Origin of the sequence: Rhizobium sp. 2MFCol3.1 (genome assembly GCF_000377565.1) — a bacterium.
GTDB lineage: Bacteria > Pseudomonadota > Alphaproteobacteria > Rhizobiales > Rhizobiaceae > Rhizobium.
The window spans coordinates 115,344-168,387 of record NZ_KB898365.1; the positions used below are offsets into that span (position 1 = coordinate 115,344).

The window sequence follows — 53,044 nt, forward strand, 5'->3', positions numbered from 1 at the left end:
TAGCACGCCAGCATTGTTTAATTGTAGCAAGGTTGTCATGCGAAATCTCCATTTGCTGGAAACCCGTGTAACGCTGACAAATTATCACCCGATTGATATCCTTACTAAACTTCAAACGATCGAGTGGGCTTAAAGACAGACTCAATGTCGAGTGACCTGCCACCGCGAATTTCCTCCAGAATGCATTAGAGTCCAACCCATTAAAGGACGGACGCATGAAGAAGCAGCGTTTTACGGAAGAGCAGGTTATTGCGGTATTGAAGGAGCAGGAGGCTGGCGCGAAGGAGGCCGACCTTTGCCGCAGGCATGGAATGCAGAAGCAACTTTTTGTAACTGGAAAGCCAAATACGGCGGCATGGAGGTCTCTGAGGCGAAGCGGCTGAAGGCGCTTGAGGACGAGAACGCCAGGCTGAAGAAGCTGCTCGCCGAACAGATGCTTGACGCGGCCGCCCTCCGCGAGCTTCTCCAAAAAATGGTAGCGCCCGCCGCCAAGCGTGAAGCCGTCACGCACCTGAAGACCGTCATGGGGCTTTCGGAACGGCGGGCCTGCCCGATCATATCTGCCGATCGCAAGACGATCCGTTACCAGTCGAACCGACCTGTGGCGACCGAATTTCGAGCAAGGCTGCGCGAGACGCCACCATGAGGCTCCCCTCTGGCTGGCCACGTCGGCTCACTGCCAGCCGTGCCGTGGCTTCGATCACGGCTAAGTTCTTGCGTACTCATAAAGCGTAACAATTTTCGCTGGCGCACTAACGATGCGATCTCCTAACTGCAAGGCATATGCTGATTAGTGACCTGCACCAGCGCCACTCCGACGACTGATGCAGGTTATTTGTCACTTTGAGGCGGCGGCCAGCTGTTGCGGGCTCAGGCGCAGGGCAGCGGCGCGGCGGTGCCCTTCGAGTTGCTCCGTCGCGCTCTGACGAACGGCGGCCGGAGCTACAGCTGCAACGCCCTTCTCCTCAAGCCATTGATGCGTCGCCACCTTGACGTAGGAGCCGACCCAAAGACCACCTGTATAACGACCGGCAGCCATCGTCGGCAGGGTATGGTTCGTCCCGCTGCACTTGTCGGAGTATACCACGCTTGCAAGCTCACCGATGAAGAGCGAACCGTAGTTGCGCAGCTTCTTTGCCGTCGCCTGCGGATCTTTCGTGTGGACCTGGAGATGCTCAGTCGCGATATAATCGGAGTAGGCAAGCATTGTTGCCTCGTCGTCCACGACCGTGATCTCACCGTAGTCTTTCCAGGCGACGCCCGCGACACCTGCCGTCGGGAGATCCTCAAGCTGCTTCTCGACTTCGACCAATACGGCCTCGGCAAGTTTGCGATCTGTGGTCACCAAGCCAACCCGCGTACGCACGTCGTGCTCGGCCTGCGCAAGAAGGTCGGTGGCGATCATGTCCGCCTTGCCGGTCTCGTCGGCGACGATGAAGATCTCGCTGGGCCCGGCGAGCTGATCGATGCCGACCTGGCCGAAGACCTGACGCTTAGCTTCGTTGACGAAGGCATTGCCTGGACCGACGATCTTGTCGACCGCTGGGATGGTCTCGGTGCCGTAGGCCATCGCTGCGATAGCTTGCGCTCCGCCGACCCTGAAGATCCGGTCCGCGCCAGCTAGATGGCAGCCGGCGATCATCGCAGGGTGGGCGTTCGGCGGCAAGCAAGCGATGACCAGGTCGCAGCCTGCGACCTTTGCGGGCACGATAGTCATGATTGGTGCAGAGAGTAGGGGATAGCGGCCACCCGGGACGTAGCAGCCGACAACTTCGATCGGGATAACCCGGTGGCCGAGATGGACCCCGGGAAGCGTTTCGATCTCCAGCGGCAGCATCGTCTTCAGCTGTGCTTCCGCAAACTTGCGAACGTTTGCGATGGCGAACTCGGTGTCTTCTCGCGTCTGGGGATCAAGATCGGCGAGAGCTTTCAACTTCTCCTCTTCGGTCACCTCGAACTGCGCGACGTCCGCCTTATCGAATTTGGCGGAGTAATCACGGACGGCTGCATCGCCGCGTGCGCGAACGTTTGCAATGATTTCTTTCACCGTCGCTTCAACAGGCGCGTTGTCGGAGACCGCGTCGCGAGTTGGTTCCTTGATCTGAGTGAATTTGCCCTTCAGGGCGTCGAGCCGCGATGTCATGGGGATCTCCTGTGTGCGTCGCGAGAACCATCCTCCACTCAGGTACGCTATACAATTGCCGACTAGACAGCTGTCCAGTATTTTCACCACCGATGTGCCGAGCTGCCCATCAGCAGTGGGCGAGGCCGCCGGTCAATGACGTTGTCCTCTTGCCCGGAACCATGGAGTTAGAGGAAACGAATGCCCAAGATTGGAAGCAAGCTCAAGGAACTGCGTCGGCGACGTGATCTTGGGGTTAGAGAGCTAGCCGCGCGCTCCGGCATTTCGCACTCGACCATTTCGCTGATCGAGCGCGATCGGATGAGTCCGTCGATAGATACCTTGGGAGCTGTGCTCGATGCGCTTGGCACGACCTTACCGGGTTTCTTTTCCGATCTTCAGTCAAGCTTGCCGTACACACCGTTTTACGGAGCTCAAGACCTCGTAGAGATTGGGAAAGTCGACACAATCTCATATCGCGTCATTGGTTTGGATCATCCTAATCGACAACTGCTTATGCTTCACGAGCGCTACGCGGCAGGCGCGGACTCAGGCGAGGCGTTTACCCACGCCGCACAAGAGGCGGGGATGGTGCTGTCCGGAGCGGTGGAGGTCACGGTCGGGGGGCAACAAAAAGTGCTGAGGGCTGGCGATGGCTACTATTTCGATAGCCGACTCCCCCATCGCTTCCGAAACGTCAATGACGGCGAAAGCGAGATATTGAGCGCCATCACGCCACCCACGTACTGACACCATGATGTCGGCCTAACCAGCGGTGAGAATATTCACCACACAGCGCTGGCTGCCTTCCAAAACATATGAAACGTGGTTTGCTACCGCCGTTCAAGCTTAACAAGGGGAACGTAAAATGAAACTCCTTCAAATATCGCTCATCGCTTCAACTGTTCTGGTGAGCGGCGTTCTCGCTGCCCAGGCGCGCGACCTGACAGTTGTGTCTTGGGGCGGAAATTTCCAGGACGCGCAGCGCAAGATTTTCTTCGAAACCTACGCCAAGGAAAGCGGCAAGCCGGTTCTCGACGAGAGCTGGGACGGCGGCTATGGCGTCCTTCAGGCGAAGGTCAAGGCGGGCACGCCTAACTGGGATGTCGTGGAAGTCGAATCCGAGGAACTGGCGCTCGGCTGCGCCGATGGCATCTACGAAAAGATCGACTGGGAGAAGATGGGCGGCAAAGAGGCCTTTTTGCCTGCCGCAGTCAGCGATTGCGGCGTCGGCAACATCGTCTGGTCCACCGGGCTTTCGTATGATGCCGACAAGTTGAAAGAGGCTCCCAAGACCTGGGCGGACTTCTGGGACACCAAGAAGTTTCCCGGCAAACGCGGTTTCCGCAAGGGGCCGAAGTATGCGCTAGAGTTCGCGCTCATGGCGGACGGCGTTCCTGCAGACCAGGTTTACGAGGTTCTCAAAGGCGAAGGCGGTGTAGACCGCGCGTTCAAAAAGCTGGACGAGCTGAAGAAGGATATCGTTTGGTGGGACGCGGGCGCGCAGCCGCTTCAGCTTCTCTCTTCTGGCCAGGTCGTCATGACGGCTGCGTACAACGGCCGTATCACCGGCATCAATCGCTCGGAAGGCAAGCACTTCGGCTTCGTGTTTCCGGGCAGCGTCTACGCGATCGACAGCTGGGTGATCCTGAAGGATGCTCCCAATAAAGACGCCGGCATGGACTTCATCGCTTATGCGAGCAAGGCGGAAAATCAGGCAAAGCTTCCTGAATACATCGCCTATGGTCTTCCCAACCTCGGCGCAGCCAAGCTGGTGCCCGAAAAGTACCGCGAGGAGTCCCCGACCTCCGAGGAAAACCTCAAGGGTGCAATTCCCCTCGATGTTGACTTCTGGACCGATAATTCAGAAGAGCTCACACAGCGTTTCAACGCTTGGCTTAGCCAGTAACAGCAAGCAGGGGCCTTTTCGGAAGGCCCCTCTACGCTCGAACTAACGAGCGTCCCGGAGAAGAAATTCGATGTCCAACCCCTTCATCCAATTTGACAAGGTCAGTAAAGCGTTTGGCATTGTCACCGTTGTCGACGACCTCGATCTTTCCATCGCGAAAGGCGAGTTCGTCAGCATGCTCGGACCTTCCGGTTCAGGCAAGACAACCTTGCTGATGATGCTGGCGGGCTTCGAGACGCCGACAAGCGGTTCCATCTCCGTTGGCGGCAAACGCGTCGACGCTCTCCCGCCTTATCGTCGAAACATGGGCGTCGTGTTCCAGAATTATGCTTTGTTTCCCCACATGACGGTGGCCGAGAATGTCGCGTTCCCTCTCAAGATGCGCGGCGTCGCTCGTGCTGAGATGAACGAGCGGGTTTCGAAGGCGCTGGACATGGTGCAACTCGCTGCTTTCCATGATCGCAAGCCAATCCAACTCTCCGGCGGGCAGCAGCAGCGTGTGGCACTCGCCCGTGCCCTCGTTTTCGAGCCCGAGGTGGTCCTGATGGATGAACCGCTCGGTGCGCTCGACAAAAAGCTGCGGGAGCAGATGCAGTTGGACATTCGAGACATCCACCGCCGCTTGGGGCTGACCATCGTCTTTGTGACGCATGACCAGAGCGAAGCGCTGACGATGTCGGACAGGATTGCCATCTTCAATCACGGCAAGATCGAGCAGATTGGCACTCCCCTGCAGATTTACGATCATCCCAGAACTCAGTTTGTTGCCCAATTTATTGGAGAGACCAATCTCCTATCTGGAAAGGTCAGCAAGTCCGAAAACGGCCTGCTCACCCTTCGCCTCGAAGGCGGCGCTCATCTCGAGGCTGTTTCGGAAGCCAATGTGAATGTCGGCACACAGGTCAAGATATCCGTACGGCCGGAGCGGATCGCTGTAGATGCAGGTAGTCCATCGGCGAACTCGCTGGACGCGACCGTTACCGATGTTGTCTATCACGGCGACCATCTTCAGGTTCGCACCCGCCACAACGGGAGCGACCTGATTATAAAGGCCAACCGGAATTTGCCGCCACCAAGCATTGGCGACCGCGTGACTCTGTCCTTCAACCCAAATCAGTGCTGGATTGTCGCATGACGGACAGTTGGCTCTGGAAGCAAGGAAAGTCGTCCGCCCTTGTCGCTCCGCTCGCTTTGTTCCTTCTTTTCTTCTTCGTGCTGCCCCTTGGCACAATGATGCGCTCGGCCGTTTCTGATCCGGTCGCATCGCGAGCGTTGCCTACTATCTCGTCGGCGTTGAAAGGCTGGGACCGATCAAGTGCGCCGGGCCCCGAGGCCCAGACGGCGCTTGCCGGGGATCTGCGAGGCATAACAGACGATGAGCTCTTCGGGGATCTTGTCCGCCGCCTCAACAGCGCGAAGTCGGGATTTCGAACTCTGATGAGTAAGACGAGGGCCGCTCTGTCGGCGGATACGGCGCTCAGCGATCTCACATCGGTCGACAAGCGCTGGTCTGATCCCAGCTTCTGGGTCGCAATTCAGGAAGCCGCGAGTTCGCCCACGACAGACCGAAACCTTCTTGCGGCGGTCGACCTCATGAGGGACGCAAACGGATCGATCACAAACGTCCCGCCGGGCTCTTCTGCAAACCGCGACACACTCATTCGCACTCTGATAACAGCAGCGACCGTCACGATCTGCTGCGCGTTGCTGGGCATGCCGTTCGCCATGGTCGCCGCCTCCGTCACGGGCTGGCGTCGGCAACTGCTCCTCGCAGCGGTGCTGCTGCCTCTGTGGACCTCCCTTCTCGTACGCACAGCCGCGTGGTTCATACTGCTTCAGGATAACGGGCTGATAAACTCAACTCTTCAATTCATAGGCTTGACGAGCGGACCTATCCCGTTGATCTTCAATAGGGTGGGTGTCGTTATCGCGATGACGCACGTGTTGTTGCCGTTTATGGTGCTGCCGATCTTCAGCGTCCTGCTCGGCATACCGAAGAACCTGATGCCCGCTGCCGCGTCGCTTGGTGCGAACCCCGTCCGCGCTTTCTATCTTGTTCTGTTGCCGCTTTCGCTGCGCGGTGTCGTCTCGGGTTCCTTGCTCGTTTTCATGAGTGCTCTCGGCTATTACATCACGCCCGCTCTGATCGGCGGCGCTAAAGACCAAATGATAAGCTCGGTCATCGCCTACTACGCGACAGGCGCTGCGAACTGGGGCATGGCAGGCGCTCTCGGACTGGTCTTGCTTGTAGCAACCATATTGCTCTACGTCATTTATCTACGGCTCTCCATCGAGGAGGCGCGCGCATGAAGCCACTTCCGATAGCAAAGCTCTTCTTCGGCGGAGCCGTGGTCTTTTTCCTGATGGCCCCGTTGGTGGCGATCCTCCCTCTCGCTTTTACGGACAGCGTATTTCTCAATTACCCGATCCCGGGCTTCTCAATGCGCTGGTTCGTCGAACTGCTCACGGCAGACGCTTGGCGTCGGTCGATTTTCAATAGCCTCATCGTCGGCGCAGGCACGACTGCTCTTGCGACGGTCCTTGGGACTATCGGGTCACTCGGCCTCAGAGGAAAACGAGTGTCGCTGGTATTCGGCTTCGTTCGGACAATTTTCCTTCTGCCGATGGTCGTCCCCGCCGTCGTCCTCGGCGTTGGGATGCAGCTTATGTTTGCCCAATACGGTCTCGCCAACACCTATCTTGGCGTTATCGTGGCACACACCGTCCTTGCTGTGCCGTTCGTCGTTGTGAATGTTACGGCATCGCTCCAAGGGATTGATCGGCGGCTGGAACAGGCAGCGGCTAGTATGGGGGCTGCTCCTCACGTTGTTCTTCGAACTGTAACGCTGCCATTGGCGATGCCGGGCATAATTTCTGGTGCCGTCTTCGCGTTTGCGACCTCACTCGATGAAGTCGTGCTGACCTTGTTCGTGGCAGGGCCAAACCAGCGTACCCTTGCAAGGCAAATGTTCTCGACCATCCGAGAGAATATCAGCCCGGCGATCGCGGCGGCGGCTTTTGTTTTCATCGCTGGCACACTTCTGATAGGCATCCTGGTGAGTGTTGGGCGCAAGCGCGCGTTGCAATAGGAGGCCCCTCCGAGGAATGTCTGCGGCCAGTCGTCTGCTCGGTGTGTCACGTCCGGGGTGCAAGGTCGCACTGCGATACGGTCCGGGCAAACAGTTCGGTGTCCTCGACCGATATGACAACGGACGCGAGGTCGCAGATGCAAAACGACCTCGGTCTGGGCGAAGTTCGCGACAAGCTAACCGCGCGCGAAGGCTGGATTTCCACTTCTCTGCTCTCGCACATGAAGCCAGAGGATGACGATCCGGCATTGAGTGGCGACGACAAGCCGAGCAAGCCATCAGGCGGAGAGCGGACAAAGCCGTTGGCACCGCAAATCTCAGAGACGACGGTAATCCAAAGGATCATCGCAGGGTCGCGGTCCATGCGCCCTGGTTCGTGCGCGCGCCCCACAATACCGATCGCGGTGGACGTCGATGCGGGAAGCGCAGCGCTTGCGATCGGGGAGGCGGGTACGCGCCAATATGTTTCTTTCTTGCGACAAACCCTTGCAAGCTGATCCAGCGAAAAGAGAGCGAGCGTGCATGTCGATTGATCGCAAGAGAACAAAGGGACCCAAGACGAGCCCAATATACGATTTTCCTCGTCACGACTTTTTGAAGCACGGTTTCGGCACCGTGCAGGTGCAGTCTAGCGAGTGGAAAAGTCGCATAGCGGCAACATCGTTTACGCTCAATGTTGTTGCGAACCGGAAATTTCCGGAAAATACGCTGCAAATGCACCACTCTCTTCATGTGGTGCGGGATATGTTTCGACGCATACATGTCGGCGACAGCTATGATTGGTTCTCTACATCACGGCTCATGGGGTATCCGTCGAGCGAGCTCTGTAAGTCTTTGTGGATTTATCTTGCGGAGCTGAGAGGATCGGTTCGGGCCGGGGACCCGCTTTTGTTCAATAATTCGATCGATAAGTTTACGAGTCAATTTGGGGATGCGATGCTCGAAAATTACCTGAGAATGACGGTCGAGCATGGACACTTGGTGCGTGAAGAAGGCTGGGCGTACATTCTTTGGTCGTCTTCCGAACGCGATATCCTCCACATCGGCGCGGCGTCCGGAGAGATAGAAGAAGTCCTAAGACGTCTCGACTCCGAGAACCGGGACAAACACCCACATGGAGTTCTGGCAGCTTGGCTGGTGCACGATCCCGCTTTAGCCGCGGAAGATATCAACGCGGAGTTCCAAAGCTGCGCCTTGGGCCAAGGTCTCTTCCGGACTGGCCTGGGCACCGCGAAGCAAACTATCAGCAAGCTTCTCAGGGAGACGGACAACTTCGCGCTGTCACCGTGGCATCATTACGAGTTGCACCAAGTGCCCAGTTTCGCACCACTGGCTGCTCGCGGGCTCACCGGCTGACTTCATGGCGTCTTAGGTGGGGGAAGTCAATTGAGGCGACGTGAGTTCCATCGGAACTCACGCCACGTCTCGCACCGGAAATTAGTTGCGACAATCGCTCGGTCACTCTTGGTGCGGGATAAACAGCTGGCAACCGAGCTGCAATGGGATCAGGCCCCTGGGACAGCGGGCAGGTTCAATTCCGCCCGCCAACGCGCCATCACTTCCAAGTGTACACTGTGTTGTTCAGTCGTCCGCCCGTACAGTTCAAAATCGGCGGCCTTCCAGCCCCGCGTGTGGTTCCAGACCACCTTTGCAATATCGAGCGCCGGCAATTCTTGATAGGTCCACGGGCCATATGATTTGTCCCAGTACCCTCCATCACAATCATTATCCATAGCGTCCTCCGAGCAGTTGTGGGACCAATGCTCAACTTCCTCCACCAGGCCGCCGGACCCCTTCAGCCCACAGCGCAGCACATCCGTGATATGTGCCGCGGAATTAGTATGAAACCAATTGAGGAAGTGAGCTGCGCATTGGCTTGCATGATCCTGAACCAAGATCGGCGGGACGCAGTACTCGATACGCTTGGCAGTTTTGGTCACATTCTACTCCACATGAACGTTGCAACTGCTGTACACGTGGGTGGAGTTTCCGGGGAAGGCAAGTGGCAGAAACGGAAAATGTTCACATTTTGTTCTTTTCGGCGTTTTTGTCTTAGAACGCTGTCGGGTATTCGTCACAAATGGTTGAAAGCTGACTTCCAACCGCGTGCCGAACTTCAGTTCAGGAATTAATTCCTGGCACGCCGCCACCCCTGGCGGCGTGACTGAAGCGGCTGTCGGCGGGAACATCCCGCGTATTCCGTGAGACCATGGAACGGTTCTCCGCTCCGCCCACAAGGTTCCGACCGCTACCTCCAGGCAGTGTGGACCTGCCTGTCGTTTGCGGGCTTCCTCTTTTGGGTCGCAGCTTTCGCCGCGACGACCCCAGCGCTGCAAGCGCCTTCTGATGATACTCCTTGTTCAGCCTGTTCCACTCGGACCATACATGCCTCGACTTCGGAGCTTGCTCCGAGGCGTCTTTCCTCACGGGTAGGTCGAGGGTGACATGGTCCGAGCCGTTCGTCGGCACCTTGACGGTACCCGTCGAGGAACGGGGCAGCTTCTCGGAATAACCCATTGCCCGGCGGGCAATGGTAGCTGATGCGGCCTCGTGGACGCTCAAGCCGTAGCGGCGAGCGAACTTCACGCGACCGATGATCGATGTGTACGCAGGATTGACGCGGCGAAGGGCCACGCCCTGGCGTAGGCATGCGGACGACAGCGCGGTGCCGAAAGCGCTGTAGGCGAAAGACGACAGCATCCGGGCGTAACGAGCGTTCTTCGCGTCTTTGAGCGCTCTCTTCTTTTCGCTGAAGTCCAGGAATTCGGCGACGACTGGCACATCGAACTGCTTCGCGAGAACGGCGATCTCCGCCGCCACTTTCCGGATTGCGTCCTGCGCCTTGGCAGACGACTTACCGTAGGTGACGCAGGGGAAATTGTAGACCGCGATCGGGTTGCCTGATGCGTCGACGAGTGCCGCCGAGACATGTCCGGCATTGAGATCGACGCCAAGCGCTCCGCCAGCGAAGTCCGGCGTCTTCGAGGCCTGCTTATGGTCTACGGAGACCAGAACCTTCCAGCTCTTGTCGTCCCGCAGGAACTTGACGGTCACCGGCTGGCCGCGAACAATGGCATCGTCAATGACGTCATTACCGTGATTAAAGGAGAGACCTCGCAGATCAACACATGGAATAAGGCTTCCGGCGTGCTTTTCGATCCGTGTCGCCAGATGAGCCAAAGCCGTTGGCAACCTCAGCTCCAGATCGTATCGTCCATCAGCGCGCTTTCGCAACCTTGCGAACTGATTGCCGCCTTCCTTGCTGCTGTTGCCATCGAGCGTGAACTGGGCACTGCGGTGGCTACGCCAATCTCCAAGCCAGGCGGCATGGCTATCGTAGCCGTTCCCCGTCAGGTTGAACTGCGCCCGGAACAGCTTTTTCGATCCGAAACAGAGCGTCGGATCGTCGATGTGCTTCTTGGTCCGTTCTGCCCGGCGTTCCAGGATCGCGAGACGCCGCTTGTGCTGATGTAGGGCGAAAGACAGGTCCCTAATCTCGGTCCGCGCGGTGGCGACAGCCGCTCGCTTGGCATGCAGCTCTTCCAGACGCACCTTCAATGCAAACAGACAGTCGTCGCGATAACGGGCGCTCGCGTTGATCAGCAGCTTACGTCGCTCCGTGGCCTTTTCCATAAGCGAGCGTAGCTCGCCATTGAGCTTGATCAGGTTCTTTCTGGCCTTTTCCCGCGCCTTTTCCTTGCGTTTGATATCAACCTTTTTGCTAGCAATCTTGGCGACGGCATCTTTCAGATTGTCTTTCGCCAGTTCCGCGACTGACGACAGCTTTGCCATCAGCTGGCGGTAGGCCATGTCGAGATGGGTCGCCGATAGACCGAGCGGCTTGTAGAACGAGACCTTGAGATCGCCGGTCCAGGTTCTGCCTGCCTTGAGCTGGGCCAACAAGAGGCGCTCGGCTCTACTCATCAGCGCGGCATATTCCGTGAGAACAGCATGAGGGCGCGCGTCAACGCCTCTACTCACCCTCGTTTCGAATGTCCTGATCAAGAGATGCCCGCTATTTCGTGATGCCTACATCACGATGCTCAAGCGAAACTCTGCCGGCGGCAACTCCGTGCGCTAGGGAAATCTTCCCGGTGGGTTTTCTACGCTGTCAACCATTCGTGACGAATACCCATTTCTACTTTGGGGCTGGCGTCCTCTATTCCTCGGGGTCATCCTTTTCACGATCGCTGCGGCAGGCTATAGTGTGAGTCTAGCTTGGGAGTTTGCTCGGATGAGGGGCCAACAAGAGTGGTCGCGGGTCAATGCGGAAGAGCGCATACGCGAAGTTTTCGATGACGCCAAAGCGGGCCAGATGCAGATCGTTCGAGACGCGGGAGGAAGGTTTGAGGTCAGGTTTATTGCCGATGAAGAAACGGAAACCGCCGGTCACTATTTAGCCCGTGGCGGCCCCGATGGAGGCTAAGGCAATACTGTCTGTGTCAGACGACGCCACCTCCCAGTTTGAACACGGGTCTCAATTTGCGTTCTGTGCAAACAGGTGGCTACCAGCCGGTCAATAACCCGAGCGCTCCCCAATCATTTGGTTGCTCTTGATCTTGGCTGACGGCCGATCTTGAATGATCGTCTCTCGAGCTGATCTCGGCAGGCGGATCACCCTGTAAAGTCCTCCTCAACCTCGGAACTGTCCATATCCCACGATTAGGATTGAACACTCCCGGTAGCGAACGATGTTTGTTGATTTGTTCGAAGTCACCGGTGTTCATCGTGGCGATTGGCATATCGTAAACGATCGACACTGCCGCGATGAACAAATCCTGTCCCGGCTTTTTGTCTTCTTGAGGCTGCCAAAGCCTTGCGAGAGGCCGGCAGCAGTACAGCTTCGCGAGTACCCGTGCGACCTCCGGCGATGAGGGCGGATAGTAGAACTTCGTCTTGAGCAGACCATCGATCCATTCAGTCAGCTTCCGGGCGCGGATAGGATCTACCGGTCGCAAATCCGCGATCCCTGTCTCGACCTCCAAAATCACTGGAAATGGTATTGCGAGACGCGTTTGATTTTCCAGCCACCGCTTAACCGCGGGCAGGGGAGACTGCTTGCTGCTATTGCTGATCACATTCGTGTCCAGCAGGTAGATGTCGTCGGTCATGCCTCCGGTCCGCGTCATATCAAGATGAACCACGGTCGCGCGTCAGGGTTAACAACGTGTAAAAAGGAACTTTAGCGTACCCTAAATAAGAAAATTAGTTGACAGCTTGCCGATGTTCATCTTATGTTCTCGCCATGACCCATATAGCTGCGAAACGACTGATCCGAATTATTTGAACGCAACCGCGCGGGCGGAATGGTGTTCAGTTCGATTGTTTCCAGTTCGTATGAGTTAGAGGTCAAGCATGGCATCTCAGGATCGCATGCAGCAAAACCGGAATCCGGTTACCGTTTCCCCAGTTGAAGTCGCCTACAGACCGCCGCTGAAAGGTCCAGCCCGACCGATTTTTCGGTCAAATGCAGTCCGTGATATGGGGAGTGTACTTGATCTCAATCCAGGTGCGCGCTCGTGGGCATGTGGTGCCACGGTGCTAAAGGTCGGCCGAGCAAAGCACGTTCCAGACCTCCAGATGGAAGATGCCGACGGCTGCCTTTGGCTCCTGGACATTTTCGATCGCAAGAATCTTCCGGACCAAAACGCGCTGGCGGCTGCGGCCTCCAATCTGTCATGCCGATACCGTTTGGTCGGCAGTGCGGAAATCTACGACGGCTTCCGGCTTGCCAATGCGAAGGACCTGCTCCGATACGCGGGGTATGTTGTTCCGCTCGGTGATCGGGTTCGCCTGCTGGCACACATTGGTGAACATGGGCCCCTGTCCTTCGCCGACTGCCTCCGTGCAGTTCGCGAAACACAGCCGGTGGCCGCAATAGCTTCCCTTATCCTCCAGGGCTACCTCGAGGTGGAACTCGATGACGAGCTGATCGGACCTGAGACGATGGTGAGACGAATTAGTGGCTGAGCCTACTGCCGTCACTCCAATCAACGAGGCTCACCATGAACTACTCCGATTCATACTGGAACAAGAAGGCAAGGCCACCGGCTGACTTCGTCTCATTTGTCGCGGAAATGGCTTTTTGCCGGACGATCCGGCCCTTCCTCAAAACTACACACTATGTGCTCGCCCTCCGTTTACCCGATGATGGCGACATCTATGTGTATGAGTTGGCAGCCCGCAGGCTTCTGGATCCCGAGTGCGAGACGGACGACAATGGGGCTCCTGTCGTATTGGTGACCAACGTCAAGTCCATCAAAGCGCATACTTGGGACCTCGCGCGCAAATTCAATGAATTGCGACGCGTCGTAATTTTCTACACAGACGATATGGAAATCGCGAGCGATTTGGCCCTTCTGATCGATCACCGGATCGACATGGAGCTGCCGGATATAAGCCACTTCAAGGCTACGGCAAAACTACTGGGCAGAGCAATGTCGCATAACGATGCCGTGTTCCTGGCCGCCTCTCGTCTGTCCGATATCCGGCTGGCTCTGCGGCCGCACCGATCTATCGCAAATCTAGTTCAGCGCCTGAAGGCGGTCATCCCGGACGCTACCCAGCCTAGCGGGGTGCCAGCCAACCCATCGTCTCCGAGACTCGAGGACCTCGTCGGCTTCGGAGAGGCGAAAACCTGGGGCCTCCAGGTTGCCGTTGACATCAACGCCTGGATGGCAGGGGAACTCGAATGGGCTGACATCGACAAAGGCATCGTTCTTGTCGGACCGCCCGGAACCGGGAAAACGACATTCCCCAAGGCGCTCGCGAACACGTGCGGCATTCCTTTGATCGCAACGTCCGCTGCAGTATGGCAGTCGAAGGGGCATCTTGGCGACATGCTCAAGGACATGCGCGCGACGTTCAAAGAAGCCGCTGATGCCAGGCCATCAATCCTGTCGATAGACGAACTTGACAGCGTCGGTGACCGACAGGCCTACAAAGCCAGCGAATACCACGATTACAAGCGGCAAGTGATCAACGCTCTGCTGGAATGCTTGGACCCGTCGGAAGGACGAGAAGGCGTCATAGTGGTTGGTGCGACCAACGACGTCAGCGCGATTGACTCCGCGCTACTGCGGCCTGGTAGGTTTGAACTTGTCGTTCAGATCGAGCGACCAGATGCCGAAGAGCGCCAAGCGATACTGCGGCGCTATCTCCCAGAACTGGCAATCAACGACTTTGAGCCATTCGTAGTCCAGTCGGACGATTGGTCGGGTGCGGATATCGAGAAGCTAGCTAGAGATGCCAGGCGCGTCGCTCGGCGTTCGGGGCGGAAGACGGTGACGGACGACGATCTGCTCATGGCGATGCCGCCGCTGTTTGCCTATAGCGAGGAGGAAGGATTCCGTCTGGCCGTCCACGAGATCGGGCATGCAGTTGTAGGAGCGATCTTGCGTCCCGGACAGCTGGTGAACGTCAAGATCAATCGGTGGCGGCCGTCCAAAGTCGGTTGGAACCAGATCGGTACGACGCATTTCAACGAAAAGCCGCCGCTCATGACTTCCGCAGCTTACCTGACGGATACGATTGCCATCCTTTTGAGTGGAATGGCTGCGGAACGCATTTTCTTTGGCGAACACTCGATGGCGTCGGGGGGCAGCGTGACGTCCGACCTTAACCGGGCAACCGATCTTGCGACGACCATGGAGCGATGCTTTGCGTTTGGTGACAGCCTCATCACTGACAGCGGTATCGGTCCGCGGCCGATGGAGAACTTGAGACAAGGTGACCCGGCGCTCCGTGAAGCCGTTCGTCAGCGCCTTGATGCGCAGCACAGCAGGGTGATGCAAATCCTGACATCAAAGCGGACAGAAGTGCAAATCTTGTCCGAAAGACTTGCGAAGTCCTTCGAGCTTACTGCCGAGGATGTCCTCCGAACATTACGCGATGGCGCAGACGCGCGGATGGGAGCCGATCGATGAAAATCTGGGTGTTTTCCGACGTTCACATCGAGTTTGGCAAACCTTTCACCGTTGCACCGCCAAGCGACATCGATGCCATCGTATGCGCAGGCGACGTGCTCGATAAGGGCGTGGTCCCCAGTATCGAATGGCTTTCCGCGTTCGCGGGCCCGGAGATCCCGGTTATTTTCGTTGCCGGGAACCACGAGTTTTACCGTAGTTTCCTCGTGGGCAGCATCGCCGATGCCAATGGAGTGCGTGACCGCTATCCCAATATCCACTTCCTCGACGACCGTAATGTCGTTATCGACGACGTGCTTTTCACCGGCGCGACCCTTTGGACTGACTTTCGATTGTTCGGTCGCAATCCGGAGGTCGCCATGTGGGCGGCCGAGAAGGGCATGAACGACTACAAGCGGATAAACCTTTCCAAGAAGCCGTTCAAGAAGTTCAAGCCCATCCATTCTTTCCGAAGGCATGACGCTTCAATCAAGTTCTTGTCAGAAAGCCTCGCGCGCACTGACGTCCGAAAGAAAGTCGTTGTCACGCATCATGCACCGTCGGCCCGATCCATTTCGCGATACTTTCGGGATGATCCGTTGGCACCGTGCTATGCTTCTGATCTCGATGCCTTTGTCAGGGACGCCGAGCCAGACCTCTGGATCCATGGGCATGTGCATCAGCGTTTCGACTATACGCTCGGCTTCACGAGGATCGTCTGTAATCCACGTGGTTATCCAGGAGAGGCAACGGGGTTCGATCCGGATTTGGTTGTTGAAATCTGACTGGGGCGCGGGTGCGTTCTTTAACTGAACGGCCCGCAGATGGAGGTACCTGTGACTGTCGATTCGTTGGCATGGCTGCCTGAAGAGCAGCAGGCGCTCGCGCGTACTGTCGTCGATAGCGGGAGGTACTCAAGCGTGGAGGATGTCTTGCACGCGGGATTAGAGCTCCTGCATGAGAGGATCGACGCGGAGAGTGCAGCAATGGAAACGCTGCGAGCCACGATTGAGAGCCGGTTGGAGGGGCCGACGATTTCCGCTGAAGAGATGGAAAGGCGGGTTACGGCGATCGTTGGACGGAAGCGGCAGCTGGCATCATCCGCAGCACAGGGTGATCCGAACAGATGTCCAATTCATCCGGGAGCGCTGCTCCGCGACGACGTGCTTCCCGCGATTGGAAAGCCGACGGCGGAGATCGCTAACTTGCTGGGCATCTCCCAGCAGCACCTTGATGAAATCCTAAGGGAGGAGAGTCCGGTTAGCGCTGCTGTAGCTGTCCGGTTCGGCAAGATGTTCGGCAACGGTCCGTTGATGTGGATTGGGATGAAAGGGGCATATGATGTGTGGCATGCCGTTCGTGACACTGATGTCTCGGGCATTCCGACCCTACATGGCGCTTAGCATACCTTAACGGGCGCGCTGGCTGGGTGGCGGTCATATAATTGCCTGGCTCGCGCGCTGCCTCGCAACATATCCATGTTCACAATACTTGCGAGAGTGGCAATGTGCGACGAACGTTGTCATCAGCGATACATCTGCGAGGCAGCCGAATGTGCGATCAGCGGCGCGATACAAAGAAACCAATCGGCCAGTCAATTGTGATCGATGGCGGTTTTCGGCGAAATTCAATGATTTCAATCCCAAGCGATCCTATCAGATCGCTATTTGACGAGCGTATTCCTTCGGGCAGAACCATTATCTTTCTGCATGCGCGAACTAGAAGCTTCTCGTAGACAAACAATTGGCCAACCGCCATCAAGATGCTCGAAGCATCGTTGCCCGTTTTGATCTCGAACAGCATCGGTTCGCGATCGTCCACCGTATAAAGGTCAGGTCCGAGCAATCCGATTTTCTCGTTCGTATGCGGTATACTGTGACGTTTCAATTCTGCCTTGAGAGCCTGCCAAATGTCATGGTGAAGCCGGTGCGCTTCGACGGAATCGCGTGGGGGGATAGTGTAGGTTCCAGAGGGCTCCTCGAATCCCATGGCACTTCGCTGAAGTGAAGCGACTTCGCCACCCTCAAATGCCCCCACTCTTAGATACCGGCAAAGATCGACAAACTTTCGTGTCGAAGCGACCGTTTGCCAGGTGCTGCCTATTGGTGCCACCGGGAAACATGTCTCAGAGGAGTTGTTGTCGTATCGTACGACTGTAGGGGCTATGCTGAAAGACGACGCGACCTCAACGTAATCCTTCAATTCGACTTTCTTCCCGGCGACGTTCATCCGGCCGCGGTGCATAATCCACATCACGCCGGCGGAATCCTTGGCGATCACACCTTGGTTGTTGCCGGGAGGGCTCCCGGTGCGAGGCGGATTGACCTGCACGATCTCGTTCTCGATCGCTTCCCTGGTGAGCTCGACACCTAATCCGTTCCAGTATCCGTCTTTCTCTGGCTCCGGCCGCGACCGGATCCAAACGCCTGCGTCCTCAGACCAAATGACGGATCTTCCCAGTTGAAGTGTTTTCCCGTGGGTTCTGAATGCGTCTATCCAATTTTCAACTGCATCGGCAACCGCCGCCGAAGTCTCAACTGCTGTCATTTCCTGCATGCTTGTTCCGTTCGCTGGTCGAAAGTCTCAAGGTTGGTATGCTTTAGGGAGCGACGAATTCTATTTTCAGCTTCTGTGACATAAGCCGTTTAGCGCGGTCGCAGAATGCTTTTACGGCTTCCTTCGACGCCATGTCTTCCAATGCTACATCAAGCTGGCAGATGGACAGTGGTCCGCTTTCGACGCTGATCAAGCCCTGTTCATCGGCTGCCTCTGTATCTTCCGGCCAAGGCGCGTTCCCCCAAACCTGGTGAAACCAATTGTGTCCTTCGGGGACTTCTTCGACGCATTTGAATATTATTATCGAAAGCCAGCTTTTGGCCTCTTCGGCGGGTTTGAAGCCTGAAGCTTCTGGCTCGAGCGATCCGCTACCTAGCTCAAATTCTGTGTCTGTGACGATCCGGACTTCGAGCAACCAATCTCCGACACCCGGATGAGAGCGGCCGCCAACTTGAGGCACAAACAGTATTGACGGCTGATACAGGGGTAGAAAATTCCATCCCCAGAAGGTTCGAGGATCGACACGAGCCGGTGGAGTAGGAGCGACGCCATTGGTCGTCTTCCAGTTATAGAACTGTGTCTCAGGAAATTGCTGGCCGATAAGCGTGAGCATATCGAGGCATCGCCTCTGATAATCCGCGAGCAACCGGTATGCGTGGCGGACGTCAATCAGCGCCGCGGAGAGGGATCGATTGTCGACCGACATAGAAATTCCCTTTTAGCCAAAGTTTCTGAGAGTGGCATTTGCAGCCGCACTCCAGGTTCCGGAACGTGGACGAAGGTCGCCAAGAAGCCTCAAGTGCTGATAGTCAGCGAGACCGAGCGCGGTGACCATATCATCGATGATCCTCGCCGTTGACCGGCTCATGGGCTTGTCACGCTCCGCTTCCAGTGCATCAAGGAGGCGATCCCATCCTGCCGCGGCGACTTTGATGTCGTGCCCTTGAGCGGCGAGCTCAGCGGCAATTCCTTCGACAGTAACGCCTACGTTCTTTCCAAGGCCCCCAATGGCGCATAGAAATACCGCATGTTCATCGTCGTCGTTTGCCTTTTTGTATGCGACCCATTCCCGCGCCCATTGTCGCGCTTCCTGCATAGGGTGCTTTCCGAGCTTGGCTTCGACAATGAGACGGACAGAAGTTGGCGGATCGCCAAGCTTAAAATCAAGGAATACATCGGGCTCAACCTCCCGATCAGCCTCGAGGGCGTCCGTCCAGCGGGGCCAGAAGATGATATCCTCGAGCTCGGCGACTGCAAGATCGGGCAAAGGAGGTCCGAACGTTCGGCGCATAATGCGCCAAAGAACTCCGTCCTCGAGATAGGCGAGACGGCCGAACACGGCGGCTGTGAGAAGGTCCTCGGAAATTTGGAAAGCACGCCGCCAACTGACGCTTTCCTCTCCAACTCCAACCGGAAGCCGCCCGGCTTTGCTGCTGACGATCGCCTGTAACATCGAATCTCCTTGAAGGAGTAGAGTGGGGGGATCACCACAAATAAGCAAGCGCTGGTTGCGACAATATAAGGTGCACATCAGTTGAATCTGCTGACGAAAGTTGACCTAGAAGCGCGCCGACTTCCCTTTCCTCAGGCAAGGACAGCACTCCAAAAGGTAGCGTTGGGAGGAGGGCTTATACCCGAGAAGAGGCGCTTAAAGATAATCCGCACTACCAGACTGAAATCCTACTAGGACGGGCCAAAAGAAAGAGGTGTAGTTACCTCCCGCTAATCTCTGAACGGTAAATCAGGCCTCGTGGCAGATCGAACATGCAGAAACTGGGTTGGAACGGTGAATTACTGGACATTTTCTCAGGGAATCTCGATTGTCGTACCCGTAAACGCCGATGGGCTAAGATGGTGGAAACTACGCTTTGGTGGGCATCAAGTGTCACCCGCAGATATCTGCCGACAATTAGTCGCTGGGATTGAGTTTCAAACTAAGTTTCAGCTCACAGGTTTTGCGAACCAGCCACGACTTGCGCGCTTCGAGGTTCACGGTTTCGACGCCGAAGGCGAGGTGTACCGAATGGAGCGCGAACTGAATTTTGACAATGGTGGGAGCTTACATCAATGTTTTTTGGATATCCGCCCATCTATGAGAGATAACGGACGAGGGGCGACGTTCGCGCGAAACTGCTATATTCTCGCCCATCGTAACAGTCTATCTCGTTTGACCATCAAAGCAGTTGCCGGAGGAAGCTATTACTGGGCGCGCGCAGGGTTTCTGCCTTTCGAGGATAGCTGGAGGCGTTGTAAGCCCGATATTCGCAAACGGCTTGAGGAAATCACGTCAATCTCAGCTTTGGTAAGGCAAGAAGCCGAGGTTCCTTTGGAGTCGAACGAACCAGAGGCGATCTGGGAGTTGGCATCGTTGCGCACGCCTGTACCCTCGAAATTCGATGCCGCGAGACGCGTTAGCCTGGGCAGATCTTTGCTAGGGGAAAGCGGAGCAGGCTGGGAAGGGTCCATTAGCTTCCTTGATCATGAGCTATATAACGAGCAGCATGATCGAGCTAGACACTACATGCGAATGGAGGCGTCAGATTGATGGGTGTTTTGATCTCTCGCCACCTCGCGAACCAAATTTACATCAATGACCAGAAGCTCAGCCACTACATTTTCCGGAGTGCCCCTCCTTAGAAGCCTCGCGATGTCATGACGAAGGACAACGGTGAGCTCACCAGCGTTCTCACGATCAATCTGATCGAGATCCGCGAGCATAGCCTCAGTACCATCTATGAATCCTTCTCGTGCCATGAATGGCTCCCTTCTTACAAAATGATCCGCAACAGGTAATGTAACCGTCCGAGTGAGGCGCTTCCACTTGATTCACTGCGCATCACGATATTCTGTTTCGAGCCCTGCGGCTCGACCTATGATGAGTTTGGAGGCAGTGCCCGCAAGTCACAAGTGACTTCACGCTCGAAGTCGTGCCCCATCACGACCAGACAGGACCAGATTTCTGTTTGACGGTTCCAGTACTCGAGGGGAAATTGATATCCCAAGGCTCTGGGCAGGTGAAGCCTGTTGTGATGCTGGAACCGCAGTGACAGTCAAGCTATGATGGTTTTGGCGTCCGGGATGGCATTGACCGAGAGGCAATCGCGTTTGATGAACGTCTTTACCAAGGAATCGGCCAATCCGTTGGACTGTGGGCTGCGGACCGGCGTCGTGCGAGGTTCCATCCCAATATCGAGCGTCAGCGATTTCGTTTGACGCAATAAAGTTTGATCCAGTGTCAGTCAGCCATTCGATGCGCTTATAAAGGATATTGATGCGGCCGAGGCGGTTTTCGACGGCCGTTACAATAAGGTCCTGAACATATTCGCTCTTTATGCCTTCAGGGGTGGCGACATGGGCAACGCGTCGCGGACCCCCATTCAAGCGCAAAGACGACGCTGACCTTTTCCTTGTTTATGGCAGCCGATTTCGAAACCGCCGGAGCATTCTCGCCGATATCACGGCAAGGCTCCGAAATCCGGCCTTCGATGAGCGTGCACCATCGACCGTAGCCCTTCAGGCGCGATAACTTCTACCTTGTCTCCCCATTGGTAGAGGTGCCATGTCATCTCCAGCCAGCCTGCCGCATGGAAGCGGACGATCAGACTTCCGTCATCCATTGGCTCTAGAACCTGCGTCGGGTGAAATTGGAACTCTGCGGCACGCGAGGCAGCCTCCGGTGCAAACCGCCAAATTACCTCGCCGTACTGCGCAGGGTCCTGGTAGACCCCAAATGATTGGGCGGCGTATTCCTGAAGTGAGAACCCGTCTGCCATTGCAAAGCTCTCATCCAAGGCTTCTGCCGATCGAATCCGATCAGTTCGGAAGTTGAGTATCGTTTCTCCACGAGATGGTTGCCTTGCCACCAGGTAGCTGCGGTGACCGAGGAGCAATCCATGTGGCTCGATGATCCGCAGAGGAGCATCCGGGTCGCCATATTGTAAACGCAATCGGAACGGTCCTCGGAGCGCTTCGATAATTGCGTCGAGAACCGTTGGCTTCAAGTTTACCCGCGGTCCCGGCTTCGTCACGGAACCCATGGCCGTAAGCACCGCCTCGGCATCTGCTTCCGTTCGCAGCGCATCCCTCGGCGCAAGTCGGGACAGCAACCCTTCTCGCAGATCGGAAAGCGCTCTGGCATGGCGAACCCGTCCTTCGCTTTGTGCAGTGCGTCCGGCGATCTCCAGTGCCTCGATTGCGGTCTCTTCCCGCGGTTTCAAGCGATCAAGCAGCGGATCGGCAACCCGCCATCGGCGACGGCGATCATTTCCGTCCTGCCATGTGACCCCGGTGAACACAGTCTCGAGTGCCTCGGTCATACGTTGGGCGGTTCGGTGCGAAACGTCGAACTCCTCGCTGATTTCTTCAAGACTGATGCCTGCGCGTCGTGCGGCCGCCAGCCGAGCAAGACGGATCAAATCCTGGGCTTTGGATAACGACATCACAGCTCCCGATGAGGGTGACACGAAATGTCACCCAAGCACCTTATAACCCAGTTCACATTCAGTCGAGAGCTAATCGAGTTGCGGGCACCGCGTTCGCTTAGCGTCGAAGCACAAGGGGATTTTACCATGGCCAAGATCATCAAAATCGAGCGCCTCACGCGGTGTGAGAGTGACACGGCACCTACAACATCGCCAACAAAGGGTGCCGGTATTGTAGTCAGAAGCTCGGAACTGCGGAGTTCCGCACCTATCGAACACCTTCCAGCAGGATATGAGATACGCTTAGGTCTCGCTGTTGCCGATCGTGTTCGCGACCGCCTCGCACGTGAACGAAGACTCCTGCGCCGCAAGGGCATTTTCTCGGTATACGGTCGCGTCGTCTCGTCTCTTCCACGGACAATGCGGCCACGAGCGTGGTTCTAGCCGAGTTTTATCGTTGTCTGACCAACCTCTGTCACCTGTACTGCTCACGTTGCAACCGATAGATATGCATCCTCGCCGGTTGCGAAGATTCGAAGGGGCGTTCCATGAGATACTTAGATGGCAACCTACTCTTTTCGGCATCGGACCTAATGCGTTTCATGGGCTGCGCTCACTCGACGACGCTCGATCTTATGCATCTTCGCGGGGAGGGGCCGGATCCGCGTCAAGATACTGAGGACGCTGCCCTGTTGCAGAAGCAGGGAGATATGCACGAAGCCGCACATCTCGCCCGGCTTGGATCGGCAGGCCGCGAAATCGTCGAGATCAAGCGGGGTGACTTAGCTGCAAATGTTAAGGCAACCAGGGAAGCTCTGACATCCGGAGCGGAGGTGATCTTCCAGGGGCCGCTTCTCTCGGGAAACTGGGGTGGCTGGTCGGATTTCCTTGAAAAAGTAGGTCGTCCGTCGAAGCTGGGAAACTTCAGCTACGAGGTTGCCGACACCAAGCTCAAACGCCGCCCGCATCCCAAGCATGTGCTTCAACTGGTTTTGTACTCCGACCTTCTGATGGAGGTACAGGGAGTAGCCCCTGATTTCGCTCACATTGAACTGGGTGATGGAACACGCGCTTCGCTTCGCCTTGGTGACTACTCGGCCTACGCCCGGATGGCGCGATCCCGTCTCGAGAACTTCGTGGCTGATCCAACCCCCACAAAGCCGGCGCCGTCTTCCGAATGTGGACTTTGTCGTTGGGCCGATCATTGTGGGTCTGTCTGGCTTGCAGAGGACAGCTTGTTCAACGTTGCGAACATCACACGGGGGCAAGTGAAAAAGCTCGAGGCGGCAGGCGTCGTAACGATGGCACAGCTTGCCGCATTTGACAGGCCGATCCGCGGAATGGCGTCGGCCACCTTTGAGAAATTAAAGGGACAGGCCCGTCTCCAACACGCTAGAAAGACCGGCGAGCCAACTTATGAATTGCGTCCGAAAGTTCCGGGCAAAGGGTTTGACCTCCTACCGGAGCCGCAACAGGGCGACCTGTTTTACGACATTGAAGGCGACCCCTATTATGAAGGCGGCCTGGAGTACCTCCATGGCGTATGGTTTGATGGTAGCTTTCGCTCATTCTGGGCGCATGACCATGATGCCGAAGCTGCGGCCCTCAGCGAGCTATTCGAGTTTTTCCGCGCTCGGCTCAACGCGTATCCAAACGCTCGGATCTATCACTACGCCCCCTACGAAATTACGGCCCTCCGCCGTCTGACCGCCAAGTACGGAATTGGAGAGGCATTCCTTGATCGACTGCTCAGAGAGCGACGCTTCGTTGATCTCTACGCCGTTGTCCGTAGCGGGCTATTGGCTTCCGAATCCAACTATTCGATCAAGTCTCTCGAGGCGTTTTACGGACTCAAGCGGGAAGGGGAGGTTAAAACAGCCGGAGGCTCTGTCGTCGCCTATGAAGCTTGGAGGGAGAGCGGCGAGCAAACCATTCTCGATGAGATCGAGGACTACAATCGGATCGACTGTCTCTCGACGGAAATGCTGCGCGATTGGCTGGTTTCTGTCCGCCCCGAAGGCGATTGGCCATTGTTCACTGTCGATGCGACCGACAAGGAGATCGAAGAGGACGAGGAAACCGTACAGTTTCGAGCGCGGCTCTCTGCATCGCGGCTGCCGGAAACACGTCAAGAAATGCTTTTTAATCTCGGCCGCTTCCACAAACGCGAGGCGAAGCCTGCTTGGTGGGCAATTTTCGACAGTCTCAGCCAAGAAGATGACGAGCTCATCGACGATCTGGACGCGTTGGGCGGTTTGGTTGCCAAAGGGTCGCTGGAGATGATCAACCGATCGGTGGTCAGAACATACCGTTTTCCACCCCAAGAGACAAAGTTGCGCACTGGAGGTAGGGCGACAGTGCCGACCCCGGAGGGCTTTGCCTCGGTATCGATCGAGAACCTAGATCGCGGCGACAACACCGTCACGGTGAAGGTTGGCATCAAGAAAGCCGATATCCTCGGAAAGCATCTAACTCTCCATCCGGACACCCCCCTGAACACCGGGGTTCTTGCCGCGGCTATCGCAGATGTTGTCCGTGATCAATGTGAAACTCGCCGATATCGTGCCATTGACGATCTTCTGTCTGCAGCACCGCCCCGCTTGGCGGGGAAACCAGGAGAGATCTCAAAAGGAAGCGATTCTGTAGCCGGGACAATTGCGGCTGTGCACCGCATGGATGAAACGGTACTTCCGATTCAAGGGCCTCCCGGCACCGGGAAAACCCACGTCACTGCGAGAGCCATTCTGTCGCTCGTAGAGGCAGGATATCGTGTTGGAGTTGCCTCCAATAGTCATGAGGCAATCAGGAACGTCTTGCTCGGGTGCCTCAAGGCGCGTGAGGAAAGCGGTAGCGCATTGCCGCTGGACATAGTGCACAAACTATCAGGCGACGACGACGGATATCCTGATTTCGCTAGGGTCCGGCGAACGACCGACAACAGTGTTGCCGAGGAAAGCGGCCAGATCGTCGGCGGGACAGCATTCTTCTTCTCCCGCGACCCGAACATCCAGGCGTTTGATTGGCTCTTCGTGGACGAGGCGGGGCAGGTCAGCCTGGCAAACATGACAGCCATGGGACGAGCCGCCAGAAACATCGTCCTCGTCGGCGATCCAAGACAATTGCCACAGGTTATCCAAGGCGCGCATCCGGAACCCGCGAACCTGTCGTGCTTAGAATGGATGCTCGCTGGACACGCGACGGTGCCGCCAGATCGCGGTATATTTTTGGCGACGACCCGGCGGATGCACCCAGACGTGTGCAGCTTCATTTCGGAGCAGGTCTACGAAGGACGCCTGAAAAGTCACTCCGACACAAAGCAACAGCGCGTATTCGAAACAGATTTCCCGGAAGCGGGTGCTTTCTGGCTGCCAGTGTCACATGACGGAAACACGCAAGTCTCTGTTGAAGAGGTCGCAGCAATCTCAAAGGCTGCGAAGACACTTGTCGGAGGCAAGCTGACAGATAAGAACGGTGTGACGAGGAATATCGATTACACCGATATCATCGTCGTCGCCCCTTACAACGCCCAAGTCAACGCTCTCCGCGACGCGCTGCCAGCCGGCATCCGTGTCGGTACGGTCGATAAGTTTCAAGGCCAGGAGGCGACTATCTGCATTGTTTCGATGACGGCGTCGTCAATCGAAGACTCCGCACGCGGAATGGAGTTCCTGTTCTCGCTCAACCGCATAAACGTTGCCATTTCGAGGGCCAAAGCGCTGGCCTTGGTCTTTGCTGAGCCGCGCTTGCGGGAGACCAAGTGCAAGACCGTTGACCAGATGCGGTTGGCAAACACGTTGTGCGCGCTCAAGGAGATCGAAGCATGAAGGCAAAGTTAGGGCTTTGCCTGCACGTTGCACTTTGCGGCGGGCTTAGGGAGTTCGCCATTCGAAAGTCGGCCGGGCCGACAAAGCTTAAATCCGTGCAGAAGGCACGCTTCGTCGGAGATCGGTAATGCTCAATATAGTATCGGAGACGGCCGATCACGGTGCCGCCAATGGCACAAGCGCGTCCCAACTACGCGAAAAGCTCGACAAGCAGATACGAAACGCTGTGGACATAACACGCGACGAACTCGGCAATTACAAGAGTCTGCGCAACCTCAGCGAGGTGATCGGCGGTGAGTATGGTGACCGGGTTATCTTCGAGCTTTTTCAGAACGCTCATGATGCTCATCGTCAGGGAAATAATGGCGAGATATATCTCAAGCTGGTCATACGAGGAGATGACGACGCCGATCTTTACGTTGCCAACAAGGGGCAGGGCTTCGACTGGGAGAACGTCGAGGCAATCCGCAACATAGCGGTTTCCAGCAAATCTGTGGGCGAGGGAATCGGGAACAAAGGTCTCGGCTTTCGTAGTATCGAGATACTGACCGATGACGTGCGGATATACAGCCAAGAACTCGCCCGCCCAGCGGAAACGTTCGATGGTTTCTGTTTTCGTTTTGCAGGAGCCGATGAAGTTCGGCAGCTTGCGCTTGCGGTTTCAAACGATGAATCGATCGCCTCCGACGTCGCTGCCACGTTGCCTCGTTATCTCGCGTCTGTGCCGATAGCCGGCCAGTCGGCAGATATCTGCTACTTTGCTCAACGGGGTTTTGCCACCGTAGTACATGCGCCCCTCAAAACAGCGGCAGCCGTCAAGGTCGCTCGTGAACAATTGGCGAAGCTTCAGACCGCGGACGCACCTCTTTTGCTGTTTCTTGAGCGACTTGAACGCGTTGTAATCGAGATCGAAGTCGGCGAAGACATCAGACGCATGGAAATGTCTCGCTCAGTTGAGCAACGTCAGATCCAGTCAGAATCGCCGAACAGCTATGCAGTCATTTCGATAGAGCCCAGCGGCCGCAGATATGTGATCGCGACCCGTTTGGTTGATCACGACGATCTGCGAGACGCGGTCAGTAGAAGTGTTCCAGCCGAGCCGCAGCTTAGAAGGTGGCTGAACTGGAGAGGAGATGCCAAGGTATCGGTGGCTGTCGGTCTTGGAGAAGGGGTCGAGGTTGGCAGAACCTACAATTTTCTACCGATGTCGGAGGATGTTGCATCACCGATCCGCGGGCATATCGATGCCCCCTTTTATGCCACCATTGACCGGCGGCGGGTAAATTTGGCTCTTCCATTGAATGCATTCCTGATGGACGTGCTTGCTCGTACGGCCGCACAGGCGGCGCTGGACGTCAAGCAGTGCGCTGAGGAGCTTGGTCGAGCGACGGTGTTCGACTTCGCAGCCTGGGATCCAAGAGACAAGGATAGACTGAGTGGCGCTTGGAAGACGATGGCTTTGGATTGGTCGGACGTCGAGGTCGTGCCGTCCGCGAACAAGGTTTCGTGGTCATCGATCAAATCAGCGTGGATATGGAGGGATACGGATTACCGCCAGTTCCGCGTGTCGAAGCTTGTTAAGGCCGGCGTAGCAAACATAGCGGACCCCAATCTCGGAACGGGACGGCTTGGTCGTTTAGAGCATCTGATCGCGTCAACGAATGTTCCCGCGGTCCCCGCCGGGCAGCATTTGGCAGGTTGGACCGAATTGCTGGCAAAGAAGTTGTTACAGGATAACGTGGCCCCGAAGACCTGGTCGTCGTTCTACAGTGACGTCTCGAAGGCGTTCGGCACCATTGACGGTCTCTCGTCACTCAAGGCACGGCATTTTCTCAAAGGACGAACAGGCGAACTACATAAGCCTGCCGCTGAAAGCCATGAAGATCCCGTCTTCGTTCGGACCGAAGGTCCTTCGAAAAGGGAGAAGAACCGGGCACCGCTTCCTCCCGCGCATTTGGCGAAGCAGTTTGCTATTTTGCAGGAAGATGTCGGTTTGAAGCCCGACGTGCTGGACCGCTTCACAAAAGCTGGCATTGTCCGGCGTTACGATGCGGTTGAGATATTGAAGGGCGTTGGTGTCCTCCTTACGAAAAACCCCACCCAAGCCCGGTTGAGTGCAGCGATAAGGTGGGCATTCGAAGTTTGGAAGGCCGAACCCACGCGGGTCCATAAGGTCCTCCCGACAGTCGGACTTCTGGTCGAAGCACGCAGCGGATGGAAAGCGCCGTCCGAGGTCTACTTCTCCGAGGAATGGACGCAACTCGGCAAGAAAACCGAGAGATACCTCGCTGAAGCAATGGCTTTTTCCAATGACTGCAAAGTGGCGGCAGGACAGCTTCTGGTGAAAGATCCGTCATGGGTGCTGAACCTAAGCAAGGCCCGATTGGAATGGACCACGTTTCTGCGGGCGCTTGGTGTCCGGGATGGGCTTCCGTTGGTCGGCGATGCCCTTCCGTCACGGCGCACAGGTTGGATGTGGAGAGATTTTCTTCGCGAGAAAAATGCGAAGCTCGGCCGAGGTGACGTATGGATCGCGGCTAACGACCATATCCAAATCTCGAACCACAACACGGATTACTCTTCTAAGGGAATGTTGTGGAGGATACCCGGGCAAATCGAACACCAAAGCTTACCCTCCGAGCTTCGCGAGCGCCTTGCCGAGCTCCTTCTGTGGAAACTTCGAGACAGCGAAGCCAGTTGGCAATTTTTTAAAATCGGTCGATACGAGCGGGATAGTGTCAATCAGAACGAAAGGTCTTGTGTTTCCCCCGCCGGCGCCTTCATTCGGGGGGCTGAGTGGATGCCTGCCGAGGGCGAGGACGAAATGTACGCGGCTCTCAGCAAGCTATGGTACACGAGCGACCGGCGGCAGCGCGTCCCACGTTTCATGCCCCGACCAATCGAGCGCTTTGCTGCTGTCCTCGACGAGAACGATGCCCTCGCTAAGCGCCTTCTTGCTCCGGAATTCGGACTCCTCGACTGGGCGGCTCCCAGTCTCGCCCCTAGAAAGTTGATTGGTCTCGCCGCCGAACTGCCAGGACTTGAACCGCGTGAACGCGTCAACTTCAGAAAAGCCAATCAGCGCGCACTCGCGCAAATGATCGAGGAGCGCATATCCTTCGACAGAGAGACTCCAACGATCGCGTCGCAGGACAGTATGTTCGCCGTCGTATTGGGTGATCGAGCTAACCCTCCGCCACTGTACATCGCATCAGACACCCAGACTCCCGAGGCTCGTGCCTTGACCGCAGCCGGTTTGCCGATTCTCGATGTCGGGGATGAGCAACTCATCGATGCGGTTGTTGAAGCCCTGTCGGCCACCGGTCTCTTCAATGTTCAACGCGCAGATGGCGGACAGGTCCTCGTTCTTGTAGATGGACAACCCTTTTCCCCAACACTCGACGACCCTCTACTCTTGAGCGATGGGCTCGAGTGGCTATCTGAAGCGGTTGCTTTCGCCAATGAACTGTTGGGCAAAGAGTTGGAACGCCAGATCTCGAGCGCGGCCGTCGAAAGGCGCCTTCGCCGCGTACGACTGCGTCGTTGTGGTCACATCTCCTTATCGGTCGATGGAAAGGCAGCCGATGACGCTCTGACATTCTATGCGTTCGACGATCAAGATATTCCGACGCTGGTTATCGCATCAAGCGATCCAATTGACTGGCCGATGCTGGGTGATGCCGCTCCTTATCTTTCCACTCTCCTCGATCGCCGAATGCGCTCGCTCGAGACATTGCTGCTACGCCTGGCGGCACAACGCGGAGCCACATCTGATCCTCGCCGACGACCCAGCGACGAGGCGTTGGCTAGAGCGTTGGGTTGCAAACTCGACTTCCTCCGCGAGCACACGGACGCTTTGCAAACTGATCAGCAGTTCCTTTCGGTTCGCCTTCTCCCAACTTTGACATGTTTCATCGGAATTGACGCGGCTCGTGAATTTGGCCGGCAGATAGGCGATCGTCTAACTCGTGGTGGAGTGATCGAATCACTTGAGCTCCATGCCGAAAGCCTTCCCTCAACGCCGACTTCGTTCTTCGACACCTTGTACAACAATGCTGATCTGATGGAGGTCCGGCGTGTACTTAATATTCCTCACGAAGCCCTCAATCGCTCTCTTATAGAATTTGGACAGCCCATCCTATCTAACGAACCAGAACTACGCCGCCTTTTCGATCTATGGAAGGACGACGTCCGCTTCGAAGCGTTGGACAGGATAAGACGGCATTTTCTCGGCACGTTTCGGCAAAAGAAGCCGTTGCAGGATTACGTAACACTGCGGTCTTTGGACTTCATCGAATTCGATAAGTCATGGGTCTTGGAAAGGGACGATCTCGACCGTACAACTGTTGCGACATATGTCGACCTTGCCATCGACAAACGTCTCGGCCCGGACGTCGATGTCCGAATTGGCGGATATAAGAGCATTCGCGAACATAACAGGCGTACGATGCAAGCGTTCATCGACACGGCGCTTCCCATAGCGCGTGCTTGGTGCGTAAAGCGACAGGCGTTGCCCGATGGGTTGGCCATAGGCAGCATGGACGTACTCAAGCGGATCGATTCCAAGGGTCTACTGGACTTTGACCGGATTGCGACGGGTGGGGAGGCCGCGCTCCTACAGCAGCTAGACATGTGGCCAGCCGAAATGCCTACAGATCTTGTATTGGCGCAGACGCAAATTTTACCGGCGGACATCGACGCATCGGCGTTGGAGCAGCAACGTCAGCGCGAACAGTATGCGAAAGCGAAGAGGACGGTGACCATCGGTGGAACCGATTTCGACACAGCGGACGCTGACTTCGCAAGTCGCATCACGAAGCTTGCCGAGTCGATGATGGAAGATAAAGCCTGGCTCGTGCGCTCAATGCGAAAATTTAATCTCAGACAAATGCCGGCCAAGCATGGAGCAAATTCATCCAGTACGGGGAGCGCGGGTGGAGGACGAGTAGAAAGAATCTCTGACGACAAAAAGAACGCCATGGGCTTCTTGAGCGAGTTTCTCGCCAGCAGGTATCTTGCCGAGAAGCATCCCTTGCGATTTTCCGATAGCTCATGGGTTTCTCGCAATAGAGAGGCATTGTTGACAGACGGTGAAGGGAAGGACAGCTGGGGCTACGACTTCCGGGTTCAAACGGCGGATGCCGACTGGCGCTACGAAGTGAAGTCGAGTCTAGACGACAGCTTTGAATTTGAATTTACCCAGAACGAGATGCGAGTTGCCGGAGAGTGCGCAGCCGATCGCAGTCGCAGGTACAGGATACTTTATGTACCCTTTGTCTTCGATCCAGCGAGGTGGCGGGTGATGGAGCTGCCGAACCCCTTCTCCGAAAAAGGGCGGCAACTGTTTCGACCTATAGGCAATGGGTCTACCCGAATGAAGTTTGGCATCACTAGCTCGAGCGGATAGGCGCGTCTCCCCGACTTTCCGCGGGTGCAGATTCTCGAGACTGTTTGTAATGCCGGAAGCAGAACCACTGGAAGAGACCGCAGCCTAAGTGTTTATCTCCATTGCTTCCGGCTGCGGAGACAAAGACGACCGGAAACATCTCACCAGCAGGGGCACGGCAGCCGGTCAGTGGCAACTATGAGGATAACGCGCTAACCAATGGCGAGCCCGGACGGAGGCTCTGCGGCCCATATGTGCGCCAGAAGCCGAATGCGTCGGAGGACAAGATCGCGCGTAAATCGGCGGGGATGTTATTCAGTCTTGGTGTGCGGCAGCACCTGTCGAAGGATAGCCGTAGTCGGCTAACCCTTTCATTGGTCAATGCGGCATCGTAGTCCGTCGCGGATCGATACCTTCATCATGGCGAAAGCCGCGGCGGTTCGAAAATGCGATCGGCTGAAAGGGCAAGGTCACTGATGCTCCCACCTCTAGGCGGTTCTTTCGACGTGTTTCCTTTAGGCGATTTAGATGTGGTTGGCGCTTTAGACAACGAGCACGCGGAGCCAGAACGGATTGTCGCTCGCATCTCTTGTGTGCGTCGTGCCTCCGCCTTCCGGATACGGCACCCTAACGTGTAAAGCGTTCCTGTCGGCGTTGACGAAAGGGTCGCCACGCGGCGTTATAGCGAAGCGGGAGAATTTCCATGATCAGTGATTTCACAGAAGAACAACAGAAAATGGTCGCTGCCGGCGATCGGTTGGACGCCGCCCTACGCTTGCACAATCTGTTACAAGAGAGAACTGGGCCGCAGAAAGGGCCCTCGATCGAAGAGTGCAAGGATATTGTTGAACTAATCATTGCGCGCGTCGAGCAAGTTGGAACTTAGCCGATCGCTTACTGCACGAACGTGGGAAGACGCGGCGCCGGGTTTTGCGTTGGTTGCTCGACACGAGCCGGTGGTCGCTGTAGGGTGTCAATCTCGATAGGAGATGCACTCAATGGGAACGAGTGAAGTACCCGAAAACAGCGAGCCTAATGAGAAGTCCAGCTTCGGGAGTGGCCTTGGGACCGACTTCAAGCCTCTCGGTAAGCGGATCGTGGTAATGAAGGCTCAAGACGCAAAGCCGCTGAAGATCAACCGAAAGCCGACGGACACCGCAGAGGATAATTGACTTCGCGGCGATAGCTGGGCCGCTAAACGCACGGGCGATAGTACCGAGCGTGACATCGACCTTCCGGAGGGTTGGGAGCGCCTCCCGAGCTCTGCTGGATACGCGATCGTATCTCAGTGCTTACGCCATGGCGCATACCCTCGACTGGATCTTTCTTGTGCCAGCGTGCCCGATCTTGGTCACGTCGACGCGATTGCCACGTCCACACGACATTGCGAATCCAGTGGTCCAAAGGAGTCTTCCATGCCCGCCCGAATTTCCTCGCTGGAACCATAATTGCTGCGCATAACCGCTGGATGCAAAAAAGGCTCCCCGTCAGTCACGCCAGCGAATTTCACAACGAACGCGCGGTTGAAGGCAATTCCGAAATAATCGTTTTCTCCCGGATCGTCCCACGTCGGATCGATAACGCTCCCGCGATCATTGACCAGCCATGCATGCGCCATCGGGATCCCGAGCTGCCTGTCTAACGCATAGCCCTCGACGTAATATACGTCGCTTCTATCGACCGCGTACGCTAGCGCGTTTGCGAAGCAGTTCCTCTTTGGCCCCATGACTAGCCAAGCTGGGGAAGCCTCACTTGGCTTCCAATCCCGACCGTAAGCGAGAAGAGCTTGCTCTGGGCCGTATCGACGAGGCGCGCCGGCGACGAGCTCGACGTACTGACGAAGGCTATTGAATCTGATTGCGTCCGACATGCTGCTCTCTCGCGAAAGGTTTGCTCTTCAGCCTTTTGGAAGACGCTGCCGAAACAGCGTCGCCAAATCGTTGGAGGCTATGGACGGGCAAGATGTGGAAACCAGAGCTTGCGGTTAGGAGGCTTTAAAGCGGCCGATCGCGTTCAGACCGCGTTCGCTGCTTGCGCCGGTCTTCCCACTTCGAAGTGAAATGCACCGGTCGTCATGAACCCCAAGTCGAGTGGTAATAAATGCCACCTGCCAACATCTTGGCTTCGGCCAGTGGTTCGAATTCCGACATCCCTCGTTCTGCGTCCACAATGCGGCGAAGGCCCAACCGGCTGTGAGGCGACCTAAGCAGCGTCAACACGTCCTTGGCCGTTGCACGGGCACCGAGGTGCGTCGCATCTACGATTGTCCCGACAAGACGTGATTCAGTGCGTCGGTAGCGCGCGACAATTTCAGAAGAAGTGACAATCAGTGCAACGATGCGGGTAGCGCGTTCCGGCTGTAGGCTCGCCTCGAATTTCGCAACGATGACATCAGATTCATGGCTCGGCGGGGCTGGCGGCGCAGGCGGATCGCCGGAGAATTTGATTTTGATGTTTCCGAATTTTGTAATTTTTGTTCGCTTGGCCACTTTGCCCGTCCCACAGATTGATTTCTATTGTCCCCGCGACTTGATTACTCTGCAATAGCCGACCGACAACGAATCGAAATTTTCCGCGCCTGATAATTTTCACCAGTGAATGCTGGACCTTTGTCGGCAGATAATAGCCTGGGAGCTCTAGCCAAAAACACGCTACAAATCGATAAGCAGTCATCTAGTCCCGATAGACTGGCGGCCCGTCGATCAATCGCTGCCAAGGGTATTCAAACAGCTGCTTTGCTAATGTCAGCAACGCAAGCGCCTGAATCCGGGTTGAGGCATCGTCGACGAGGACCCCTGTTGCCTCGAACAATTCGAGGTCTCCATCCTCTTTGGTACGAACGCCTTCGGATACCGACCAATATATTCCGTCAGCCATTTCCAGACAGTCATCTCTCAACGTGTAGAAGTACTCGTGTCGGGTATCGTCCTCCGGCTCCGGCATTTCTAAATCGGAATAACCGGAGGTTTCCGAAAGCATCGTCCATGACAAGTTGACGAGCCGCATCGCAACCTCATGGTTGGCGTGACTTTTCCGATCCTTCTTGTGGATGCCGCCTGCAGATTTGCCATCCAAGCGCTGCATGTGGTTCTCGTTCATTCGACCTATCCTGCGTTCACGTTTTCAAAGTGTGAATCTGTGAATTGGCCGGCGCAATCCTCTTCTCGGAAGGTTGAGCAGAAACACTAAGCGGGTTTAGTAGCGAAGCTTGTGGTTCTTCTGGCAGTCGCAGACCGCGAGGTTGTTTCTCACTGGGCACATAGCTAGTTCGAGGCCCGATATGGCCGGTCGCGTTTTGAGCCCTGTGCTGAAATTATTTCGATGCGTTGAAATTTGACATTGCAGCCGGTGGCGGCATGCATCACGCTAGAAGCATTACGTGGTAGGTCCAGTTGGAAGCAGGCATGTCAAACGAGGTATATCTATCGAGAACAAGGTTTGAAACGTTGGATGAGGCGGGCAACGTCATCAATACGACGTTCGGCGCTCGCATCTACGATGACCTCGGATGTACATACGTCAATTTCCATCAAACGTTGGATGAACTTCTGGCATTGGACGCTGCGGAGCTTGTTGAGTATGTGAAAGACCATAGCGAGATGGGCGCGGAGATGCTTTCAGCTTCCGATTTCTCACGGTTGTTCGTCGATGGTGAGTGGGTGAACGAGCCACCGACGAGCGAAGAGCCGATTTTCCCTTAGTTGCTCGGCACAACGGGCGCGATAGCATTAGGTCGTAGCGCCATCGCATAGCGTCACAGAATGTCGCTAAATTTCTCTGATTGTTTGTCCGGCTTGGTCCATCAGGAAAATTCCGGGTAGTAGCTGATCCTTTAGGCGGACAGGAAACGACAGCCGGAGGCCCGAATGCAAAGTTTTGGCTTGGGCTACCCCGGACTCAATCAGCGCTGTGGACAGTTGTTTGGCTGGGCCGTTGCGGGTGTCCGTTAGGGCGTCAACCTCGGCCTGATCCAACTCTCCGCAAGTGATGAGAGCCCCCAAGACCACGTCAGCTTGTGGAGGCAGTGATCCTGACCGGATCTCGTCCAGTGCCCATTTCATCAAGCGGTCACGCAGCTCCTGCGGCCTCATGAGATCGCTCATGAACGTCACCTCTTCGAGACAGGTCTCAAGCACGTACTCAACGAAAGCAGCAAGGGCGCCTTCGCTGAGAGTTCCACGACCGTCAAGACTGCCACGGCGCGGCTCATCGCAAGACTGAAGATGCGCTTTATACTCCTTCCCCCGTCGCGCGAGACCACGAGATAGAGACCAGAGCAAGTTCGTGCTGGTTTCCGACCGAATGGCGTTCGAGGCTAGAAGTCTGGCGACGCGACCGTTACCATCGAGAAACGGATGCACCCAAAGCAAGCGATGATGGCAACAAGAGGCGGCCAGTATCCTTTCAGTTCGGCCTTGGGGCTTATAGGCCTGTTCCATACGCGCCAGGAACCGAGGCACCGCCGCTGGGCTGATTGCCACATGTCGACCCACCTGCACTCTATAGGTCCTGATGGCTCCGGGTTCTAACACTCGCGTTCGGTCATGCTCACCGGTGCCCACGAGAAGAAAGCTAGGAGGAAGGCCCCCGCAGAAGCGCCTATGAATTTCGCGGACGAACTCGAACGAGAAAGACGTCGCTTCGTTTTTCTGACGGCTGATCCACTGCTGCACTTCGATGTGTGCGCGGGCCTCCAGTTGTAGATCGCGCGTTTCAACGTCGTCACTGTAGTCGCCTCGCATCACACGATCGATATCGAGCGGATCGGTCTTGTGGCCTTCGATTAGATTGCTGTGATAGCAGTCGACGACCTCGACAAGATCCGAGAGAGAGGCCGCGATCGGTGTCGGCAGGGAAGCCGCCAAAGCCGAAGATTTTTCCACCAGCGAGATGGCCAACTCGTTCAGCTTTGACCGAGACTTTGCCCCTTCGGATACGAGAAGGGGCTCAAACAGGCCAATGCTCTCGCCGTCGTCGTCCGCTACCACCATAAGCCTCCTGGTCTCGCCTCATCTTTCCAGACGATTATTCTTAGTTGTCAAGGCGTCCACCTCTCGCTGCAGAGCGTCGTATACTTGGTTTAGCTGACGTCCCTTGAACGCAGATTTCGCGGACCGTAGACCGCTCCATCCGTGACGCACCACAGTAGGCCGTTCGCCACCGAGCTTTAGGTAGTTCATCTCTCGGCCATTTTCCGCGCCATTGATGTAATCGAACCGGATGAGGGCCAAATCGTCATCATACGGGAGGAACTCGACGTGGGTGAGCGTCACCTTCTGGACCTCCAGCTCACTTGCAGAGGCAAAACGCGTCCAATCCCGCCCTTCGAACAGTTCGTTCAATCCTACTACGAGGTCCGTCGGAGCTTTGGGGTCCCATAGCGCCAAATTATCGAATGCTTCTAGATAGCGGACGACGCTGTCCTGGATGGCGGAGAGGGACGTTTCATCGTCTCCCAGCTCGTGGGCGCGATATCGTAGCACGCCTTCCGCAGTGTCGAATTCTTCGGAGGCGTCGAATATCTCTATCTCATCCTCGAAGGTGACCGACTTCCGAATTCCCCATTCCGCGTAGCCGTCGGTGGATCGGTCATCCGCACGGGGAAAGGTGATCTCGTGGCACCCGTAAGAACGTCCTTTCTTAGGCATTGGCCGGGCCCCGAAGATCGTCCGCGCGGGAGCCATCGATGGCAGTGCCTCAGTGATCGCCATCGATAGGGTAGGGGCGGCCACCAATCGACTGCCGTCTGAATACTTATCGTGGAAGCGTAGTGGAAGAACGCAGAGGTCTGGGTCCTCCATCAGTAGTTCAAGGGGGTAGGCGGGTCGGGTGGTTGTGGCTTCCATCATCAAAGGCTCTCTGTTTATGTCACTGAAAATGGTCATGCGAATATCAATGAGCTGCAAGCGAAATTTTGGGTGACCGATTCCCGTTGACGCTTGGGTGGGTGGTCAAGGGACCTGCGCTAGGGCACAGAACGCAGCGCCGCGTTTCCGGCGTGGTTGCATAGACTAGCGTCGTCACTGGCGCTAGCGCTCAGACCAAATACTCATAGCGCGGCGAACGCCGCTAAGGGGTCCAACTCTTCGATCGGCCTCAATGGCGAAAGCATGGACAGCGCATACAGCGCAATTTCCGCTTTGTTGATAATCTTGATTGTCTTCGACAACATTGGGTCGACGCGATAGTTCGACCTGTCATGTAGGATATGGCAGGGTCCATATCGCTCAACACAAAGGCGCTCATGAGGTTATCAAAGTCTGTGAGACCGGGACTTTTGCACAGGTCGCTGGGTCCCGAAAGATCGGGTGGCGAGGTGAAACGGGCCTTGGCTGTCGTCACTAAAACAAAGGTTGTTGAGAAGGAATCCCGGGTCAACAGCTAGGTGTTTTTCGCCAGCGTCTAAGGAGGGAAGGGGGGTGTAACGGCGGGTCAATAAAGGTGGAGATGTCGCCAGTTCCGCACATTGTAGTATGTATATAGCATCTTAGAATAATGAAGCGGAATTTTCCGAGAAAATAATGATCAAATTTTACGTTCGAAAGAAAAGAGGGGGCGAATTTTACTCTGGCGTACACAAGTCCGTGATCAAAATTATCGATATAATAAACAGACAGGTTTGAATGTATCGCGAAAATACAGGATATTACTTTAACTTGCTTGGGACTTTAGGTGGAGTTGGGGCTTTCCTGCTGGCTCCCCACAAGAACTGTTTCCGGAATATCGTCGAATGATGCGTAGTTGAGGTCGTAGAGACGCGCGTAAAGCTTGCGGTTCGCCATGAGTTGCTGGTGGCTGCCGCTTTCTACCAGTTCACCGTTCTGCAGAACGATGATCCGGTCGGCCTCGCGGATGGTCGCCAGCCTGTGAGCGATCACCAGGCCGGTGCGACCCTCCAGCAATTTCACTAGCGCCTTCTGGATCAGCATCTCCGTATAGCTGTCGATATTCGCCGTCGCCTCGTCCAGCACCAGGATCTTCGCATCGGCCACCAGCGCGCGCGCGAAGGACAGAAGCTGGCGCTGTCCGAGCGAGAGATTTCCGCCGCGCTCGCCCAGCATGCTGTCGTATCCCTCAGGCAGGCGCATGATGAACTCATGCGCGCCGACGGCCTTGGCGGCTTCGATGACCTTCTCCCGCGTCGCGTCGTGCTTGTGATAACGGATGTTTTCGAACACGGTTCCGGTAAAGAGGAAAGGCTCCTGCAGCACCATGGCGATCTGGTCGCCGAGCGAATCCTGCGTCAGCGCGCGGACATCGTGGCCGCCGACGAGCACCTGTCCCTGCTGAACATCATAGAAACGATGGATCAGCGACATACAGCTCGACTTGCCCGAGCCGGTCGGGCCGACCAGAGCGACCGTTTCGCCCGGATTGACCTTGAAAGAGACATGTTTAAGCACCGGATGCTTCGGATTATAGCCAAAGACTACGTCGCGAAACTCGACGGAGCCGTCCATGTCCTTTGAGAGAACCACCGCATCGGCTGCGTCCTTGATGTCGATCGGTACATCGAGCACTTCGGTCAAGCGCTGGCCGGATGCCATGGCGCGCTGCATGACGGAGTATTGGAGCGTAAGAGAACGGATCGGGTCGAAGAAGCGCTGGATGTAGAAGAGGAAGGCTACAAGCACGCCGACGTCGAGCGCCTGGTTGAGCACGCGCGCGCCGCCGACGACGATGACCAGCGCCATGGCGACACCGGTCAGGGAATCGACGATCGGCACCATCACCTGCGCATAACGCGCCGCGGTGAGATGGGTCAGAAGGTTTGCCTTCGCCTTGTCGTCGTAGAGCGTGAAGTTGACGCCCTGCCGGTCCATGCTCTGCACGGCGCGCACGCCATGGATCGCCTCGGCCAAGGCGCCGTTGGCCACCGAATTGGTCTCGTGCGCGGCCATGAACGACTTGCGCGCAAGCGGCAGCCAGAAGAGACGCACGATGAACAGGATCGGCAGGACCGAAAGCGTCAGCAGCCCAAGTTTCGGATCGAGATAAAGCATGACGCCGACGATACCGACGAGGAGCGTCATATCGCCGACTGAGAGAACCGATGTTTCCAGGAATTCCTGCATCGAATTGACGTCGCCCTGCAGGCGCGACATCAGGCGGCCTACCTCGGTCTTATCCATGAAGGACAGCGAGACGCGCTGCAGATGCGAGAACATTTGCCGGCGAATGTCGAAGAGCACGTTTTCGGCCACTCCGCCGACCAGTGTTTCCTGCGCGTAGCTCGCCCCGTAATTGATGAGGATCGCCACGAGGAAGGCCACGACGGCCCATGTCAACGCCGAATGGCTGCCGTCCTGTTGCATGCCGTGGTCGATCGCGTAGCGGATGATCAGCGGGATCATCAGCTGCATCAGCGTGAACGTCAGGACCGCGCAGACCGAGAGCACCACGTCGCGCCGGTAGGGCCGGACGAAGGCCCAGATCCGCTTGATGACGTTGCCGTCGAACGCCTTGCCGAACATCTCCTCTTCGACGCGCTGCGATCCTACCACCGCGCGCGGCGGCCGGCGTCCGTCCTCGCGAACGTCGGAGCGTTCGGTTTCCATTTCCTCGGCCATGTCTTCCTCCCTAGGCGCTCACGGCTTCGTCGCCGGGACGCACCTGCAGATCGTAAAGCGCCTTGTAGCGCCCGCTCGCGGCCAGCAGCTCCTCGTGTGTGCCCCGCTCGACGATCTCGCCTTCCTCTATGAACAATATCTGGTCCGCATGCATCAGCGAGCTCAGCCGGTGGGCGACGATGATCGTCACCCGGTCGGCGGCGTATTTGCGCATCGCGGAGCGGATGCGTTGCTCGGTCGCGGCATCGATTGCGGCCGTGGAATCGTCGAAGACCATCACCGCGGGCTTCAGCATCAGGGCACGGGCGATCGACAGGCGTTGGCGCTGGCCGCCGGAGAGCGACACGCCGCGTTCGCCGACGACGGTGTCATAGCCCGTCGGCAGGCCGAGCACGTAGTTGTGCAGCTGCGCGCTTTCGCTGGCGCCGGCGATACGGCTTTCCTTCGCCCATGGGTCGCCATAGGCGATGTTGTTCTCGATCGATGTCGTGAAGAGGAAGGAATCCTGCTGCACGATGGAGACGGAGCGACGCAGCGACTGAAGCGTCGCCTTGCGCACATCCTGGCCGTCGATTGTGACGCGGCCGCCGGTGACATCGTAGAACCGGGGGATCAGATGTGCGAGCGTCGACTTGCCGCTGCCGGGCGGGCCGACGATGCCGATTGTCTCGCCACGCTTTGCCTCGAAAGAGATACCGCGCAACGCCTGCTGCGTCGGCGTGCTTGGATAGCCGAAGCTTACATTCTCGAACCGAAGCGTACCCTCGGTGATCTTCAACTCCCTAGCATCCGGCGCGTCGCGAACGGCGATCTCGAGATCGAGTAACTCGAACAGTCGCGTGCCGCAGGTTGAAGCGCGGGCGAAGGCGTTGACCATCAGACCGAGCTGGCGCACCGGCATCTGCAGGATGGTCATGAAGGTGAGGAAGGATGCGAGCGTACCGACCGTGATTTCGCCCGATATCACCTTGCCGCCGCCGACCCAGAGCACGAGGCCCATGGCGGCGAAGAAAGAGAAGGTCATGGCGCTGGTGTTGACGACGCGGATACCGACGCGTTGATGCGCGAGCTCCAGCGCGCTCTTCGACGCCGCATCGAACTTCGAGATCTCGTAGGCGTGGGACGCGAAGGCGCGGACGACGCGAATGCCGCCGAGGTTTTCTTCCATGATCCGGGTCAGGACCGAAAGCCGCTCCTGCAGCACCAGCCATGTTGCGCGCAACCGCAGCTGCGTCACCGATGAACGCCAGCCGACGAAGGGCACGAAGCTCAGCGCCAGCAGGCCAAGCACCACGTCGGTCGACAGAAGCATGTAGGCGCCGATACCGATCAGCATGGTCAGCAGCACCATGCGCACCAGCGCCGTAGAGAAATACATGCGCACGCCTTCCAGATCGAGTAGGCCGATGGTGATCAGGTCGCCGGAGTGCACGCTGTCGTGGAAGCTGAAGGAGAGCCGCTGGATCTTTTCGTAGCAGGCGATGCGAAGTTCGTAGCCCATGTGGTGGCCGACACTTTCGCTGTAGTAGTTCTGGACCATGGTGAAGACGCCGCGCATCACGCTGGCGCCGAGCAACAGCAAGGCTGTTGTCAGCAGCGCATCCTGGGCGACAAGTCCGGCAGCGCCGCCTTCGACGACGGCCTGGGTGTGATCCACTGCGTGCCCGAGCAGGCGCGGGATCATCAGCTGGAACGAAGAGGCAATCAGGGTGGCGCCGATCGCAAGGCCGGACTGCCATGGGTGGCGCAAGGCCATGACGGTGATGCGGACCAACGTGGAGAGGCCCTTGCCCCATCCTGCCGCAGTCGCCTTTGCCATCGAAGCCGACGGCTTCGCTACACGGTTCAAAGCATCGCTGCTCACGGTATCATTCCAAAATAGAGGTGTATCGGCGCGGGTCCGCAAGGGACGGCAAATCGATGACGGGATTGGTTAGCGTGCTTACCTTTGACGATTCGAACCGGCCGTTCAAGTAAACAATTCACCAACTGGTTATTTTATCGTGAGGCCCCGCCGGGCACCTGACCGAAAATGAAAATGGCCCGCTTTTGGCGGGCCATTCCATCGATTGTCTGGTGTTTGCGGCGAAAGGTCAGGAGGCCTCGACCGCCTTGTTTTCCGCGGCGTCATCGGTCCTGCTGGAGAAGTAGTTCGCCAGAAGCGCGCCGGAGATATTGTGCCAGACGCTGAAGATGGCACTTGGCACGGCGGCCACCGGCGAGAAATATGCGGTGGCGAGCGCGGCGCCGAGGCCGCTGTTTTGCATGCCGACTTCGATGGCCAGCGCCTTGCGCTTGTAGAGATTGAGGCCGAACGCCTTTGCGGCGAAGAAGCCGAGCAGATAGCCGAGGCCGTTGTGCAGGACGACGACTGCGAAGATCAAAAGGCCGGACTGGGCGATGGCACCCTTGCTGGCGCCGACAACGGCCGCCACGATCAGCACGATGCCGACCACGCTGACAAGCGGCAGGGCAGGCACGGTCTTTTCGACCAGGCGCGGCAGCACCTTCTGTGCCAGGAAGCCCAGCGCCAGCGGCAGGATGATGACCTGCAGGATACTCATGAACATCGCCATGGCGTTCACAGGCAGATACTGGCTGGCGAACATCCAGACGAGGAAGGGCGTGACGATCGGCGCGGCCAGCGTGGTGACGCTGGTGCAGGCGACGCTCAGCGCGACGTCGCCCTTGGCGAGATAGGTCATCACGTTGCTCGACGTGCCGCCGGGGCAGCAGCCGACGAGAATGACGCCGGCCGCGACTTCCGGCGGCATCGGGATGAGCACGGTCAAGAGCAGAGCGAGCGCCGGCATGATGACGAAGTGCGCGACGACGCCGATCGCGACCTCGACCGGGCGGCGGCTCAGTTCACGGAAGTCATCGACGGAGATCGTCAGGCCCATGCCGAACATGATGATGCCGAGCAGCGTGACGATATAGGGTGTCACATGCTTGAACACATCCGGCAGCAGGAAGCCGAGCACGGCGAACAGGATGACCCAGAGGGCGAATGTCTTGCCGACAAACGCGGAGAGTGACGTGAGGAGTTTCATGCCGATAACCTTAAGCAAACATATGCCCCGGCTTTTGAGCGCAAGGCTTTTGCTGTCAAGGCCGGTAGCGCTGCTTTCGGTTCCGATCGTTACGGATCGGGGCGTTTCGATAAGAAAATGTCCGTATTCAAGGATATTCGATCCTATATATTTCCTTTTACGTACACGTCATATTCATGCCCAATTTCCCCCGTTGAAGGCGAGCGCTAGTCTGAGTTTGCCGCGCAGCACGCATCGCCGTGGCCCCCTGCCAAGCATCTCGGCTAGCACCACGGCGACGCGCTGCCGCTCGTCCGGCAATCAGCGGCCAGCCTTCATCGCAGCGCGCAGGCAGTCATTGATACGCTCCTGCCAGCCGGGACCGTCTTCCTGGAAAAACGCCAGCACGTCGCTGTCGATCTTGATCGACACCATTTCCTTCGCATTCGGGATCGCCGGCCGCTCGACGGCCGCTGCCGGCTGCTTCTTGGTGGGTTTGAACAAGGCTTCCGCCGCATCCATTGCATTGACGGGGCGTCGGGGTGTCGTGGCCATTCTATATTCCTGTGTCGGTGAAGTTCTGGCGAAAGGTCGCCCAGCGCTCAGCGATCGTCAATCACCTCTGTATCGGGGCGATCGCCGCCGCTGGCATGTTCCGTATGCCACGACCCATCAGCGGTCTGATACTGGATTTCGGCATCGCGGCCTTCGACATGCTGTCGGCTCGCGGCGGCCTTGGCCGCGGAAAGCGCTGCGCCATGCGTGGGAAATGTTTCGGACCAGACATCGCCAAGGCGATATCCATAGCCACCATCGTGCTGTCCGACGTGATAGGTAATCTGCATCGTGCTATCTCCTGCTGCGCCCATGCCATTCGGATGGGCTCAAGGATACCTGGGAAGCACTGGGCTTGAGGTCAAGCGGGATGGTGTCTCATGGTCCGTCGCGAGGGTGATCGCGGTGCCGATTTTCAATCTTGGTAAGCCATTATGCCTCGGCGTCAGGCAGGCTTCGATGCGCGCGAAATCAGTTCGGAGTAATAGCCATCTGCTCGACCTCTATGCCGCTTGGCTCGCCGATGTTCATCGTTCGTGAGGGCTTGGCCGGTGCTTTGGGCCGCCGTACGGCTCGCTGGATGGCAGCGCCCAGAGCCGCGCCGTCGATATGGCTCGGCTGCTGCATCTGCGCGGCCTTCGGTGAAGGTGGTGCCGGCGTCGCGGAAGCGATCATGGGTGGTTGCTGGCCTATGCGGCCGGGCTTCAAGCGAACGGCGACAAGTTTCTTGGCGGTCGCGTCGTAGGCGCACTCGAACGTCATCCGGATCCAGTCCTTCTTCGGGGTCACGAAGCGGATGGAATCTCCACGGTAGATGACAACTGAGGATTGTCCCTCGGGCGGGTCGGCTTCCTGGAAGAAGCTGGCATAGGGGCGGTTTACCCATTCGAAATCGATCGGCGCCTGGGCCTCGATGGAGCGAGCGCACATCTGTGCGACGGTTTCGGAATTCGACCGGATGCAGTCTGCATCGCATAGCGTTGCGGCCGCAGGCGCGGTCGACCCGGTCTGTTGCGCCAAAGTGGGCGTGGAGAAAACAGCAGGCAATACAACACATGCCGCCAGAGCGTTACGCACGGACACCGATCGCTCCTCCCGTCAATTCCCGTGTTTTGCATCAAACAACACTAGTCGCGGCAAATGTTCAACGCGGATATTTGAATATTAGCGATTATTTATGTACGCCTTTTGGATGATGCTCGTTTGAAGCGATTTACAGTTGTATAACGTATATATTTGTGTGCTTTATTAAGAAATCGGTAACCTTGGGTGTATTGCGTCAGTTCCGAATACAAGCGGCACAGAGAAATTCTCATAATTGGAGGACGAAAAATGAGAACTAATCTTCTTTTGTCTACGGCTGTCGTCGCGCTTCTCGGCGCAACGTCTGCCTTCGCGGGCAGCAATACTGTCTATTTCACGCAGACTGACAGCGGTCAGAATGCCCAGATCAACCAGACCGGCGGCTTCAACACCATCGGTTACTCGTGGCGGCCCTTCATTCAGCAAAACGGCGGGCTTTCCGGCCAGAATGCGCTGACGATCAACCAATCCGGTAGCAACAACTGGGTTGCGCGTGATGCGCAGGGCTACCAGTCGGGCACACAGAACAACGCCGCAATCAATCAGTCCGGTAACGGCAACGACATTGAGCTGCAGCAGTCCGGTACTCAGAACGGCTATGGCTACGTGGCCTACAATAACGGGGGTGCCTACAATTCCATCGTGCAGGATGGAACTGCGACATCGAGCAAGGTCAGCGTTGTCCAGAATGGTTACCGTAATGGATTCGACGTTCTGCAAGGCGGCCTCAATAACAACACGTCCCTCAATCAGAGCGGCAACGGCGGCGTCGCCTATGTTCGTCAAGGCACGTGGGGCGGTGATCAGTCCACGGGCCGCGTGATCGGGCCTGGCAGCAACAATTCGATTGCAATCAACCAGACCACCGGTACGGCGAGCGGCGTTATCGCTCTGCAAGGCAGTGGTGACGGCAACAGCATGAACATCGGGCAATCCGGCGATCAGCTGTATGTCAACGCCTATCAGCAAGGTTTCGCCAACCAGATTTCGTCGACGCAGGCCGGCGTTTTCTCGAATGCGTCGATCGTGCAGGTTGGCAACAACAACAACGTACAGAGCTACCAGGGGAACTACGCCTTGGCGACCCTCACGCAGACGGGCAACGGCAACCAGATCTATGGCACGCAGATCAACGGCGTGGGCGGGTATCAGAACGTCGCGACCGTCACGCAAAACGGTTCAAATAACTACGCGAACTACGGTCAGGACGGTTACGCCAACAATATCAATCTGTCTCAGACCAACGATGGCAACATCTCGGTAACGGCGCAGAACGGTGTTGGCAACGTCCTCAACATCGTCCAGAACTAACCGCATGGCATACAGTGGGGCGGCTACGTCGCCCCACTTCCACAGGAGGGGTGGAATGGGTGGAATGGATATGGGGTCTCCCCCGGCAATTTCGTGCACGGTCGATGCCACGCGCTCCAAGAGCGCAATCCGCCTGAGAGGGCGGATCGTCAGTCCTGTGCCGGCCTTCGGCAAATACCGCTTCGAGGTTCTCAAGGAGGGCCGCAGCGGCAATTCCAATGTCACGCAATCCGGTTCCTTCAGCATCCCGACCAGTGATCCCGTTTTCGTCGGTGAATCGAAACTCGATTACGCCAGAGGCACGCGCGTTCGCGTGCAACTGAGCGGCGACGCGCTTGGCGCCGAGTTCGAATGCGTTTTCGACGAGGTCTCCAATGGCAAATAGATCAGCCTTACAATTCGCATCGGCGACAGCCGGGCTCATTTTCGCGCTCATGGGCGCCACGGCTTCCGCGCAGGACGCAGGATCAGCCTATACCGATCTCGGCAACTATCTGCTGGCACCGCAGCCCGCCAGCACGGCCACGCCAAGCGGCGGCGGCAATATCGCGACGGTCGAGCAGACTGGGTCGAACAACTCCGCTTCGATCACGCAGAACGGCGTCGGGAACCGCATTTCCGAGACGCAGATCGGCGACGGCAACTGGGTCTCCTATTCGGTGACCGGCGATGCAAACGCGGTCGAGAGCCTGCAGGTCGGCAACAATAACAGCGCCAGCGTCGCACTGACCGGAAGCAACAACACGGTCCTGCAGACGCAGATGGGCAATGGCTTGAGCTACGGCCTGTCCTCGACGGTCAGCGGGCAGACCATCACGGTCCAACAATTCAGTCAGAGGTAGCGGCGATGGCACAACGTCTGAGAAGTGTATTAGGTGGCCTGGCGGTTCTGCTCTCGGCCTGCGCGGCGCAGGCCGGCAGCCTGGTCTATACACCGGTCAATCCGGCCTTCGGCGGCAGCCCGCTGAACGGAAACTGGATGATGTCGCAGGCCGATGCGCAGAACCAGCACAAGGACAGCGGCAAGTCCGCGATATCCGGCCCCTCGGCGCTGACCCCCGGGCAGATGTTCGCCAACCAGCTGACCAGCCAGCTTTACGCCTCGCTCGCCAATCAGATCACGGAATCCCTGTTCGGCGCGAATGCCCAGACAAGCGGGAGCTACACGCTGGCCGGAACGACGATCTCCTTCGTGCGCGTCGGTGGTGAAATTCAGATCAGCATCAATGACGGCTCGACGATCACCAATGTGACCGTGCCTGCGACCCCGTAAAGCGCCTCAACGTCTCGTGGAAGTACCGCGTATGAAAATGGTTCGAGTTCTCGCTATCCTTAGTGCCTTGCTGCTTACGGGCTGCGTGGAGACAACAGCCACCAAGGAACCGCTTCAGGAGCCGCCGGTGGTAACGCCGCCGTCGCCGACGCGCACAAACCTCGAAAACCTTCCGCCGCCGGCGAAGAAGGTCGATATCGCCGTCTACCAGTTCCCCGATCTCACCGGCAAGAACGAGCCGAACGACAATGTCGCGGTCTTCTCCCGGGCCGTGACCCAGGGTGGCTCGGGCCTGATCATCGATGCGCTAAAGCGCGCGGGCGGCGGCAACTGGTTTACCGTGGTCGAGCGCACGGGCCTGAACGATCTTCTGCAGGAGCGCCAGCTGATCCGCGCCACGCGGCAGGAATATTCGATGGACGCGATGAAGACATTGCCGCCCATCCGCTTCGCCGGGCTCATCGTTCAAGGCGGCATCCTGACCTATGATGCCAACACGATCACCGGCGGCGTCGGGGCTAATTTCCTCGGCATCGGCGCCGATGCGCAATATCGTCGAGACGTGGTCACTGTCGGCGTCCGTATCGTGTCGGTGCAGACGGGCGAGGTGCTCCTGAGCGTCACGACGACGAAGACCGTCTATTCCGCCGGCGTGAACGCCAATGTCTACAAGTTCGTCTCGACGGACAAGTTGCTGCAGATCGAGGCCGGTTACACCCGCAACGAACCGACGCAGCTCGCCGTCCGGCAGGCGATCGACCTCGCGGTCTACGCCACTGTCATGGAAGGCGTGCGCTCGGGAATATGGAGCTTCAGCAATCCGGCCGTCGCCACACCGCTCGTCAACGAGTACGTCAAGCGCGATCGGCCGGGCGATGTCGCGGCGATCGAAAACGCGGAGGCCGTCAAGACATTCTGACCTCGATGCCGTTGCCGCCGTCGTTCCGCTGCCTAGCTCAGCTGATGGATTTTCACCTGAGGAACGACCGACTTGGCGATCTCGCAAAGATGCAGATGGTGCGTGAGATAGATCACCTGGCCCACTTTCGCCATCTCGCCAAGCAGGCGGAACACCTCCTCGGAGCGGGGATTGTCGAAGCTCTCCATGATATCGTCGGCGACGAACGGCACAGCCGGCCGAACGGCCGCGAACTCCTCGTAACCAGCCAGCCTCAGCGCCAGATAGAGCTGGAACTGCGTTCCCGTCGACATGGAATCGGCGAGTTTCGATCCCCCATCGCGCGATACGCCGATCAGGATCTCCTTGTCCTTATCTGGCTGCGTGGCGAGGCCCGAGTAATTGCCGCCGGTGATCGTCTGAAACGCTTGTGAAGCGCGGTTCATCATCGAGCTGCGATGCCTGTCGCGATAGAGATGCAGCGCCTGTTCGGCCGCCAGCGTGCCGGTTCGAAGCGTTAGGTAGCGGATGGCGAGCGCCTCGATCTCAAGCAGAAGCGTCCGGCGCTTGGCTTCGATGCGGGCAACCGCGTCGTCGCCGCCCACGGCATCGAGCTTGTCCTTGGCGCGGGTCATGTCGGCATAGAGTTCCCGCGCGCGCTCCGTAAGATCCTCGATCCGGGCTTCAAGATTGAGCGCGCTGTGCTCGACCTCGGCGGCGTCTATCTCGGACAACAGCCGTGCCGCGTCCTCATATGTCCTGGTGCGCAGCCCCTGGGCAATCTTCTCGCGAAGCTCCGCCATGCGCTTCTCGATCCGGTCCCGCTCCTTGGCTGCCTCAAGATAGCTTCCGACAGTCGCCAGAGTGTCGGCGCCGAAATAGCTCGTCAGTTCCGCCTTGCGGGCGTTGTGAATGGCAAGCTCCGCGTCGAGTGCCTGGCGATCGGCCTGCAGCTTTTCAAGCGTGACCTGTCTGTCCGCGCGATGCTGCTGATCGCGCAAGGCGGCGTTGTAACGCTCGACGAGCGCATTGGCGGCGGCGAGCACATCGCCTGAATGGATATCGGCCTCTGTCTGTCCAAGAATATTGGCCAACTCGGCCCGAAATTGCCTCTGGTCATTCTCCATTGCCGAAACCCGCTGCGCGAGATCCTGACGCTCCTTCAATACGCCAGGCAGGCTTGCAAGTGTAGACAGAATAGCACTGACGGCGGCAACAGACGTGGCCTTGTAGGCAAACCATGTGACTGACAGCGCCTCCGTCCAGGCATCACGCCATGTATCCGCCGCGAGAACCGCCTGCTGATGGTCACGCTCCCGCTCCGCGATATCGCGTGTCAGCCCGCTCACCGCCTTCTTATGGTTGGCACGCGCCTCCTCCCGGCTCCTGCTGTCGGCGAGCAGTCTCGCTGCCGCTCGCGTCAGGTCTGCGATCGGCATGTCGGCATCAAACCGCGCGCCGGCTTCGGTCAGGGCTGCCTCGAGTTCGGTGCGATGCCGCCCGAGTTCGGAGCGGAGCGCCTCGAGTTCATATTCGCTTTTCTTCAGATCATCCTGGGCCGAAAGCGCAACACTCCGCCTGCCGGTCCAGCTCTCAAGCGCAACCAGCCGCTCCAGCGCATCCGGCCCGGCCTCGATGGCATCGGGCAAATATGTGCCGATCTTGTCCGCCAAGGCATCGTGATCCCCCCGCGCTTCCGCAAGCAACTCCTGCTGCCGATCGATAGCGGCCGCGCCGGCGGCGGCGGCAAGCGTCAGCTGGCGGAGGTCGGCGAGTTCCTTTGCGCGAGCCAACCGATTGTCCGTTGCGGCATCGTCTTGCCCCATCGCCTGCTCGAATGTGGAAGCGGTGGCGCCGTCGAGCGTGGTGAGATGGCTCTGCCAGGCCGCGTCGCGCGCTCTACGCAAGGCCTGTGCCGCGCTGTCGTCGACCGTGCCCTCGCTCGCAAACGCAGCGATCCGCGCCAAAGTCGCGGCTCGTTCGCTGGTGAGGTCGCGAAGCTTGCCGCGATGCTCGCTCACGCGCTTGTCGATCGACGTCGCTTGCGATCGCCACATATCCAGTTGTCGTGAGTCCGCCGACTTCATCGCCGCCAACTCGTCCAAGTCGCCCGACCAAGGCACCAGCAGCGCGATGCGATCGTCGAGATTGCGGTGGACCTGGCGATAGGAGCGCTCCTCGACGGCGAGACGCGAGAGCAGGTCTGTATCCGTCAGCCTGGCGAGTGCGGTCTCGGTGCGAGATTGCGCATCGGGTTCCAGTCCGATTTCACCGTCAAATTCGGCCGCGTCTTCCTTCAAGCGATTGAGCGTATCGTTGGCGCGCTTGAGCTCGCGCTCGGCGGAAGCGATCTCCGCGTCGATCCCAGAGCGTTTCTCCATCAAGTCGCGGATGGCGCCAACGGATGGCGCTGGCAGCAACAACCTCTCGGGATTTGTATGTCCCGCCTGATCAAGATCGAACAGCAACCGCGACAGGATGCCCTCCTGTTCGGCCAGTGCGTTTCTGCGCTTCGGCAGATCGTCCGCGGCCGCCCGATAGCGCGCTCGGCCAATCTCCAGCGTTTCCATCGCCGCGCCAATCGACAGGGCCTGCTCATCGACGACCATGTCGTCGATCTCATCCGACAATTGGCGAATGGAGCGTTCGGCGGTCTCCGCGAGCGCCTGCAACCGTGTCTCGTCGCGCGAAAGCTGCGGCAGCAGCGCGAACCAATCCGCCGGCGGCCGTGGCAGTTCGCCAAGGCCGGCGAATTCCGCCGCAAGTCGGTCGAGTTCGGATGTCAGCGGCAGCGTTGCGAGAATGCGGTTCAGCTCCGCCTGCCGAAGCTTGGCCTCGGCCAATTCGGCGTTAGCCGCATCGTAGGATGCGCTGGCCTGCGTCAAGGTTACCGCGAGCACCGAATAGGCGGCCGCGAAGGTGTCGATGGCGTTGCGCTCGTTCTTCAGCGCTTCGAGCGCTCGCTTCAGCTCGGCGAGCTTGGTGCTTGAAGAACGCTTGCGATGAATAGCGGCCGCATCGTCCGCCGCCATGACCAGCGATCTGTTGAGGCCGGCGAGGCCCGAGCTTGCCGAAAACAGCAATTCGCCCAATTCGCCCTTGCTCTGGACGATCGCCTGCCCGCCCTCTTTCAGGGAGTGGTCGTCGAGCGAAAACATTGTCCTGTAGGCATCGCGCCCGATCCCGCCGAGTGCTGTCGACAGCATGCCCTCGTTGACCGGCTGACCGCTGCTGTTGACGAGACTGCCGGTTCGACGCTTCAGCCGCACGAGCTCATGCTCGCCGCCGTCGAACTCCAGCCGCGCGCCGATCTGCATGGAATTATAGGGATGAATAAAGTTGTAGTCGCTGGTGGCGCCGATCCCGAAGAGCAAATCGAGAAAGGCATCGAATGTGGTCGATTTTCCTGCCTCGTTCAGGCCGTATATAATGTGAAGGTCCGGCTCGCCCTTGGAGGGCTGACCGAAATCGATCGAATGGTCGGTAAATTTCCCGTAGCGGGTCAGGTCGAGACGGCGAAGGCGCATCAGTTCTCTCCGTGATCCCAGGTCTTCATTCTGGCGGTGATGTCGTCGGCACCTTCAAGCATCAACTCATCTATAAAGCGCTCGAAGCTCGCCGGGTCGTCGCCGGCAAATCGACGGCTTTCCGGCGGCAGGTCCGCGAGCAGGTCCTTGACCATCTCGCCGATCTCGTCGCGAAAGCCGGCGCTCGCCATGACCCGGTCGCGCATAAGCTGGCCAAGCTCGATGACAGGATCAGCGGTGACTTTCCCAACCTCCTCGGGCGTGTGCACAGCAAGCTCCAGCTTTTCGATCCAGGTCTGGCCGATGCGATCGCCGCGTTCCTCTGCCTCGGTGCGCAGGAGATCGATATCGCGATGAAGGCGCCACGATAGCGGCGTCTGCCCAGTGAGCCGCAAGCGAGCGACGAGGTGAGGCGAGGCAGTCGCCTCGCGTTGCCGCGCCAGCGCTAGCTCGATGGCGCCTGCCGCCTCCCGCCATTCCGAGATATCGGTGAGATCGACGCCCACCCGTTCGAATTGAGCAACACTGGTCAGACGCTCCTCGATGGTGATCGTCCGGTCATCCGCGATCGTCACCAGTGATACGGTCTTGGCGCCGGCCTCGTTGATGTCGCGGCCCTGCGGCATGCCGGGCATGATCACCGTGCGTGCGCCGTGATGGTGCGTCCGCTGATGGATATGCCCAAGCGCCCAGTAATCGAAGCCGGAGGCATGTAGCTCCGAGACGCTGCAGGGCGCATAGACGTCATGCCCCTGTGCGCCGGCGAGGCTCGTATGCATGATACCGATATTGACCGCGCCCGCGAGCGGCGCCCTGAATTTCGGCAGCAGCGATTCTGGCGCTTGCGGCTTGGCGAAGCTCAAGCCATGGATCGCGATATCGAGACCATCCTTGATGCGCTCGACGGCTTCCGCGCGCCCGCCGAACACCTTGACGTTGTCAGGGAGTACGAGCTCCTGGGTGATCTTGGAAAGCGCGTCGTGGTTGCCGCGTATCTTGTAGGCCGCGATCCCAGCCGCATTCAGCCGCTGCATCTGCGCGGCCAGAAAGCGCGCCGTCTTCATAGACGTCTGATCGCCATCATAGAGGTCGCCGGCAATGATCAGTGCGTCGACCTGTTCTTCCAGGCAGAGGTCGATGATCGAAACGAAAGCCGCCCGCGTGGCGTTGCCGATCAGTTCGGCCAGCGCTTCATCGCGCAGTGCAAGCGAGCGCAGGGGGGAATCCAGGTGAATGTCGGCGGTATGTACGAAGCGAAACGGCATCAGATCCTCAAGGGTGCGCGTCACTATATGGCAGATCGGTCCTGCTCATGCCACCGTCAGCCGGCGTCTGGTCTTTAAGCAGGCCGGGGAAGGCACAACCTCGACAGTTTCAACGCCGTTTCCGGCACCGAAACGAGCCTTCTGGAAATTCCCTATCAAAATCAGTCAGTTGCCAGAAACTGCGATTTTTTGAAAAAGGCTTGTTGACTTGTTTGGCTCTGGGGCCTTATAAGCCGCTTCACAGAACGAGGGCGGCGGCGCTGCTGGCGACGGTGACTTTCGCTCTGGATTTCTTTGATTGGCTGCGATGCTGATTGGT

The 53,044-nt window shown here is 57.6% G+C and carries 42 protein-coding genes and 2 pseudogenes; 21 read left to right on the forward strand and 23 right to left on the reverse strand.

The window, feature by feature from the left end; all coding sequences use genetic code 11:
• Nucleotides 1–215: 215 nt before the first annotated feature.
• Nucleotides 216–634, forward strand: a pseudogene (locus tag D460_RS35320) (transposase); the annotation flags it as partial.
• 204 nt (nt 635–838) lie between these two features.
• On the opposite strand, the gene hisD reads toward D460_RS35320, so the two are convergent.
• Nucleotides 839–2,143: a histidinol dehydrogenase gene (hisD, locus tag D460_RS0122440; RefSeq protein WP_018900841.1), complete on the reverse strand. Its 1,305-nt coding sequence runs from the start codon at nt 2,141–2,143 to the stop codon at nt 839–841.
• A gap of 180 nt (nt 2,144–2,323) precedes the next feature.
• Here hisD and D460_RS0122445 point away from each other — a divergent pair, with 180 nt between their 5' ends.
• From D460_RS0122445 to D460_RS0122475, 7 genes are all read left to right on the forward strand, one after another.
• Nucleotides 2,324–2,872 carry a cupin domain-containing protein gene (locus tag D460_RS0122445; RefSeq protein ID WP_018900842.1) on the forward strand — a complete coding sequence of 183 codons (549 nt, stop codon included), beginning with the start codon at nt 2,324–2,326 and terminating at the stop codon, nt 2,870–2,872.
• 118 nt (nt 2,873–2,990) lie between these two features.
• Nucleotides 2,991–4,031, forward strand: a complete 1,041-nt coding sequence (locus D460_RS0122450; RefSeq protein ID WP_018900843.1) for an ABC transporter substrate-binding protein — start codon at nt 2,991–2,993, stop codon at nt 4,029–4,031.
• 70 nt (nt 4,032–4,101) lie between these two features.
• Nucleotides 4,102–5,166 (forward strand): ABC transporter ATP-binding protein, encoded by a 1,065-nt coding sequence (locus D460_RS0122455; RefSeq protein ID WP_018900844.1) that lies wholly within the window; start codon nt 4,102–4,104, stop codon nt 5,164–5,166.
• A complete protein-coding gene (locus D460_RS0122460; protein WP_018900845.1) occupies nt 5,163–6,341 on the forward strand; it encodes an ABC transporter permease in 1,179 nt (392 codons plus the stop codon). Before D460_RS0122455 ends, D460_RS0122460 begins: the two co-directional genes overlap by 4 nt.
• Nucleotides 6,338–7,120 (forward strand): ABC transporter permease, encoded by a 783-nt coding sequence (locus tag D460_RS0122465; RefSeq protein ID WP_018900846.1) that lies wholly within the window; start codon nt 6,338–6,340, stop codon nt 7,118–7,120. Before D460_RS0122460 ends, D460_RS0122465 begins: the two co-directional genes overlap by 4 nt.
• A 137-nt stretch (nt 7,121–7,257) precedes the next feature.
• Nucleotides 7,258–7,617 (forward strand): hypothetical protein, encoded by a 360-nt coding sequence (locus tag D460_RS36470; protein ID WP_196809357.1) that lies wholly within the window; start codon nt 7,258–7,260, stop codon nt 7,615–7,617.
• A 25-nt stretch (nt 7,618–7,642) separates the two neighbouring features.
• Complete coding sequence (locus D460_RS0122475; RefSeq protein ID WP_018900848.1) at nt 7,643–8,476, forward strand: hypothetical protein; 834 nt, start codon at nt 7,643–7,645, stop codon at nt 8,474–8,476.
• A gap of 149 nt (nt 8,477–8,625) precedes the next feature.
• Here the strand turns inward: D460_RS0122475 and D460_RS0122480 are convergent, their stop codons facing one another.
• From D460_RS0122480 to D460_RS33595, 3 genes are all read right to left on the reverse strand, one after another.
• Nucleotides 8,626–9,060, reverse strand: a complete 435-nt coding sequence (locus D460_RS0122480; protein ID WP_018900849.1) for a hypothetical protein — start codon at nt 9,058–9,060, stop codon at nt 8,626–8,628.
• A gap of 181 nt (nt 9,061–9,241) precedes the next feature.
• Nucleotides 9,242–11,044, reverse strand: a complete 1,803-nt coding sequence (locus D460_RS0122485; protein WP_081619954.1) for an IS200/IS605 family accessory protein TnpB-related protein — start codon at nt 11,042–11,044, stop codon at nt 9,242–9,244.
• Nucleotides 11,045–11,625: 581 nt separating this feature from the next.
• Nucleotides 11,626–12,231: a PIN domain-containing protein gene (locus tag D460_RS33595; protein WP_018900852.1), complete on the reverse strand. Its 606-nt coding sequence runs from the start codon at nt 12,229–12,231 to the stop codon at nt 11,626–11,628.
• 244 nt (nt 12,232–12,475) lie between these two features.
• On the opposite strand from D460_RS33595, the gene D460_RS36660 reads away from it, so the two are divergent.
• From D460_RS36660 to D460_RS37175, 4 genes are read left to right on the forward strand one after another with little or no spacing between them, the layout of a single operon-like run.
• A complete protein-coding gene (locus tag D460_RS36660) occupies nt 12,476–13,090 on the forward strand; it encodes a hypothetical protein (RefSeq protein WP_026283417.1) in 615 nt (204 codons plus the stop codon).
• 35 nt (nt 13,091–13,125) lie between these two features.
• Complete coding sequence (locus tag D460_RS0122505) at nt 13,126–15,045, forward strand: AAA family ATPase (protein WP_018900854.1); 1,920 nt, start codon at nt 13,126–13,128, stop codon at nt 15,043–15,045.
• The gene (locus tag D460_RS0122510; protein WP_018900855.1) at nt 15,042–15,809 is read left to right on the forward strand and encodes a metallophosphoesterase; all 768 of its coding nucleotides are present in this window, start codon (nt 15,042–15,044) and stop codon (nt 15,807–15,809) included. Before D460_RS0122505 ends, D460_RS0122510 begins: the two co-directional genes overlap by 4 nt.
• Before the next feature lie 51 nt (nt 15,810–15,860).
• Entirely contained in the window at nt 15,861–16,427 is a 567-nt protein-coding gene (locus D460_RS37175; RefSeq protein ID WP_348625647.1) for a HigA family addiction module antitoxin, read from the forward strand.
• 157 nt (nt 16,428–16,584) lie between these two features.
• On the opposite strand, the gene D460_RS0122520 is transcribed toward D460_RS37175, so the two are convergent.
• From D460_RS0122520 to D460_RS0122545, 6 genes and pseudogenes are all read right to left on the reverse strand, one after another.
• A complete protein-coding gene (locus tag D460_RS0122520; RefSeq protein ID WP_018900857.1) occupies nt 16,585–17,580 on the reverse strand; it encodes a hypothetical protein in 996 nt (331 codons plus the stop codon).
• Nucleotides 17,581–17,623: 43 nt separating this feature from the next.
• The gene (locus tag D460_RS0122525) at nt 17,624–18,286 is read right to left on the reverse strand and encodes a hypothetical protein (protein WP_018900858.1); all 663 of its coding nucleotides are present in this window, start codon (nt 18,284–18,286) and stop codon (nt 17,624–17,626) included.
• Nucleotides 18,287–18,298: 12 nt separating this feature from the next.
• Entirely contained in the window at nt 18,299–19,033 is a 735-nt protein-coding gene (locus D460_RS0122530) for a hypothetical protein (protein WP_018900859.1), read from the reverse strand.
• A 1,064-nt stretch (nt 19,034–20,097) separates the two neighbouring features.
• Nucleotides 20,098–20,334 (reverse strand): hypothetical protein, encoded by a 237-nt coding sequence (locus D460_RS36075; protein WP_155947827.1) that lies wholly within the window; start codon nt 20,332–20,334, stop codon nt 20,098–20,100.
• 203 nt (nt 20,335–20,537) lie between these two features.
• Nucleotides 20,538–21,029 (reverse strand): annotated as a pseudogene (locus D460_RS36480) (IS3 family transposase); the annotation flags it as partial.
• A gap of 6 nt (nt 21,030–21,035) precedes the next feature.
• Entirely contained in the window at nt 21,036–22,019 is a 984-nt protein-coding gene (locus tag D460_RS0122545; RefSeq protein ID WP_018900862.1) for a WYL domain-containing protein, read from the reverse strand.
• A gap of 530 nt (nt 22,020–22,549) precedes the next feature.
• On the opposite strand from D460_RS0122545, the gene D460_RS0122550 reads away from it, so the two are divergent.
• From D460_RS0122550 to D460_RS0122560, 3 genes are all read left to right on the forward strand, one after another.
• Complete coding sequence (locus D460_RS0122550; RefSeq protein ID WP_018900863.1) at nt 22,550–25,825, forward strand: TM0106 family RecB-like putative nuclease; 3,276 nt, start codon at nt 22,550–22,552, stop codon at nt 25,823–25,825.
• A gap of 127 nt (nt 25,826–25,952) precedes the next feature.
• Nucleotides 25,953–31,232 carry a hypothetical protein gene (locus tag D460_RS0122555; RefSeq protein ID WP_018900865.1) on the forward strand — a complete coding sequence of 1,760 codons (5,280 nt, stop codon included), beginning with the start codon at nt 25,953–25,955 and terminating at the stop codon, nt 31,230–31,232.
• A 682-nt stretch (nt 31,233–31,914) separates the two neighbouring features.
• Nucleotides 31,915–32,097 carry a hypothetical protein gene (locus tag D460_RS0122560; RefSeq protein ID WP_018900866.1) on the forward strand — a complete coding sequence of 61 codons (183 nt, stop codon included), beginning with the start codon at nt 31,915–31,917 and terminating at the stop codon, nt 32,095–32,097.
• Nucleotides 32,098–32,562: 465 nt separating this feature from the next.
• Here the strand turns inward: D460_RS0122560 and D460_RS36485 are convergent, their stop codons facing one another.
• From D460_RS36485 to D460_RS0122575, 3 genes are all read right to left on the reverse strand, one after another.
• The gene (locus D460_RS36485; RefSeq protein ID WP_018900868.1) at nt 32,563–33,081 is read right to left on the reverse strand and encodes a hypothetical protein; all 519 of its coding nucleotides are present in this window, start codon (nt 33,079–33,081) and stop codon (nt 32,563–32,565) included.
• A 202-nt stretch (nt 33,082–33,283) separates the two neighbouring features.
• Nucleotides 33,284–33,700, reverse strand: coding sequence for a hypothetical protein (locus D460_RS36085; protein ID WP_155947829.1), 417 nt, complete (start codon nt 33,698–33,700; stop codon nt 33,284–33,286).
• A 184-nt stretch (nt 33,701–33,884) separates the two neighbouring features.
• The gene (locus tag D460_RS0122575) at nt 33,885–34,310 is read right to left on the reverse strand and encodes a hypothetical protein (protein WP_018900869.1); all 426 of its coding nucleotides are present in this window, start codon (nt 34,308–34,310) and stop codon (nt 33,885–33,887) included.
• A 305-nt stretch (nt 34,311–34,615) separates the two neighbouring features.
• Between D460_RS0122575 and D460_RS0122580 the strand changes: the two genes are divergently transcribed.
• Complete coding sequence (locus tag D460_RS0122580) at nt 34,616–34,912, forward strand: hypothetical protein (protein WP_018900870.1); 297 nt, start codon at nt 34,616–34,618, stop codon at nt 34,910–34,912.
• Nucleotides 34,913–34,978: 66 nt separating this feature from the next.
• On the opposite strand, the gene D460_RS0122585 is transcribed toward D460_RS0122580, so the two are convergent.
• The 8 genes from D460_RS0122585 to D460_RS33605 all read right to left on the reverse strand — a co-directional run bounded on the left by D460_RS0122585 (nt 34,979) and on the right by D460_RS33605 (nt 44,451).
• On the reverse strand, nt 34,979–36,199 hold the full coding sequence (locus tag D460_RS0122585) for a Fic family protein (RefSeq protein ID WP_113236961.1): 1,221 nt from the start codon (nt 36,197–36,199) through the stop codon (nt 34,979–34,981).
• A 21-nt stretch (nt 36,200–36,220) separates the two neighbouring features.
• Entirely contained in the window at nt 36,221–37,096 is an 876-nt protein-coding gene (locus D460_RS0122590) for a hypothetical protein (protein ID WP_018900872.1), read from the reverse strand.
• Between the two features lie 783 nt (nt 37,097–37,879).
• Nucleotides 37,880–39,781, reverse strand: a complete 1,902-nt coding sequence (locus D460_RS0122600; protein WP_018900874.1) for an ABC transporter ATP-binding protein — start codon at nt 39,779–39,781, stop codon at nt 37,880–37,882.
• A gap of 10 nt (nt 39,782–39,791) precedes the next feature.
• Nucleotides 39,792–41,600 carry an ABC transporter ATP-binding protein gene (locus D460_RS0122605; protein WP_037111925.1) on the reverse strand — a complete coding sequence of 603 codons (1,809 nt, stop codon included), beginning with the start codon at nt 41,598–41,600 and terminating at the stop codon, nt 39,792–39,794.
• Nucleotides 41,601–41,874: 274 nt separating this feature from the next.
• Nucleotides 41,875–42,834 carry a bile acid:sodium symporter family protein gene (locus D460_RS0122610; protein WP_026283420.1) on the reverse strand — a complete coding sequence of 320 codons (960 nt, stop codon included), beginning with the start codon at nt 42,832–42,834 and terminating at the stop codon, nt 41,875–41,877.
• A 300-nt stretch (nt 42,835–43,134) separates the two neighbouring features.
• Nucleotides 43,135–43,368: a BrnA antitoxin family protein gene (locus D460_RS0122615; protein ID WP_018900877.1), complete on the reverse strand. Its 234-nt coding sequence runs from the start codon at nt 43,366–43,368 to the stop codon at nt 43,135–43,137.
• 47 nt (nt 43,369–43,415) lie between these two features.
• Nucleotides 43,416–43,658, reverse strand: a complete 243-nt coding sequence (locus D460_RS0122620; protein WP_018900878.1) for a DUF2188 domain-containing protein — start codon at nt 43,656–43,658, stop codon at nt 43,416–43,418.
• A 181-nt stretch (nt 43,659–43,839) separates the two neighbouring features.
• On the reverse strand, nt 43,840–44,451 hold the full coding sequence (locus D460_RS33605; protein ID WP_155947830.1) for a hypothetical protein: 612 nt from the start codon (nt 44,449–44,451) through the stop codon (nt 43,840–43,842).
• 249 nt (nt 44,452–44,700) lie between these two features.
• Here D460_RS33605 and D460_RS33610 point away from each other — a divergent pair, with 249 nt between their 5' ends.
• The 5 genes from D460_RS33610 to D460_RS33620 are packed head-to-tail and all read left to right on the forward strand — an operon-like array spanning nt 44,701 to nt 47,954.
• Nucleotides 44,701–45,762: a curlin gene (locus D460_RS33610; RefSeq protein WP_155947831.1), complete on the forward strand. Its 1,062-nt coding sequence runs from the start codon at nt 44,701–44,703 to the stop codon at nt 45,760–45,762.
• A gap of 55 nt (nt 45,763–45,817) precedes the next feature.
• Nucleotides 45,818–46,147, forward strand: a complete 330-nt coding sequence (csgH, locus tag D460_RS0122635; RefSeq protein ID WP_155947832.1) for a curli-like amyloid fiber formation chaperone CsgH — start codon at nt 45,818–45,820, stop codon at nt 46,145–46,147.
• Nucleotides 46,137–46,604, forward strand: a complete 468-nt coding sequence (locus D460_RS33615; protein ID WP_026283421.1) for a hypothetical protein — start codon at nt 46,137–46,139, stop codon at nt 46,602–46,604. Before csgH ends, D460_RS33615 begins: the two co-directional genes overlap by 11 nt.
• A gap of 5 nt (nt 46,605–46,609) precedes the next feature.
• Nucleotides 46,610–47,035: a curli production assembly/transport component CsgF gene (locus D460_RS0122645; protein ID WP_018900883.1), complete on the forward strand. Its 426-nt coding sequence runs from the start codon at nt 46,610–46,612 to the stop codon at nt 47,033–47,035.
• A 31-nt stretch (nt 47,036–47,066) separates the two neighbouring features.
• On the forward strand, nt 47,067–47,954 hold the full coding sequence (locus tag D460_RS33620; RefSeq protein ID WP_348625648.1) for a CsgG/HfaB family protein: 888 nt from the start codon (nt 47,067–47,069) through the stop codon (nt 47,952–47,954).
• 32 nt (nt 47,955–47,986) lie between these two features.
• On the opposite strand, the gene D460_RS0122655 is transcribed toward D460_RS33620, so the two are convergent.
• Nucleotides 47,987–51,460: an AAA family ATPase gene (locus D460_RS0122655; RefSeq protein WP_018900885.1), complete on the reverse strand. Its 3,474-nt coding sequence runs from the start codon at nt 51,458–51,460 to the stop codon at nt 47,987–47,989.
• Complete coding sequence (locus D460_RS0122660) at nt 51,460–52,725, reverse strand: DNA repair exonuclease (RefSeq protein WP_018900886.1); 1,266 nt, start codon at nt 52,723–52,725, stop codon at nt 51,460–51,462. The genes D460_RS0122655 and D460_RS0122660 overlap by 1 nt, the downstream gene beginning before the upstream one ends.
• Nucleotides 52,726–53,044 lie beyond the last annotated feature (319 nt).

Excerpts from the sequence above, each read along its gene's own strand:
- hisD (WP_018900841.1), bottom strand. The coding sequence starts at position 2,143 with ATGACATCGCGGCTCGACGCCCTGAAGGGCAAATTCACTCAGATCAAG.
- D460_RS0122445 (WP_018900842.1), top strand. The coding sequence starts at position 2,324 with ATGCCCAAGATTGGAAGCAAGCTCAAGGAACTGCGTCGGCGACGTGAT.
- D460_RS0122450 (WP_018900843.1), top strand. The coding sequence starts at position 2,991 with ATGAAACTCCTTCAAATATCGCTCATCGCTTCAACTGTTCTGGTGAGC.
- D460_RS0122455 (WP_018900844.1), top strand. The coding sequence starts at position 4,102 with ATGTCCAACCCCTTCATCCAATTTGACAAGGTCAGTAAAGCGTTTGGC.
- D460_RS0122460 (WP_018900845.1), top strand. The coding sequence starts at position 5,163 with ATGACGGACAGTTGGCTCTGGAAGCAAGGAAAGTCGTCCGCCCTTGTC.
- D460_RS0122465 (WP_018900846.1), top strand. The coding sequence starts at position 6,338 with ATGAAGCCACTTCCGATAGCAAAGCTCTTCTTCGGCGGAGCCGTGGTC.
- D460_RS36470 (WP_196809357.1), top strand. The coding sequence starts at position 7,258 with ATGCAAAACGACCTCGGTCTGGGCGAAGTTCGCGACAAGCTAACCGCG.
- D460_RS0122475 (WP_018900848.1), top strand. The coding sequence starts at position 7,643 with ATGTCGATTGATCGCAAGAGAACAAAGGGACCCAAGACGAGCCCAATA.
- D460_RS0122485 (WP_081619954.1), bottom strand. The coding sequence starts at position 11,044 with ATGAGTAGAGCCGAGCGCCTCTTGTTGGCCCAGCTCAAGGCAGGCAGA.
- D460_RS33595 (WP_018900852.1), bottom strand. The coding sequence starts at position 12,231 with ATGACCGACGACATCTACCTGCTGGACACGAATGTGATCAGCAATAGC.
- D460_RS36660 (WP_026283417.1), top strand. The coding sequence starts at position 12,476 with ATGGCATCTCAGGATCGCATGCAGCAAAACCGGAATCCGGTTACCGTT.
- D460_RS0122505 (WP_018900854.1), top strand. The coding sequence starts at position 13,126 with ATGAACTACTCCGATTCATACTGGAACAAGAAGGCAAGGCCACCGGCT.
- D460_RS0122510 (WP_018900855.1), top strand. The coding sequence starts at position 15,042 with ATGAAAATCTGGGTGTTTTCCGACGTTCACATCGAGTTTGGCAAACCT.
- D460_RS0122520 (WP_018900857.1), bottom strand. The coding sequence starts at position 17,580 with ATGCAGGAAATGACAGCAGTTGAGACTTCGGCGGCGGTTGCCGATGCA.
- D460_RS0122525 (WP_018900858.1), bottom strand. The coding sequence starts at position 18,286 with ATGTCGGTCGACAATCGATCCCTCTCCGCGGCGCTGATTGACGTCCGC.
- D460_RS0122530 (WP_018900859.1), bottom strand. The coding sequence starts at position 19,033 with ATGTTACAGGCGATCGTCAGCAGCAAAGCCGGGCGGCTTCCGGTTGGA.
- D460_RS36075 (WP_155947827.1), bottom strand. The coding sequence starts at position 20,334 with ATGGCACGAGAAGGATTCATAGATGGTACTGAGGCTATGCTCGCGGAT.
- D460_RS0122545 (WP_018900862.1), bottom strand. The coding sequence starts at position 22,019 with ATGTCGTTATCCAAAGCCCAGGATTTGATCCGTCTTGCTCGGCTGGCG.
- D460_RS0122550 (WP_018900863.1), top strand. The coding sequence starts at position 22,550 with ATGAGATACTTAGATGGCAACCTACTCTTTTCGGCATCGGACCTAATG.
- D460_RS0122555 (WP_018900865.1), top strand. The coding sequence starts at position 25,953 with ATGCTCAATATAGTATCGGAGACGGCCGATCACGGTGCCGCCAATGGC.
- D460_RS0122560 (WP_018900866.1), top strand. The coding sequence starts at position 31,915 with ATGATCAGTGATTTCACAGAAGAACAACAGAAAATGGTCGCTGCCGGC.
- D460_RS36485 (WP_018900868.1), bottom strand. The coding sequence starts at position 33,081 with ATGTCGGACGCAATCAGATTCAATAGCCTTCGTCAGTACGTCGAGCTC.
- D460_RS0122575 (WP_018900869.1), bottom strand. The coding sequence starts at position 34,310 with ATGAACGAGAACCACATGCAGCGCTTGGATGGCAAATCTGCAGGCGGC.
- D460_RS0122580 (WP_018900870.1), top strand. The coding sequence starts at position 34,616 with ATGTCAAACGAGGTATATCTATCGAGAACAAGGTTTGAAACGTTGGAT.
- D460_RS0122590 (WP_018900872.1), bottom strand. The coding sequence starts at position 37,096 with ATGACCATTTTCAGTGACATAAACAGAGAGCCTTTGATGATGGAAGCC.
- D460_RS0122600 (WP_018900874.1), bottom strand. The coding sequence starts at position 39,781 with ATGGCCGAGGAAATGGAAACCGAACGCTCCGACGTTCGCGAGGACGGA.
- D460_RS0122605 (WP_037111925.1), bottom strand. The coding sequence starts at position 41,600 with ATGGCAAAGGCGACTGCGGCAGGATGGGGCAAGGGCCTCTCCACGTTG.
- D460_RS0122610 (WP_026283420.1), bottom strand. The coding sequence starts at position 42,834 with ATGAAACTCCTCACGTCACTCTCCGCGTTTGTCGGCAAGACATTCGCC.
- D460_RS0122615 (WP_018900877.1), bottom strand. The coding sequence starts at position 43,368 with ATGGCCACGACACCCCGACGCCCCGTCAATGCAATGGATGCGGCGGAA.
- D460_RS0122620 (WP_018900878.1), bottom strand. The coding sequence starts at position 43,658 with ATGCAGATTACCTATCACGTCGGACAGCACGATGGTGGCTATGGATAT.
- D460_RS33610 (WP_155947831.1), top strand. The coding sequence starts at position 44,701 with ATGAGAACTAATCTTCTTTTGTCTACGGCTGTCGTCGCGCTTCTCGGC.
- csgH (WP_155947832.1), top strand. The coding sequence starts at position 45,818 with ATGGGTGGAATGGATATGGGGTCTCCCCCGGCAATTTCGTGCACGGTC.
- D460_RS33615 (WP_026283421.1), top strand. The coding sequence starts at position 46,137 with ATGGCAAATAGATCAGCCTTACAATTCGCATCGGCGACAGCCGGGCTC.
- D460_RS0122645 (WP_018900883.1), top strand. The coding sequence starts at position 46,610 with ATGGCACAACGTCTGAGAAGTGTATTAGGTGGCCTGGCGGTTCTGCTC.
- D460_RS33620 (WP_348625648.1), top strand. The coding sequence starts at position 47,067 with ATGAAAATGGTTCGAGTTCTCGCTATCCTTAGTGCCTTGCTGCTTACG.
- D460_RS0122655 (WP_018900885.1), bottom strand. The coding sequence starts at position 51,460 with ATGCGCCTTCGCCGTCTCGACCTGACCCGCTACGGGAAATTTACCGAC.
- D460_RS0122660 (WP_018900886.1), bottom strand. The coding sequence starts at position 52,725 with ATGCCGTTTCGCTTCGTACATACCGCCGACATTCACCTGGATTCCCCC.